The 57,671-nt window shown below is 46.6% G+C and carries 52 protein-coding genes, 2 tRNA genes, 1 other RNA gene and 1 pseudogene (1 of these 56 running past the window's edge); 24 read left to right on the top strand and 32 right to left on the bottom strand.

Annotated features, from left to right (window positions below):
* Nucleotides 1-300, bottom strand: the 5' portion of a protein-coding gene (locus E7027_04745) for a metal-dependent transcriptional regulator (GenBank protein ID MBE6421420.1). It extends 150 nt beyond the left edge of the window; 300 of the gene's 450 nt are visible here — the first part of the coding sequence; it begins with the start codon at nucleotides 298-300; the stop codon falls past the left edge of the window.
* Nucleotides 301-420: 120 nt separating this feature from the next.
* Here E7027_04745 and E7027_04740 point away from each other — a divergent pair, with 120 nt between their 5' ends.
* On the top strand, nucleotides 421-1,770 hold the full coding sequence (locus E7027_04740; protein MBE6421419.1) for an NADP-specific glutamate dehydrogenase: 1,350 nt from the start codon (nucleotides 421-423) through the stop codon (nucleotides 1,768-1,770).
* A 64-nt stretch (nucleotides 1,771-1,834) separates the two neighbouring features.
* Here the strand turns inward: E7027_04740 and E7027_04735 are convergent, their stop codons facing one another.
* Nucleotides 1,835-3,058, bottom strand: coding sequence for a dicarboxylate/amino acid:cation symporter (locus E7027_04735; GenBank protein MBE6421418.1), 1,224 nt, complete (start codon nucleotides 3,056-3,058; stop codon nucleotides 1,835-1,837).
* 93 nt (nucleotides 3,059-3,151) lie between these two features.
* Here E7027_04735 and E7027_04730 point away from each other — a divergent pair, with 93 nt between their 5' ends.
* From E7027_04730 to E7027_04700, 7 genes are all read left to right on the top strand, one after another.
* Nucleotides 3,152-4,498 carry a TolC family protein gene (locus tag E7027_04730; GenBank protein ID MBE6421417.1) on the top strand — a complete coding sequence of 449 codons (1,347 nt, stop codon included), beginning with the start codon at nucleotides 3,152-3,154 and terminating at the stop codon, nucleotides 4,496-4,498.
* On the top strand, nucleotides 4,495-5,478 hold the full coding sequence (locus tag E7027_04725) for a hypothetical protein (GenBank protein ID MBE6421416.1): 984 nt from the start codon (nucleotides 4,495-4,497) through the stop codon (nucleotides 5,476-5,478). Before E7027_04730 ends, E7027_04725 begins: the two co-directional genes overlap by 4 nt.
* Complete coding sequence (locus E7027_04720) at nucleotides 5,472-6,131, top strand: ABC transporter ATP-binding protein (GenBank protein ID MBE6421415.1); 660 nt, start codon at nucleotides 5,472-5,474, stop codon at nucleotides 6,129-6,131. Before E7027_04725 ends, E7027_04720 begins: the two co-directional genes overlap by 7 nt.
* Complete coding sequence (locus tag E7027_04715) at nucleotides 6,128-7,384, top strand: ABC transporter permease (protein ID MBE6421414.1); 1,257 nt, start codon at nucleotides 6,128-6,130, stop codon at nucleotides 7,382-7,384. Before E7027_04720 ends, E7027_04715 begins: the two co-directional genes overlap by 4 nt.
* Before the next feature lie 23 nt (nucleotides 7,385-7,407).
* Nucleotides 7,408-7,983, top strand: a complete 576-nt coding sequence (locus tag E7027_04710) for a ribonuclease HI family protein (GenBank protein MBE6421413.1) — start codon at nucleotides 7,408-7,410, stop codon at nucleotides 7,981-7,983.
* Nucleotides 7,984-8,009: 26 nt separating this feature from the next.
* An RNA gene (gene rnpB, locus E7027_04705) (RNase P RNA component class A) lies at nucleotides 8,010-8,352 on the top strand.
* 82 nt (nucleotides 8,353-8,434) lie between these two features.
* Nucleotides 8,435-9,877, top strand: a complete 1,443-nt coding sequence (locus E7027_04700; protein ID MBE6421412.1) for a response regulator — start codon at nucleotides 8,435-8,437, stop codon at nucleotides 9,875-9,877.
* A 56-nt stretch (nucleotides 9,878-9,933) separates the two neighbouring features.
* Here E7027_04700 and E7027_04695 read toward each other — a convergent pair whose 3' ends face one another.
* Genes E7027_04695 through rsmI form a run of 3 tightly spaced genes read right to left on the bottom strand, consistent with a single transcriptional unit; the run spans nucleotide 9,934 to nucleotide 12,259 of the window.
* A complete protein-coding gene (locus tag E7027_04695) occupies nucleotides 9,934-10,917 on the bottom strand; it encodes a HAMP domain-containing histidine kinase (protein ID MBE6421411.1) in 984 nt (327 codons plus the stop codon).
* A gap of 12 nt (nucleotides 10,918-10,929) precedes the next feature.
* Nucleotides 10,930-11,568 carry a threonylcarbamoyl-AMP synthase gene (locus E7027_04690; GenBank protein MBE6421410.1) on the bottom strand — a complete coding sequence of 213 codons (639 nt, stop codon included), beginning with the start codon at nucleotides 11,566-11,568 and terminating at the stop codon, nucleotides 10,930-10,932.
* The gene (gene rsmI, locus E7027_04685) at nucleotides 11,546-12,259 is read right to left on the bottom strand and encodes a 16S rRNA (cytidine(1402)-2'-O)-methyltransferase (protein MBE6421409.1); all 714 of its coding nucleotides are present in this window, start codon (nucleotides 12,257-12,259) and stop codon (nucleotides 11,546-11,548) included. The genes E7027_04690 and rsmI overlap by 23 nt, the downstream gene beginning before the upstream one ends.
* A gap of 136 nt (nucleotides 12,260-12,395) precedes the next feature.
* Here rsmI and E7027_04680 point away from each other — a divergent pair, with 136 nt between their 5' ends.
* The 6 genes from E7027_04680 to E7027_04655 all read left to right on the top strand — a co-directional run bounded on the left by E7027_04680 (nucleotide 12,396) and on the right by E7027_04655 (nucleotide 18,834).
* Nucleotides 12,396-13,862 (top strand): YfcC family protein, encoded by a 1,467-nt coding sequence (locus tag E7027_04680; protein ID MBE6421408.1) that lies wholly within the window; start codon nucleotides 12,396-12,398, stop codon nucleotides 13,860-13,862.
* 96 nt (nucleotides 13,863-13,958) lie between these two features.
* Nucleotides 13,959-15,353, top strand: coding sequence for a YfcC family protein (locus tag E7027_04675; protein MBE6421407.1), 1,395 nt, complete (start codon nucleotides 13,959-13,961; stop codon nucleotides 15,351-15,353).
* A gap of 47 nt (nucleotides 15,354-15,400) precedes the next feature.
* Nucleotides 15,401-16,825: a sodium:solute symporter family protein gene (locus E7027_04670; protein ID MBE6421406.1), complete on the top strand. Its 1,425-nt coding sequence runs from the start codon at nucleotides 15,401-15,403 to the stop codon at nucleotides 16,823-16,825.
* Nucleotides 16,794-17,441: a thiamine diphosphokinase gene (locus tag E7027_04665; GenBank protein ID MBE6421405.1), complete on the top strand. Its 648-nt coding sequence runs from the start codon at nucleotides 16,794-16,796 to the stop codon at nucleotides 17,439-17,441. The genes E7027_04670 and E7027_04665 overlap by 32 nt, the downstream gene beginning before the upstream one ends.
* A 30-nt stretch (nucleotides 17,442-17,471) precedes the next feature.
* Nucleotides 17,472-17,558, top strand: a tRNA-Ser gene (locus tag E7027_04660).
* A 421-nt stretch (nucleotides 17,559-17,979) separates the two neighbouring features.
* The gene (locus E7027_04655; GenBank protein MBE6421404.1) at nucleotides 17,980-18,834 is read left to right on the top strand and encodes a hypothetical protein; all 855 of its coding nucleotides are present in this window, start codon (nucleotides 17,980-17,982) and stop codon (nucleotides 18,832-18,834) included.
* A gap of 60 nt (nucleotides 18,835-18,894) precedes the next feature.
* Here the strand turns inward: E7027_04655 and E7027_04650 are convergent, their stop codons facing one another.
* A complete protein-coding gene (locus tag E7027_04650) occupies nucleotides 18,895-19,500 on the bottom strand; it encodes a nitroreductase family protein (GenBank protein MBE6421403.1) in 606 nt (201 codons plus the stop codon).
* A gap of 404 nt (nucleotides 19,501-19,904) precedes the next feature.
* On the opposite strand from E7027_04650, the gene E7027_04645 reads away from it, so the two are divergent.
* Nucleotides 19,905-20,531, top strand: coding sequence for a PorT family protein (locus E7027_04645; GenBank protein ID MBE6421402.1), 627 nt, complete (start codon nucleotides 19,905-19,907; stop codon nucleotides 20,529-20,531).
* A gap of 66 nt (nucleotides 20,532-20,597) precedes the next feature.
* Here the strand turns inward: E7027_04645 and E7027_04640 are convergent.
* Nucleotides 20,598-20,671 (bottom strand) — tRNA-Arg (locus E7027_04640).
* A gap of 5 nt (nucleotides 20,672-20,676) precedes the next feature.
* The gene (locus E7027_04635; GenBank protein ID MBE6421401.1) at nucleotides 20,677-21,873 is read right to left on the bottom strand and encodes a sigma-70 family RNA polymerase sigma factor; all 1,197 of its coding nucleotides are present in this window, start codon (nucleotides 21,871-21,873) and stop codon (nucleotides 20,677-20,679) included.
* A gap of 187 nt (nucleotides 21,874-22,060) precedes the next feature.
* On the opposite strand from E7027_04635, the gene E7027_04630 reads away from it, so the two are divergent.
* Complete coding sequence (locus E7027_04630) at nucleotides 22,061-23,341, top strand: SLC45 family MFS transporter (protein ID MBE6421400.1); 1,281 nt, start codon at nucleotides 22,061-22,063, stop codon at nucleotides 23,339-23,341.
* Between the two features lie 4 nt (nucleotides 23,342-23,345).
* Nucleotides 23,346-26,033, top strand: a complete 2,688-nt coding sequence (locus E7027_04625; GenBank protein ID MBE6421399.1) for a 4-alpha-glucanotransferase — start codon at nucleotides 23,346-23,348, stop codon at nucleotides 26,031-26,033.
* A 500-nt stretch (nucleotides 26,034-26,533) separates the two neighbouring features.
* Here E7027_04625 and E7027_04620 read toward each other — a convergent pair.
* From E7027_04620 to E7027_04570, 11 genes and pseudogenes are all read right to left on the bottom strand, one after another.
* Nucleotides 26,534-26,647 (bottom strand): annotated as a pseudogene (locus E7027_04620) (pilin).
* Nucleotides 26,648-27,111: 464 nt separating this feature from the next.
* Nucleotides 27,112-27,609 carry a 50S ribosomal protein L9 gene (gene rplI, locus E7027_04615; GenBank protein ID MBE6421398.1) on the bottom strand — a complete coding sequence of 166 codons (498 nt, stop codon included), beginning with the start codon at nucleotides 27,607-27,609 and terminating at the stop codon, nucleotides 27,112-27,114.
* A 15-nt stretch (nucleotides 27,610-27,624) separates the two neighbouring features.
* Complete coding sequence (rpsR, locus tag E7027_04610) at nucleotides 27,625-27,936, bottom strand: 30S ribosomal protein S18 (GenBank protein ID MBE6421397.1); 312 nt, start codon at nucleotides 27,934-27,936, stop codon at nucleotides 27,625-27,627.
* A 23-nt stretch (nucleotides 27,937-27,959) separates the two neighbouring features.
* On the bottom strand, nucleotides 27,960-28,403 hold the full coding sequence (locus tag E7027_04605) for a single-stranded DNA-binding protein (GenBank protein ID MBE6421396.1): 444 nt from the start codon (nucleotides 28,401-28,403) through the stop codon (nucleotides 27,960-27,962).
* A gap of 11 nt (nucleotides 28,404-28,414) precedes the next feature.
* Complete coding sequence (gene rpsF / locus E7027_04600; protein ID MBE6421395.1) at nucleotides 28,415-28,735, bottom strand: 30S ribosomal protein S6; 321 nt, start codon at nucleotides 28,733-28,735, stop codon at nucleotides 28,415-28,417.
* Between the two features lie 214 nt (nucleotides 28,736-28,949).
* Nucleotides 28,950-29,759 carry a hypothetical protein gene (locus E7027_04595; protein MBE6421394.1) on the bottom strand — a complete coding sequence of 270 codons (810 nt, stop codon included), beginning with the start codon at nucleotides 29,757-29,759 and terminating at the stop codon, nucleotides 28,950-28,952.
* A gap of 49 nt (nucleotides 29,760-29,808) precedes the next feature.
* A complete protein-coding gene (locus tag E7027_04590) occupies nucleotides 29,809-30,036 on the bottom strand; it encodes a DUF167 domain-containing protein (protein MBE6421393.1) in 228 nt (75 codons plus the stop codon).
* A 117-nt stretch (nucleotides 30,037-30,153) separates the two neighbouring features.
* Nucleotides 30,154-31,707: a 2,3-bisphosphoglycerate-independent phosphoglycerate mutase gene (locus tag E7027_04585; GenBank protein MBE6421392.1), complete on the bottom strand. Its 1,554-nt coding sequence runs from the start codon at nucleotides 31,705-31,707 to the stop codon at nucleotides 30,154-30,156.
* Between the two features lie 13 nt (nucleotides 31,708-31,720).
* Nucleotides 31,721-32,314, bottom strand: a complete 594-nt coding sequence (locus E7027_04580) for a 3'-5' exonuclease (GenBank protein ID MBE6421391.1) — start codon at nucleotides 32,312-32,314, stop codon at nucleotides 31,721-31,723.
* A gap of 1 nt (nucleotide 32,315) precedes the next feature.
* Nucleotides 32,316-33,029, bottom strand: coding sequence for a hypothetical protein (locus E7027_04575; protein MBE6421390.1), 714 nt, complete (start codon nucleotides 33,027-33,029; stop codon nucleotides 32,316-32,318).
* Nucleotides 33,026-34,735 carry a sensor histidine kinase gene (locus tag E7027_04570; protein ID MBE6421389.1) on the bottom strand — a complete coding sequence of 570 codons (1,710 nt, stop codon included), beginning with the start codon at nucleotides 34,733-34,735 and terminating at the stop codon, nucleotides 33,026-33,028. The genes E7027_04575 and E7027_04570 overlap by 4 nt, the downstream gene beginning before the upstream one ends.
* Nucleotides 34,736-34,886: 151 nt before the next feature.
* Here E7027_04570 and E7027_04565 point away from each other — a divergent pair, with 151 nt between their 5' ends.
* A complete protein-coding gene (locus E7027_04565) occupies nucleotides 34,887-35,123 on the top strand; it encodes a hypothetical protein (protein ID MBE6421388.1) in 237 nt (78 codons plus the stop codon).
* A 62-nt stretch (nucleotides 35,124-35,185) separates the two neighbouring features.
* Here E7027_04565 and E7027_04560 read toward each other — a convergent pair whose 3' ends face one another.
* The 9 genes from E7027_04560 to E7027_04520 all read right to left on the bottom strand — a co-directional run bounded on the left by E7027_04560 (nucleotide 35,186) and on the right by E7027_04520 (nucleotide 44,678).
* Nucleotides 35,186-36,346, bottom strand: coding sequence for a hypothetical protein (locus tag E7027_04560; protein MBE6421387.1), 1,161 nt, complete (start codon nucleotides 36,344-36,346; stop codon nucleotides 35,186-35,188).
* 141 nt (nucleotides 36,347-36,487) lie between these two features.
* Nucleotides 36,488-37,681 carry an electron transfer flavoprotein subunit alpha gene (locus E7027_04555; GenBank protein MBE6421386.1) on the bottom strand — a complete coding sequence of 398 codons (1,194 nt, stop codon included), beginning with the start codon at nucleotides 37,679-37,681 and terminating at the stop codon, nucleotides 36,488-36,490.
* Nucleotides 37,678-38,466 carry an electron transfer flavoprotein subunit beta/FixA family protein gene (locus E7027_04550; GenBank protein ID MBE6421385.1) on the bottom strand — a complete coding sequence of 263 codons (789 nt, stop codon included), beginning with the start codon at nucleotides 38,464-38,466 and terminating at the stop codon, nucleotides 37,678-37,680. The genes E7027_04555 and E7027_04550 overlap by 4 nt, the downstream gene beginning before the upstream one ends.
* A gap of 8 nt (nucleotides 38,467-38,474) precedes the next feature.
* Nucleotides 38,475-40,118, bottom strand: coding sequence for an acyl-CoA dehydrogenase (locus tag E7027_04545; GenBank protein ID MBE6421384.1), 1,644 nt, complete (start codon nucleotides 40,116-40,118; stop codon nucleotides 38,475-38,477).
* 96 nt (nucleotides 40,119-40,214) lie between these two features.
* Nucleotides 40,215-40,727: a prepilin-type N-terminal cleavage/methylation domain-containing protein gene (locus E7027_04540; protein MBE6421383.1), complete on the bottom strand. Its 513-nt coding sequence runs from the start codon at nucleotides 40,725-40,727 to the stop codon at nucleotides 40,215-40,217.
* A 184-nt stretch (nucleotides 40,728-40,911) separates the two neighbouring features.
* The gene (metG, locus tag E7027_04535; GenBank protein MBE6421382.1) at nucleotides 40,912-42,420 is read right to left on the bottom strand and encodes a methionine--tRNA ligase; all 1,509 of its coding nucleotides are present in this window, start codon (nucleotides 42,418-42,420) and stop codon (nucleotides 40,912-40,914) included.
* Nucleotides 42,421-42,437: 17 nt separating this feature from the next.
* Nucleotides 42,438-43,454, bottom strand: coding sequence for a DNA polymerase III subunit delta' (holB, locus tag E7027_04530; GenBank protein MBE6421381.1), 1,017 nt, complete (start codon nucleotides 43,452-43,454; stop codon nucleotides 42,438-42,440).
* Nucleotides 43,454-44,077 (bottom strand): dTMP kinase, encoded by a 624-nt coding sequence (gene tmk / locus E7027_04525; protein ID MBE6421380.1) that lies wholly within the window; start codon nucleotides 44,075-44,077, stop codon nucleotides 43,454-43,456. Before tmk ends, holB begins: the two co-directional genes overlap by 1 nt.
* A 1-nt stretch (nucleotide 44,078) precedes the next feature.
* The gene (locus E7027_04520) at nucleotides 44,079-44,678 is read right to left on the bottom strand and encodes a hypothetical protein (GenBank protein ID MBE6421379.1); all 600 of its coding nucleotides are present in this window, start codon (nucleotides 44,676-44,678) and stop codon (nucleotides 44,079-44,081) included.
* Between the two features lie 146 nt (nucleotides 44,679-44,824).
* On the opposite strand from E7027_04520, the gene E7027_04515 reads away from it, so the two are divergent.
* Nucleotides 44,825-47,353, top strand: a complete 2,529-nt coding sequence (locus E7027_04515; GenBank protein ID MBE6421378.1) for an ATP-dependent Clp protease ATP-binding subunit — start codon at nucleotides 44,825-44,827, stop codon at nucleotides 47,351-47,353.
* Between the two features lie 26 nt (nucleotides 47,354-47,379).
* Nucleotides 47,380-48,441: a recombinase RecA gene (gene recA / locus E7027_04510; protein MBE6421377.1), complete on the top strand. Its 1,062-nt coding sequence runs from the start codon at nucleotides 47,380-47,382 to the stop codon at nucleotides 48,439-48,441.
* Nucleotides 48,442-48,502: 61 nt separating this feature from the next.
* Here the strand turns inward: recA and E7027_04505 are convergent, their stop codons facing one another.
* Nucleotides 48,503-49,063, bottom strand: a complete 561-nt coding sequence (locus E7027_04505; GenBank protein ID MBE6421376.1) for a prepilin-type N-terminal cleavage/methylation domain-containing protein — start codon at nucleotides 49,061-49,063, stop codon at nucleotides 48,503-48,505.
* Nucleotides 49,064-49,163: 100 nt separating this feature from the next.
* Here E7027_04505 and E7027_04500 point away from each other — a divergent pair, with 100 nt between their 5' ends.
* The 4 genes from E7027_04500 to holA all read left to right on the top strand — a co-directional run bounded on the left by E7027_04500 (nucleotide 49,164) and on the right by holA (nucleotide 54,284).
* A complete protein-coding gene (locus tag E7027_04500) occupies nucleotides 49,164-50,051 on the top strand; it encodes a tyrosine recombinase (GenBank protein MBE6421375.1) in 888 nt (295 codons plus the stop codon).
* An 80-nt stretch (nucleotides 50,052-50,131) separates the two neighbouring features.
* Nucleotides 50,132-52,645, top strand: coding sequence for a leucine--tRNA ligase (locus E7027_04495; GenBank protein MBE6421374.1), 2,514 nt, complete (start codon nucleotides 50,132-50,134; stop codon nucleotides 52,643-52,645).
* A gap of 48 nt (nucleotides 52,646-52,693) precedes the next feature.
* Entirely contained in the window at nucleotides 52,694-53,275 is a 582-nt protein-coding gene (locus E7027_04490; GenBank protein ID MBE6421373.1) for a hypothetical protein, read from the top strand.
* Nucleotide 53,276: 1 nt separating this feature from the next.
* Nucleotides 53,277-54,284: a DNA polymerase III subunit delta gene (holA, locus tag E7027_04485; GenBank protein ID MBE6421372.1), complete on the top strand. Its 1,008-nt coding sequence runs from the start codon at nucleotides 53,277-53,279 to the stop codon at nucleotides 54,282-54,284.
* A 225-nt stretch (nucleotides 54,285-54,509) separates the two neighbouring features.
* On the opposite strand, the gene E7027_04480 is transcribed toward holA, so the two are convergent.
* The 3 genes from E7027_04480 to E7027_04470 all read right to left on the bottom strand — a co-directional run bounded on the left by E7027_04480 (nucleotide 54,510) and on the right by E7027_04470 (nucleotide 57,292).
* Nucleotides 54,510-55,505: a hypothetical protein gene (locus E7027_04480; GenBank protein ID MBE6421371.1), complete on the bottom strand. Its 996-nt coding sequence runs from the start codon at nucleotides 55,503-55,505 to the stop codon at nucleotides 54,510-54,512.
* 126 nt (nucleotides 55,506-55,631) lie between these two features.
* A complete protein-coding gene (locus E7027_04475; protein MBE6421370.1) occupies nucleotides 55,632-56,192 on the bottom strand; it encodes a prepilin-type N-terminal cleavage/methylation domain-containing protein in 561 nt (186 codons plus the stop codon).
* A 170-nt stretch (nucleotides 56,193-56,362) separates the two neighbouring features.
* Nucleotides 56,363-57,292 carry a hypothetical protein gene (locus E7027_04470; protein ID MBE6421369.1) on the bottom strand — a complete coding sequence of 310 codons (930 nt, stop codon included), beginning with the start codon at nucleotides 57,290-57,292 and terminating at the stop codon, nucleotides 56,363-56,365.
* Nucleotides 57,293-57,671: the final 379 nt, after the last annotated feature.

Genomic DNA, 57,671 nt, shown 5'->3' with positions numbered 1-57,671 from the left:
GTGGCGTTTTTTTACATCTTCCGCCGTTCGGCGGCCTTTGGCGGTCAGTTCCACTCCGCCGTACGGTTGATGGCACACATATCCCCCCGCCGCCAAAGCCTTTAAGGCACCCGTTACGCTGGGTGTTTTAACATTCATCATATCCCGAATATCACTCACGCGGGCAACGCCTTTCTCGTTGGCGCACAGAGAAACGGCCTCTAAATAGTCTTCCATATTGGCGGAAAGTTTCGAGGGGTGTTCCGGAGCAGAAAACATACTTTTCAATTTCTTTTTAATATTAGTGGGAGACGGTTTCATGCGTGTCCTCGCAGCGTAAGTTTTGTATATATTAACATATTTTTACAAACGAAAAACTTTCCTTGCTTTCCGTAAACCATAAGTTTATAATGAGGGTAGATGCACCCACAAGGAGAACTTATGGATATCAACACTTATACCGCCGATTTTTTGGCAAACCAAATAAAGAAGGACCCTGCACAAAAAGTGTTTCACCAAGCCGTAAAAGAAGTAGTGGGAAGCCTTAAACCCGTCTTGGAACAAAACCCCGTTTATGTAAAAGAAAAAATTTTGGAACGCGTAACCGAACCCGAACGCATTATTATCTTTCGCGTACCGTGGCAAGACGATAAAGGCGAAGTGCATGTAAACCGCGGTTTCCGCGTGCAGTTCAACAGCGCACTCGGCCCGTACAAAGGCGGGATTCGTTTTCACCAAACCGTTACGCAAGATTCCTTAAAGTTCTTAGGGTTCGAACAAACTTTCAAAAACAGTTTAACCACTCTCCCGTTGGGCGGAGGAAAAGGCGGAAGCGATTTTGACACCCGCGGCAAAAGCGACGCGGAAGTAATGCGTTTTTGCCACTCGTTTATCAACGAACTATACCACCACATCGGCTACCACACCGATATCCCCGCCGGAGATTTGGGTTGCGGCGCGCGCGAAATCGGCTATATGTTCGGGCAGTATAAGAAATTAACAAACGATTTTACCGGCGCTTTTACCGGCAAAAAACCCAACTGGGGCGGCAGTTTGTTGCGGCCGGAAGCCACCGGTTACGGTGTGGCCTATTTTGCGCAAAATATGCTGGCTACCCGACAAGAAGAAATCAAAGGCAAAACCTGCATTGTTTCCGGTACGGGAAATGTGGGAATTTACGCCATTGAAAAACTCACCCAACTGGGCGGGAAAGTGGTAGGTTTTATGGATTACGACGGAAGCATTTACGATAAAGACGGTGTAGATGCGGAAAAATTAGCCTTCTTAAAAGATTTGGTTTTTGTCCGCCGCGGCAGTTTGAAGGAATACGCCCAAAAATTTACAGGGGCCGAATTCCGCCCCGGCAAAAAAACCTGGGATATCCCTTGTCAGGTAGCCTGCCCGACGGCTTGCGAAAACGAACTGCACGAAGAAGATGCCAAATTGTTATTACAAAACGGTTGCCAATGCGTCTGCGAAGGTTCCAATATGCCTTGTACTCCCGGTGCCGTGGAATCCTTCCAGCAGGCCGGCATCCTTTATTCTCCCGGTAAAGCCTCCAACGCCGGCGGGGTGGCGGTATCGGGCTTGGAAATGACTCAAAACAGCATGCGCGTTTATTGGACTCGAGAAGAAGTAGACCAATACCTGCAACGCATCATGAACAGTATTCATGCCAGTTGTTTATCCGCTGCCGAAATGTACGGCATGAAAGGCAACTATATGGCAGGGGCCAACATTGCCGGGTTTAAGAAGGTGGCCGATGCTATGTTGGATCAAGGGCTTGTGTAAGTTCTCTTTCCCCGATAAAAAACCCCGGGTATTACCGGGGTTTTTTGTCGGATAAAATAAATGCCTAAGCGGCTTTGGGCGCTTGCGGAGTATCCCCCGGCGGGTTTTTTCGGGAGTAAATTTTATTCACAATCGTCGCTATGGCCCCGTCTCCCGTTACATTACACGCCGTACCGAAGGAGTCCATGGCAATATAAAGCGCAATCATCAGCCCCAATTCCGCCTCGCCGAAACCCAGCATACTTTGCAGTACGCCCAAGGCAGCCATAATCGCTCCCCCGGGAACGCCCGGAGCCGCCACCATGGTAATTCCCAACATACAAATAAAACCGGCAAATTGCCACACGGAAACGGAAGCCCCCGTCATAAATAAAATCGCCAAGGCACACGCTACAATTTTCATGGTACTTCCCGAAAGATGAATCGTAGCGCATAACGGAACCACAAAACCGGCGACTTCTTCCCGCACGCCGATTTTAACGGTTTGCTTGAGCGTAACCGGAATCGTGGCGGCGGAAGATTGCGTCCCTAAAGCCGTCATGTACGATACCAACATCACTTTAAGCATGGAAAAGGGATTTTTCCCCGCAACAATTCCCGCCAAAGTAAATTGCAACACCAACATAACGGCCGTAATCAAAAAGATTAACACAATTATTTTGGCAAATACACCCAATACCGCCACGGCTTGGCCGGATACCGTCATATTCAAAAAAATACCGAAAATGTAATAGGGAAGGAGCGGAATAATGACGCGCAAAATTACTTTGTCCACAATATCGCGGAAATCAACCATAATACCCTTTAAGCGTTCTCCCTGAATAGATGCCATGCCCAATCCCAAGGCAAATGCAAACACAAGCGCACTCATCACATCCATCAAAGGCGGCATGGCTATGGTAAAATACGGTTTCAATTCCGCCGCGGAAGCAAATTGTGTTTTTAAGGAAGAAGGATCCAATAAATACGGCAAGGCCAAATCGGCCACCGTAAAACTAAAAAAGCCGGACACCAAGGTAAAAGCATAGGCAAGAGCCGCCGTAATAAACAACAGTTTGCCGGCACTTCGGCCCAATTCCGCAATACCGGGAGCCACCAGGCCCACAATCAAAAGCGGAATCATAAAACCCAAAAAATTACCGAACAACCCGTTAAAGGTCAGCACGGCACGGGTCAGCCCGTCGGGGAAAAACAACCCGCACACAATGCCCGAAATAATAGCACAAATTACCCCGGGCAAAAGCCCCCATTTCAACTTCAAATGCAATTTTCTTTTTCGTATTTTCATTTTCCGCTCCTCATCGTAAATCATTATTATACGAAATGTGTGTATCGTCTTGACGGCAATTTGCTACAATAGGGTAAAATCGGGAGGGTGTTTATGCGTAAATTTTACGGGATATTTTTGTGTTTGTGCCAAGCCTTGATGCTAAATGCGCTTCACTTCTCAACGAACGAAGCCCTTTCCCCCAAACCCGCCGAAGATTCTTTTTCTCTGCAAACTTATATCCAAGGTTTCCTGCAAAACTCCCCCGAATTAAAAGCGGACAAAAACACCCTTTCCATTGCCGAGAACCACTATAAAAACGCTTTCACGGACGCTTTTTTACCTACCTTTTCCGTCTCTGCGGGGGCTGATAAATCGTATAACAGAGCGGAGCGTTTCTCTTCCTGGAGTGATTTTCGCTCGGTCGATTCCTCGGCACAGGCCTCCGGCTCGTGGAATTTGTTTAATACCGGAAAAGATTTCCTATCCTACAAGTCGGCTTCCCTTTCCTGGCAAACGGCTCAAATCAATTTCGAATCGGCCGTTCAACAATATGTGCTAGATGCCGTGCGTACTTATTACGACCTTCTTTTGGGACAAAAACTGATGCAAGTGTATCAAGACGATTTGGAAGTAGCGCAAAAACAATACGAACAGGATAAAGTTCTCTACGATAACGGCCTCAAAACCCGCTCCGATTTGTTATCCAGTGAAACCAGTTGGCGCAGTAGCCAGTTGTCCCTTTTTTCGGCTCAAAACGATTATGCCAACAAACTTAAAAATTTCAACATTGCCATTAACCGCCCCATTGAAGCCCATGCCGTGCTGGACGAGCACATCAGCGAGGACATCGCCCCCCTGCCTTCTTTGGAGGAAGACTTAACCCGGGCCCTGGCCCACCGCTACGATGCCCGAACCCGCCGCTTAACATTGCGACAAAGCGATTTATCCTACACGCAAAGCCAACTCAACACCCTGCCGTCCGTTTTTGTCAATTTGTTTGCCAGTACCGGGCGCGGACTCAATCACCACGAGTTATGGGACTACAACTACGGTATTTCCGCCGGAGTGAGTTTTGACTTGGGTTTCTTTTATATAGACAAATACCGCAATCGCCAAACCAACCGTTTGGAAAACGAAAACGCACACTTGGACTACGAACAATTTTTACGCTCCTTGCGGGACGCCGTGGTGGAAGCGCGTAACGCGCTGTTGCTTAAAATGCAAAGTTTGGATATTTCCAAACTGCGTTTGCAAGCGGCGGAAGAAAAATTTTCCGCCACACAACTTAAATATAAAAACGGACTGATGAGCGCAACGGATCTGACCGTTTCCCGTCAGGAAATGATTTCCGCTCAAGTAGATTACGCCACCCTGCTGTCCGAGCTGACCATTACGCGCCTGCGCTATAAATACGCGTTGGGTGAAAAAATTTACGACTATCAACCGGAGGATTTATGAAGAAAAAATCTTGGAAAAAATGGCTCTTTCGCCTGGTATATTTACTAGTGGCCGCGGCAATTTTATGGGCAGGCTGGTTTTTTGGCGTGAAACCCTTAATTGCCAAAATTAAAGGCGATGTGATTACCCCACAAGACATTGAAACCGTCAAAAAGGATAAAATAGAACTCTTTTTCAAAACGAGCGGTACTATTACTGCCAAGCAGGACGAAAAAGTAACCGCCAAACCCAGCGGTATCTTAAAAGCCGTGTATGTAAAAGAAGGCGATTTTGTAAAAGAAGGGCAGGAAGTGGGCCTTATTAAACCCGGCCGTAACGAGTTTGAAGATTATAAACCTATGCCCATTTTATCTACCGCTACGGGCACCGTGGTAAAATGCCACGCCGACAGTATGGATTACGATAAAGACATTTCGGAAAGAGATCTTTCCCTTCCCCGCTTGGGAACCTTCCTCAACGGCAGTTACGACAATGCCGACAATGCCACCTGCTTTTTGCGTGTGGTAAACATGGATACGCTGGTTATCCCCATGTATGTAACGGAACGGCAAGTATTAAAACTTTCCAACAATATGCCGGTGGACATTAAAATTCCCGCCTTGGGAGACAAAGCCCCCCCGTTAAAAGGAAAGATTACGCATATTTCTTCCCAAATAGAAAAAAGCGGAAGCCGCTGGAGCGACAGCAAAGGCTTTTTGGTTTTAGTAGAACTCCCCCGCAATAAACAAAACATTTTACTGGGGGTAAATGCCAATGTATCTATCGTACTGGAAAAAAAGGAAGATGTCCTCGTAATCCCGGCCGTTTCCTTATTTGAAAAACAAGGAAAATCTTATGTTTTCAAATACCTCGGCAACAACAAAACCGAAAAAGTGGAAATCGAAACGGGCCTTGCCAACGATACTTTGGTGGAAGTAACCAAAGGGCTCCAAGAAGGAGAGAAAATTTTGAATACTTTGCCGTACGGAGAATCATGGTAATTTGTTGCAAAAACCTCGTTAAAATTTATCAAGCGGCGGAAGAATTTCGCGCGCTGGACGGGGTTTCGTTGCAAATAGAAGAAGGGGAATTTGTCTCCATTATGGGCCCCAGCGGTTGCGGAAAAAGCACGCTCTTAAACATTTTGGGACTATTGGACGAACCTTCCCAAGGCGAGTATTTATTAAACGGCACCCCCACCGCACACATGAACGATCTGCACCGTTCCCGTATGAGAAGGGAAAATATCGGTTTTATTTTTCAATCTTTTAACTTGATGCCGCGCTTGTCGGTGTTGGAAAACATCGCCCTGCCGATGCGTTATACGGATACTCCCCGCCACGAAATTTTACCCCGCGCACGGGAACTGGCTAAAAGGGTAGGGCTTGAAAGCAAACTTTCCAACACGCCTTTGCAACTATCCGGAGGCCAATGCCAACGCGTGGCCTGTGCGCGCGCACTGGCCAACAACCCCCGTATTATTTTGGCCGACGAGCCGACGGGTAATTTGGACTCTAAATCAAGCAAAGATGTCATAGATTTACTGCACGAACTTAACAAAAACGGGCTAACCTTAGTGATGGTAACGCACGACCCGAAATTGGCGGAAAATACCCACCGAGTTATTCGTATGAAGGACGGTAAAATCGTATGAAACTGATAGACTTGCTAGCCACCGGTTGGGCCGAAATTCGCGCACATAAGATGCGTAGTTTTTTAAGTTTCTTTGCTATTGCTATCGGTATTGCCACCTTTTTTTACACACTCAGTATCCTCAGCCAACGCTATAGAGACATTGAACGCGCGGTGGAATTGGCCGGAAAGGGGAGATTGGACGTTTCCACCGAACACCCGTTGGATACCGACCAATACCAAGAACTCAAAAATATGCTCCCGGAAGAAACCTCTCTTTCATTTGTTACAGATAACTCTTTTGAAAGAATGTATTACAAAAACAATACCATCAGTTCCTTTCTAAATTATGGGGTTTTTCCGTCTTGGGCAGATTCCAATTTTGTTTATCGCCTGGAAGGGCGTTTTATCAACTACACGGACATTGAAAACAAAAACCGCGTGATGGTATTGATGGTTTTTCCGCATGAGAAAGAAGAACGGGATTTGTGGAAGTGGAACCATCACGACCCGGACGAAGATCCCCCTCAAGACATCAAAGATTTTACCTACCGGCATAATTTACTGGGTCAACAGGTTACCATGAACGACGAGTCCTTTACCGTGGTAGGAATTTTGCATGCCCCCGAAGCCAAAGACGACCCCCGTTTCCCCGAAGAAAAAGAACGTATCGTTCCTGCTTTTATTCCGCACACCACGTGGTACGAACTCCAACCTGCCTGGCAAGAAAATTTTTCCGAAAAAATTCGCGTGATAACGGGAGACGAACGCACCGTCCGCCAAGCCGCCAACACCGTAACTACCTTCCTGCGTTCTCAATTCGGTAAAAATGAAAAACCCGAAATCAAATTTTTCCACGAAACCGCCAAAGCCCGAACCAAAGAAGCCCGTGAGGACTTGAACAATATGCTCTTTTTGGGGCTAATTGCCATGATTGCCGGCGGTATCGGTATTATGAACGTAACCATGGCGGTTATCTTTTCGCGCACAAAAGAAATCGGTATCCGCCGCGCCCTGGGAGCCACAAGAAGGGATATTTTAACCCAGTTTTTGGTGGAAGCCATGTTGCTTGGCTTTTGCGGTTCTATCGCCGGTATGGTGCTGGGTTACGGGGCCGTTTTGCATTTGGCCGTTAACACGAAAGAAATGACTTTTTCGTGGTGGGTGGTGGTATTGTCTGTCCTGATTGCCATTTCCACCAGTTTTATCTTTGCGCTCTACCCGGCGTGGAAGGCTTCCAACTTAAAACCGGTAGATGCGCTTAAGTACGAATAGTTTCAATTTGCTACAATAGTGCTATGCAAGTAAAAATTAACATTGATGGCGGTTCTCGCGGAAATCCGGGCCTTGGGGCAGCGGCTTATGTCATTTGCGATTTGGGCGGAAAAGTCCTGTCGCAGGAAGGGTATTTTATGCCCCATTGTACCAACAATCAAGCCGAATATACTGCGCTTAAACTGGCCCTTATTAAAGCCGCCGAACTGGGCGCAACAGAACTGTTTATCGAGTCCGACTCTTTACTCTTGGTAAAACAATACTTGGGGGAATATAAAATAAAACACCCCGATTTGGCCGCCCGCATGCAGGTAATCCGCCGCTTGGCCACTCCTTTTACGATTCATATTAAGCATGTGCTTCGCCACTTAAATAAAGCCCCCGATGCGCTGGCGAATAAAGCCATGGACGCTAAACAATCGCTAGGTTTTAACCCCATTAAACACTTGCCGCAAGATAACGAAATTGATATCCCCGCCCAATCCCAAGACAATGTGGTAAACGGGGTGGAGGTAACCCCGGTTCCCCGCCCGACAGCAAAAGCGGCCCCCAAAACAACCCCTAAACCGAAGCAACCCAGCCTGTTCGACGATTTATAATCGCTTTCTTTTTTGGTAAAATAGAATTGGACGGCCCAGATAACCGCCTCCGGCCGAGTTCGGCTTGGGGGAGGAACTTCCGGACTCCACAAGGCAGTGCGCCGCTCGAAAGGGCGGGACGGCGGGGCTATATCCCCGTTGGACGGAAAGTGCAACAGAAAATATACCGCCCGCAAGGGTAAGGGTGAAAGGGTGCGGTAAGAGCGCACCGCGCGTTTGGCAACAAGCGCGGCACGGTAAACCCCGCATGGAGCAAGGCCAAGCCGGTCCACACGTTGCCCGCGTTCGCGACCAAGTAGGCCGCTTAGAGTAATGGTTATCCCGGCCCGCAAGGGCTGACAGAATCCGGGGTATCGGCCGTCCTTTTCTCTAGACCTAACTCCTTTTGGGTCTTTTGCCCCTGGCTAAATACGCTAAAACTTGTTACGCTATTTACAGGAGGAACCTTGTTATGATTAACAAAATGTTTTTTCTGTTTCTTGCTCCGGTGTTATTGGTTTTTTCGGGTGAAGTATCGGCTCAAAAGAATCCCAAAAATATCCATCATGTTACCAAAGCACTTACCACTACTCCCACTGTGCGGGGGTCTGTGCAGCGTATCCTCCCTTTAAAAGAAATTGACGCCCATTTAACTTATCCGGATGTATCTGCTCCGCCCGCTGCATGGGGTATACCTATTGTCGACAAAAAAGCAGTTCGTCATTCTCTCTACCCCTCTCAAGCGTTGGTGGTTGTACAATCCGAATCCTTCCCCAATAAACGCCAGCCTTTTTCCTTTTCCGAAGCGGCCTCCCAGTACAAAATAGAAAACACCCTTACCCAAAATTATATTATGGCCAAAGAAAGTGCCCGTTGGCGCCAAACCCGTGACGAATTAAACACACTTTGGATACAAATGCGCCCTTCTTTTTTGGGGGAATTATCCTCGTTTTTAAGGCACCCCGTCCCCAAAGAAACCATGGAGTATTTAAAAAACACTTATTCCCAAGTAGTTACCCAAAGCCAAATAACGCATGACATGATTTTCCCGTGGATTGTGTATGCCTCTATCCCGGGAGAAGGACGCTCCTTGCTTTCAGAAGAACGGGAAAAATTCAATACCGCCCTTTTTTCCATGCTGCACCAAGTACAAGCGTTGCGTTCCTCTCTACCCAGCGAGCCGTATTTGGAACAGCAGGAAAATTTTTGGATTACCATGTTAAGCCGCTTTAACCCACTACTGGAAAGTGCCTTGCAGAAACCGACGGAGCTTTCTCTCCGCACTGACAGAGTGTTAAAAACTACAGAGTTCAACTTGTTAAACCCTGACGGGACCGATTATCTCCTCCCCCGTTCGGAAACGCTTATCCGCGACCCGGACGAAATAGAAGAGTTGGATTCTTACGCAGTGGTACGCGAAAAAATGCGTAATCCGCCCATTACCCCGGAAAGAGCGGCTTTGGAACGGGAAGAATTATTAGCCCAACTTCCCGAAAATATGCGTATTGCATTTATCAATGACGACGCCCTTCCCCGCCTGAACTTTAAAAGATGGGCCGAACAAGGATTTTTGGGGAAGAACGCTCAAGTAGAAATATTCCCGAACGGTTTTGATTTTATGAACAAGATGCGCAACGGAAGACGATACGACTTAGTCATTACCGACTTGCTCGTTCCTTACGCAGGGCTTGTAATGATGCCGGAACTGAGGACCATTTCCCCCCAAACGGTCGTTATCGCTTCCAGCAAGTATGACCGAGGCGAAGAACCCGAAGAAAAATTGTTTAGTGCCGGGATAGACGGATACTTGTGGTATAACACCAACCTAAACGAAGGGGCCTATGGTTATATTGAATACCTACGCGCACTGAAAAATTACTTTTACTATAAAAATTTACACGGTTGGGAACGCTGATTTTTCACAATAAATATCCCCCAGCCTAGCTGGGGGATATTTATTTACTAAAAACTCTATGCTTGCGGGGAGTTTAACTCGGTATGTAGTTTGGTGGCTAAACCGGCCGCTTTGCGGGGTAAAATAAACCAGAAAGTAGCGCCCAACCCAAGCCCGGCACTCTGCACACCGATTTCCCCCCCGTGCGCGTTGATAATTTCCTGTGCGATGGATAAACCCAATCCCCATCCTTGTTTTTTGAGGGTGCGGTCGTTATCGGATTGGTGAAATTTTTGGAAGATTTTTAATTGCTCGCTATGTAAAATTCCCGGCCCGTTATCGCTTACCCGGAAAGTCACTTTTTCTTCCGTGGCTACATACCGCACATCTACCCGGCCGCCTTGCGGAGAAAATTTGATGGCATTGCCGAGCAGGTTGTTAATCACTTGCGAAATACGGAAGCGATCCGCCTCTACCATTACATCATTGGAATACTCATACTTTTGCAAAAAAATGCCTTTCTTTTGGGCGTTTACCGTTTGCAAACTGATTACATCACTCAGTAACGCATTGAAATCAAACGGGCGCACATCCATTTTGAACCGTCCGGACTCCATCATGGAAATGTCCATTAAGTCCGTCATCAGCATATTCATATTATCGGTGGCTTTTAAGATGTTGTTTAAGGCCATTTGTTCGCTTCCGCTGGAACCACCGTGCGGGTTATCCATCATCAGCACCGAGGTAAACCCCTGAATCGACGAAAGCGGTTGGCGCAAATCGTGCGCGACAATGGACATAAATTTGGAACGAATTTCGTTCAAGCGGTTTAATTCCTGGTTGGAAAGACGCAGTTTTTCCACCATACCTTCCAACATGGTTACCTTACCGGATAATTGTTGTTGCAAGGTGGAAATTTGTTGTTGGTAGTTGTGTTCGGCCTTCATAATGGTTCGTCTCATTTTTTTAAGAACGAACTTTTTGGTAATCCAATAAGTCAAAAGCGACAAAGAGGCCGCCACCAACAACGAATACGAAATTAAAATTTGCCACAAGGTCATATTTTTCTCCCGTTATAAAACGCGCAAGGGTTGCCCCAGCACTTGTTCCAATTCCGTCCTAGGAACCCCCCCTTCCCGTATAAGGGTAGGGTTTGCCGTTAAATTTACCACACTGGAAGATACCGGGCTGAGGGTACCTCCTAAAAAAATAAAATCTACTTTCCCGTCAAAGGTTTCCAAAATACTTTTTTCGTCTATCAAAGTCGGCTGGCCGTGCAAGTTGGCACTGGTACAAGCCATGGGGCCTGCCATACGGACGAGCAAATCAACCAAAAATTTGTTTCCCGGTACCCGAAGCCCCAACCCTTCAAAGCCGCGGGTCAGCGCACGCCCTTTTTCGTTTGGAGGCAATATCATCGTTAATGCCCCGGGCCAAAAAGCGCGGGCACATTGTTCTGCCCGGTCGGAAAAAACAGCTACCTCGCGGGCCTGTGCCACCGAACCCGTTAAAATTTGAAGAGGCACCCCTGTCGGTCTTTCTTTAAGCCGGTAAATCTGCAAGATACTTTCTTCACAAAATGCACTCGTTCCCACGCCGTACACAGTATCGGTCGGCACTACGGCCACGGCTCCTTGTGCCAGTGCACCGGCCGCCATTTGCAGGTATTCGGGGGTCATTTCCTCCGTCTTAAAAATATGGGTTTTGCGCATCTTGCGGTTCTTCCTCTTCTTCCGTATGCGGACGGTCTATAATCATCACAAATTCGCCTTGCACTTTGGTCTTTTTCCCCAACTCTTCTGCCAAAGTTTGTGCCGTACCGCGCAACCACTCTTCGTACACCTTGGAAAGTTCCCGTGCCAATACCATAGGGGTTTGTTCGCCCAAAGTTTTGGAAATCAGTTCCAGCATTTTTACCACCCGATAAGGCGACTCATATAACACCACCGGGTGATTTAAGGCATACGCGGCCGAAATGAGTTTAGCGGCCTTTCCGGGTTTACGCGGCAAAAAGCCCAAAAAGGTAAAAGCACCGCCCGTAATTCCCGCACCGGCAAGCGCACAAGCCACCGCGCTGGGCCCCGGTAAAGAAGAAACTTTAATCCCTTCTTCTACGGCACGCTTTACCAGTTTCCACCCCGGATCCGAAATACACGGAGTGCCACAATCGGACACGAGCGCACAATTCTTTCCGTTCTTCAAGGCTTCCAAGCATTTTTCTACGGAACGGTCGTCGTTCTCGTTATAACGATAAAGCGGTTTAGAAAAACCGAAATGCGAAAGCAAAATTTGAGTGCGGCGCGTATCCTCGCACAATACGGCATCTGCCGTTTTGAGCGTTTCCAAAGCACGCAGGGTGATATCCTGCAGGTTTCCGATCGGTGTGGGAACAATGTAGAGCATATAAGTAAAGTATATAAAAAATCACGCACGCGCGTACGGATAAAAGTAAATATTTTTTTGACTATTTCAAACTGTTATTTTGTAGAATATTAAATTGTTGTTAATACTTAAAATTCGCGAGGTTTACGCAGCAGAAATGTCTAAAATTCTGTCCAAAATCAAACTCAACACTTTCGCTATTATTTTATCCATTGTAGCGATTGTGGCCGCGCTGACCTGGGTAGTTCCCAGCGGGGCTTATGACAAAATGGAAGTGGACGGCCGCCAGGTCGTCGTCGCCGGGACTTATCACTCCGTACCGGCCAACCCGCAGGGCTTGTTTGATGTATTAAAAGCCCCTGTACAAGGTTTCTCCAATACGGCTGAAGTAATCGTATTCCTGCTTATTATCGGCGGGGTATTGGCCGTAATTGAAAAAACGGGTGCCATTACTGCCGGCATTCAAGCCGCCAGTGCGTTCTTTCAGCGTAAACCCAACTTGCGTTTCTTGTTTATTCCGTTAGGGGTAATTGTTTTCTCCCTCTGCGGGGCCACTTTCGGCATGTGTGAAGAAGCGCTTATTTTTATTCCCATTTTTATCCCGCTCGCGCTTTCTCTCGGATATGACTCCGCTTTGGGAACGGCTGTGCCGTTTATCGGGGCAGGGGTAGGCTTTGCCGCCGCATTTACCAACCCGTTTACGGTGGGTATTGCCCAAGGGATTGCACAAGTGCCGCTTTACTCCGGCATCGGCTATCGGTTTATCATCTGGATTATTTGTACTTCCGTCGTCATCACTTGGTTAAGCGTATATGCCCATAAAGTACAAAAAGATCCTACCAAAAGTTTAACCTATGAGTTTGATGTGGAAAAGAGAAAAGAACTCAAACTCAACAAACAAGAAACCCGCATGACCCGCCGCCAAAAATGGGTTCTCATCGCTTTCGGGTTGGGTATGGTAACGCTTATTTTAGGGGTACTCAAACCGCAAATTTGCTCCGCCATCAAAAATGCCTGGGGGCTTGATTTGATGGAAATGTTGCACTTGGAAGAAAGCGGCTGGTACATTACGGAAATTGCGGCGTTATTTTTGGGAGTCGGCTTTTTGTGCGGTTTCTTGGGAAAAATGAAAATGCAGCAATTCAGCGATGCGTTTTTTGACGGGGTACGCGGTATGGCGGAAATTGCCATGTTGTTGTGTTTCGCACAAGCCATTGTGATTATCGCCAATAACGGACACATTTTAGATACCATGCTTAACTGGATGTCCGCCGGCATCAAACACTTACACCCTGTTTGTGCCTCGTGGGCAGCCATGATGCTCCAAACCGTTATCGACTTCTTTATTCCCTCCGGCTCCGGCAAAGCCGTGTTGACCATGCCGATTTTAGCCCCGCTTGCGGACTTAATCGGCATTACGCGCCAAACCATGGTTCTCGCTTTCCAGTTAGGCGGAAGTTGGATGAATATGGTAATTCCTACCGACCCGGTAACCATTGCCGCCATCGGGTTTGCCCGTATTGCTTATCCCAAATGGCTTAAATGGATGGCGCCGTTACTCATACTGATGTACTTACTCTCCTTTGCACTTCTCGTTCCGCCGTATTTGATGAAGTGGCAATAATTGTTTTTTGTGTCCCGCCGCATTTATTTTGTTTGAGCCGGCGGGGCACTTTTTTACATAAAAAACTTGAACGAACAAGAGGAAAACAAAACGAAAATGAAAAAAATGTTGTGCAACACCTATTTTTTGGTGTTCTCCATTATGGTGTTTGTGGCCGCGCTGACATGGCTTGTCCCCTCCGGCCAATACGACCGCATAGAGCAAGACGGACGCACTTTTGCGGTAGCGGGTTCTTACCATGCTGTTCCCGGCAACCCGCAAAATATCGGTAATATTCTGGCCGCTCCGGTGGAAGGTTTTACCCAATGCGCGGAAATTATCGCATTTATTTTGGTGGTGGGCGCGTTGTTTACCATTATCGAACGCACCGGCGCCATCAATACCATGATTAAGAAAGTAAGTTTCTTTTTCGCCAATAAACCCAAATATAAGAAGTTCTTTATTCCCGTATGTATGTTTTTATTTTCGTTATGCGGGGCGATGTTCGGCATGGAAGAAGAAACGCTTATCTTTATCCCCATTTTTATCCCGCTCGCGCTTTCTTTGGGTTACGATACCGTGGTGGGTATGTCTATTCCGTTTATCGGGGCATTTACGGGCTTTTCGTCCGCGTTTGTAAACCCGTTTACGGTCGGCATCGCACAAACGATTGCCCAACTGCCTATGTATTCCGGTTGGCAATACCGCCTCATCATCTGGTTTATCTTCACCAGCGTAGTGGCCGGTTTTTTCACCTGGTATGGCGAACGGGTACGCAAAAATCCCACCAAAAGTTTAACCTATAAAATGGATTTGGAAAAACGGGCTGAACTTAAAATCATCAACGATGTAGTGGTAGACCAAACCTTCCGCCTTACGCGAGCGCACAAATTGGTAATTGCCTCGTTTTTATTGGGCATGGCCGTTTTGTTCTACGGCGTAATTCGCTATCAATGGTACATGATTGAAATTGCCGCCGTCTTTTTGGGTGTAACGATTGCCAGTGCTTATTTTGGCAAACTGACCTTGGACCAAGCAACCGATGCTATTATTGACGGCGCAAAATCTATGGTAGGGGTTTGCGTACTGATGGCTTTGGCCCGCTCCATTGTTATCGTAGCCACCAACGGCCATATTTTAGATACTTTCTTACACGCCATGACCCAAAGCGTAGGTTCCCTGCACCCCATTTTGGCTTCTCAAGCCATGTTTGTAATTCAAACGGTGCTGAACTTCTTTATTGCTTCCGGTTCCGGGCAAGCCGTGCTGACTATGCCGATTATGGTTCCTTTGGGCGATTTGGTAAATGTTTCGCGCCAAACGGTTATTTTGGCTTACCAATTCGGTGAAGGTTGGGGAAACCCCATTATTCCCACGGCCCCCGTTACCATGGGTGCTTTGGCGTTGGCGGGCATCTCGTACCCCACTTGGGTAAAGTGGTTTATGCGGTTAGAGGTAATTTTAATTACCCTGTCGCTTCTGCTACTTATTCCCGCATATTATATTTGGTAAAATAAACATAAGCCCCTTGGAGAGCCAAGGGGCTTTTTTAGAACAGTATGTTAAATGAATTAAAAACCCTTACTTATTTTCATATAGCGGACTGGGTCGTTTTTTTCTCTATTTTGGCGGCCACCTTTTTGGCCGCTATTTATGGGAACCGTCGCCTGGAAAAAACAGATAAGGGCGCTATGGGCACACTTGATTACCTGCTCATGGGCCGCCAACTTACCTTGCCGCTGTTTGTTGCTACTTTGGTAGCCACCTGGTATGGCGGAATCTTCGGGGTAAACGAAATTACATTTAACTACGGAATATACAACTTTGTAACCCAAGGGTTCTTTTGGTATGTCGCTTACCTGATTTTTGCTTTCTTTATTGCCGATAAAGTAGCCAAATTTCACTCCGTCACTTTGCCGGATTTGACAGGAAAAATGTTCGGCCCGAAATCGGCCAAAGTAGCGGCAACCTTTACTTTTTTCTATATTACTCCCGTAGCGTATGTGCTGAGTTTGGGTATGTTTCTGCATATGGTATTTGGCATGAGCGTTTTGCAGGGCATGATTTGCGGCACGCTGTTTACCTGCTTATATACGGCATGGGGCGGGTTTCGCTCGGTAGTATTTTCGGACTTGGTACAATTTTTTGTGATGTGCGCCGCAGTGTTGCTTGTGGTTGTGTTCTCCGTCAGCACCTTTGGCGGATTATCCTTTCTAAAAGCCAACCTGCCCGCCAGCCACTTTAGCATTACGGGCGGAAATTCGTGGATGAACACTTTTATATGGGGATTTATTGCCTTGGCAACGCTGATTGACCCCAGTTTTTACCAGCGTTGTTTTGCGGCCAAAAGTCCTTCCGTCGTAAAAAAAGGAGTTGTTATTTCCACCTTTATTTGGCTCTGCTTTGATTTGTGTACTACGGCAGGCTCCCTCTATGCGCGGGCGGTTTTACCGCAAGCCGAACCGGGCCAGGCCTATTTTTTCTATGCCGTGCAATTATTACCGGTAGGGCTAAAAGGATTTTTTGTCGCCGGGGTGTTGGCCATTATTCTATCCACCCTCAATTCTTTTCTGTTTATTGCCTCCAATACGCTTAGTTTTGATTTTTTACGCCACCGTTTCAAAAATGTAATTCTTTCCAACCGCATTTCCATCTTCTTTGTAGGCACGCTGGCAATTATAATGGCACAGGTCTTTCACGGCAGTTTTAAGGAAATTTGGTTGGTGTTGGGCTCCTACTTTTCGGCCTGCTTATTAGTCCCTATTTTAATGGGGTATTTATCCCCCGGACGCATCAGCGACCGCCTGTTTGTTATCTCCTCGCTAACCAGTGCCGTTGCCATGACCGCGTGGCGTTTTGTCCGCAAACACGAAGTATTGGAAGCCCTAGACCCTTTTTATGTGGGGGTAGCGGTCAGTTTGATTATTTTAATTTCCTTTCGGAGAAAAGCAAGTGAAATTCACACACACATTACTGATCGGTAACGGGGAAACCTTGCCTGCCAAAACACTAAAAGAACTGGCCCAAAAGGCAGATTTTGTATTAGCTGCCGACGGTGGAGCCAACCGTGCACTTGCCTGCAAAGTCACGCCGGATTTAGTCATCGGCGATTTAGATTCCGTTTCCCCCTCTACACAAAAAAAATTATCTTCGGAAAAAATTTTATTTGTAGATAACCAAAATAATACAGACTTGGAAAAGGCCCTGGATTATCTATCCCAAAACGGTTGTAAATCTTGCACCGTGGCCGGTTTTGCCGGGGGCAGGCTGGACTTTACACTGGGAAACTTTTTATCTGTTTACCCTTATCTTAAAAAAATGGATATCTGCCTTTGGGGAAACGGCTGGACTATATACCCGATAACCGCCGATAAAAAATTTAACACCGAAAAAGGCGCGCGGGTGAGTTTAATTCCGCTTAAAAACTGCACGGGAGTAACCTTGAAAGGACTTAAATTCCCGCTTCAAAAAGCCCGTTTAAGTTGGCAACGGGCCGGACGCACTTTAAGCAACGAAGCAACGGGAAAAACCTTCTCTGTACAACTGGAAAGCGGGTTTATGCTGGTATATGTAGAACAACATCCCGGCGGCTGTGCATAGACTGCAAAAAATTCATAAAATATATCTATTGGAAGGGTGGCCGAGTGGTTTAAGGCGTCAGTCTTGAAAACTGATGTAGGGGCAACTCTACCGAGGGTTCGAATCCCTCCCCTTCCGTATATAATTAAAAGGCCCCTCGTGGGGCGTTTTGATTATATGTCGCGGTGGAGTAACGCAAACTGCTTTGCGTTACGTAGGGATTCGAAGTCCGCAGCGATGTTTTTGTTTGAGTGCAAGCCGGCATCGGCAAAGCACGGAAGGCAAAAACCGCGAGGACGGGCCCGGGCAAAATTTCCGTCAGGAAATTTATGTAGGGAGAATCCCTCCCCTTCCGCCATTTTTAAGACAATTACCGATGTTCCTTTATAACAAGACTTTTACCTAAGTGGGAAGTCTTGTTATTTTTTGGACTCGACCGAACAGCTTAAACGTGCACCCCGCCATCAAAAATACACCACTCAATAAATATACGAGTGTTCACATACCTGTTTCTCCTTATGTTTTGTAACTTTCTAATTTATTTTGATATGATAAAGGTATGAATTTACTGCTTATTTTAATTGTTGCAGGTGCGGCCGTGGGGTTAGTGGCCACCACGCGCACGCGTTCGGCCCAACTGGCTTCGCTGGCCAAACAAAACGGTTGCCGTTTTGATAAAGAAAAAAATTCCGTTACCACCGAATTGACCGCCGGCCGTTTGGAATTTTTTACTACTTATTTTCATCAATATCAAAATGTGTTTACTTTTTCGGACAATATGGCTTTTATCCGCGTGGCGGACGATGCTATCTACCCGGACGATAACCCCAAAACAGAACCCACTTGTATTACTATTTTTACGGCAGAACTGAAAAAACGCCAATTCCCGGCATTGAAGGTAGTGCCGCACCAATCGCTTTTTGCAGGGTCTCAATACACGCAGATGAAAACCAATATATCCGCGTTGGACGAACGCTACACCGTCCACGCTCCTACCCCGGCTTCCGGTTTACTTTTTACTCCTTTTATTACCGGTATGCTCAAAACGCATAACCAAGTATATTTGGAACTTAACGACAACGCACTTGTTTATCACGAACATACGCAAATTCCTGTTAAAGATATGGAAATGTTCCGTTTCCGCGCCATGCAGGTATTAAACGAATTCGAAAACATTATCCAAAAATTGGAAGCGGCCGATCCTGCCACCACAGCCACCCTTTCCCCGAAAACGGAAAAGGACGAAGCCGTCCTGCGTGCCGAAGCCATGATGAAGGCTCTTTGTTCCCGCGCACCGATGGAAACCAAACAATCAAGCGGTTGGCGCGGCACTTGGATTTTCTTGTTGTTGTCCATTTTAATAGGCATGAGTTTGCTGGCTTGGTTTATGCTCAATAAAGCCATCGGCCGCTGATTTATTTTGCTGACAAAAACCCCTGCTTTTTGAAAGCAGGGGTTTTTTATTGGGGCTGTTTTATTCCCACACTTTTACCCGTTCATCAATAGGCAAAAAATCTTTATTTTCCGGCGGAGCAAAGGGCTCGCCAAACGGCATTTGCGCAATTAACTTCCAACTGCTTGGAAGGCCATACTCGCGGCGGACTTGCTCGTCCACAAGCGGGTTATAATGTTGCAAACTGGCCCCAAGGCCCACCTCGGCAAAGGCCGTCCAAATAATAAATTCCAACATACCGTTGGACTGATATGCCCATAGCGGGAAATTATCTTTATAGGTCGGGAATTTTCCCTGCAATCCTTCCACCGTTCCCCAATCTTCAAAAAACAGAATTGTTCCGCGGGCGGCGGAAAAAGAATCTATTTTCTTTTCCGTCTCAGCAAAATTTTCCGCCGAAACAATTTTGCGCAGGGCATCTTTGGTTATCTGCCAAAATTTTTTATGATACTTCCCGAACAATACCGCCAGCCTGGCACTCTGCGAATTGAACGCACTGGGTGCATGGGCCAGCGCCACACGGATAATTTCTTTTATTTTATCGTCACCGATTGGGCTTTTATCCGTTAATGCATAGCGGGTACGCCGCTGTTTAACGGCCCTTAAAAAACAATTCTCTTTTTCCATAACTTTCCCCCTTTTCTTTAGGATAGCGAAACTCCCCCTCCCGCCAACCCCGTCTTTTAGATTAGAAAGAAGAAATATAGTACAATAAAGTATATTCGTAGCAGTTTTGCGAGTATCAAATTTATATCTGTTTTTGGAACCGTATTGCAGAATGCGGTGCGCTGTTGGAATACTAACAGCACAATCGAGGTCCAAGAACAGTCGTTTTAAGCACAGTGCGCTTTGGCTGATCCCCGAAGGGTACTGTGCTGAGTGTTTCCCGCTGTATTTTATATGGCGGGGAACCACGGCTGTTATCATTTGGGTTACCTCGATTGGCTCAAATGTAACAGCCGTTTTTATTTCCCTATTTTGCTAACCACCTGTTACTTTTCCACCGCCCAAAACAGATAAAGGAGAACAAAATGAAGAAAATAATTGCAATAATGGCCGTATTGATGTTTGCCCCCGCCTTGGCTTTTGCGCAAACGGGGTTAAATGTGGGAGATTCTTTTTTATCCATCAGCATTGGAGAACCCGACGCGAAAAATGAAATAGAAAACTCTCAATGGGGAAATAAAGAAGGCGTTTCTTTTGGAGTACAGTACCTTAGAACTATCGCCCCAGTTTTAGCCTTTGGTGTGGAAGCAAATGGGAATTTGTTTTCGAAAACTGAAAATTTAGCATGGGATTCGTATTATAATTTTTTCACGGAAGAAGTAGAAACTTCTATCTTTAACTTTATGTTAGCTGGACGCTTGTATCTAAACAGACATGCGGCAAGAGTCTATGTCCCTTTTGGAACCGGTGTAGGTATTAGTAGATTTGAAATATCAGCCAGAAAAAATGGAAGTATCTTAGGAAAAGAAAAAGAAACGACTACGGGACTTGCTTGGTATGCGGGATTAGGTTTTGAAGGTGAAATATCCAATCATATTGTTCTAGGTATTGAAGGCAGAATAAACGGAACTTCTGCTAGAATTGACATGTTGGAAAAAACATACTATCCCTTATATATTACGGTAATGGCCCGTTTAGGTTTTAAGTTTTAATAACTTTCTCTTCATCAAAAAAGCACCCTTACAAAGGGTGCTTTTTTATTATGAAATCTCAAATTTTACCCCCGGCGGGAGTCGAACTCGCAACCTCTTCCTTAGGACGGAATCGCTCTATCCATTTGAGCTACGGGGGCGTAAATTATTTCTTTGCAGATTTTTTGCCGACGGCTTTGGAAACTTTCTTTTTGGTAACGGTTTTTTTAACCGCCTTTTTGGGAGCCGCTTTTTTAGAAACGGTTTTTTTAGGGGCGGCTTTTTTGGTGCCCGCCTTTTTAGCCGCTTTATTTAAGGGTTTCCCTTCTTGTTTAGCCGCTAATTTAGCAGCCTTGGCGGCTTTCTTTTTAGCCTCGGCCCGTCTGGCAGCACGCACGGCGGCTTTTTGGCTTTTGATTAGTTTTGCCAAAAAAGTGCTGCCTTCGGTTTCCCCTAAAATATTGGTTTTCACACGCGGTTGCATAGCACTATGCAGTTTGCGGGTGCGGTAATCTATTGCCGAAATTTCCAAAATACCGGCTTTTTGCGCCTCTTTACGCAAAGTGCTGACGGCACGCTCCTCAATTTGGCGTACCCGCTCGCGCGACAGGCCTAAAATTTCCGCCACTTCGCCTAAAGTTTTGGGTTCGTTGTCGGCAAGTCCATAGCGCATGATGACCACTTGGCGGTCGCGGTCGTTCAAATCTTCCATGCTTTTTTTAATGGTGCGTTGGTTTTCGCTTTTTAAGAAAACATCATGCGGGTTTCCTTTGCCGTCGTCGCTAATTAAGTCTTCCAAGGTCATTTCTTCTTCTTCGTGTACCAAAGAGGTAAGAGAATCCACCCCTTTGGCCGCGCTTAAAGTGTCCATAATGGACTTTACTTGCCGCGCCGTTAAATTCAGTTCCTTGGCCATTTCGTTTAAGGACGGGTCGCGCCCGTTGGCTTCTTTCAGTTCGTTCCACGCGCGGAACCATTTTTTCAAATTTCCCCACGCATGCGACGGAATTTTGATAGAACCGGATTGTTCTTCAATATATTTGCGGATATATTGCTCAATCCAATACACGGCATAAGTGGAAAAACGGTATCCTTTCTCGGGTTCAAATTTATCAATGGCTTGCAGAAGGCCCAAGTTGCCTTCTTCAATAAGGTCCATCAGTTCCATGCCCGGGCGCTGAAAACGCTTGGCCGTCGGTACGACGAGGCGCAAATTCATTTCCATGATTTTGTTTTTTGCGTCCGTATCGCCCTTTTTGGCCAGTTTCCACAGGCGGGAAATCTCCTCGCGGTCTAATTCCTGCGAGATTTTTCCCAAGTGTCTAAAATACTCGTTTACAGTGTCAAAGGCTTCGTTTTCCATGCATATATCATATCAAACTTTTGTCATTTGCGCCCGCTTGTTTTATATTAGTTTTCCACGCCGCAATGCGGAATAATTTTATTGTTACCAATCTCTCTAAATAGTGTTATAATGGAAAGTAGTATCACTTCTCGGAGGAACTATGCAAACAGAAAGACCACCTAAGACTTTCCTGCAAATTATGTTTATGTGTTTGGGCTTTTTCGGCATCCAATTCGGTTGGGCGCTGCAAATGAACAATATGAGTGCTATTTATTCGCGTTTGGGAGCCAGCGAATCGCAACTGCCTTTGTTGTGGTTGGCCGCACCCGTTACCGGGTTGTTGGTTCAACCTCTTGTGGGATATTTTAGCGACCGCACCTGGTGTGTGTTGGGCCGCCGCCGCCCGTACTTTTTGGGTGGGGCTATTTTCTCTGTTATTGCGCTTTTCCTTATGCCGCAGGCCTCGGCTATTTGGATGGCCGTAATCGCCTTGTGGGTATTGGATACTTCCGTCAACGTAAGCATGGAGCCTTTCCGCGCTTTTGTCGGCGATATTCTGCCGGAGAATCAACGCAAAACCGGCTATGCCATGCAAAGCGTTATGATTGGGGCCGGGGCCGTTATCGCTTCCTTTTTGCCTCAACTTTTAGCCTACGCCGGTGTCAGCACGGTTGCCCCGTTGGGGTCTATTCCCAACACGGTTAAATACTCCTTCTACATCGGGGCCGTTGTGTTGTTCATTGCTATTTTGGCTACCGTAGAAACCACCCCGGAATACCCCCCGGCCGATATGGAAGAATTCAAAGCTGCCAAACAACAAACAAGCGGTATTAGCAAAACGGTAAAGGAAATCTTCCAAGCCATTTGCACCATGCCTTCCACCATGCGCCGTTTGGCGGTGGTACAGTTTTTCACTTGGGCAGCGTTTATGGTAATGTGGGTCTATTTTACCCCTGGTATTGCCTCTGGCATTTTCCATGCCACGCCGGGTACGCCCGAATACGAGGTAGCCGCTAACTGGGGTAGTTCCTGCTTTGGTATTTACAATGGGGTATCTTTTGTATTCGCGTTTGCCTTGTTGTGGCTCACCACTAAATTTTCCGCCAAATATATTCATATTGTCTGCTTGACGATCGGCGGATTGGGGTTGGGCTCCTTGGGCTTAACCTTATTCGGTTTTGAATTTACCAAAATGGGCTTAATCGTGCCTATGGTGTGCATCGGTATTGCGTGGAGCAGTATTTTATCGATGCCCTATGCCCTCCTTTCCAATGCGTTACCCGCCGAAAAAATGGGGTTTTACATGGGGGTATTTAACTTCTTTATCGTTATCCCGCAAATTTGTGTAAACCTGTTCTTCGGCCCGTTTATGAAATATGCCTTAAACGGAAGTGCCATCGCGGCAGTAGGCGTGGGCGGAATCAGCCTGTTATTGGCCGCCGCATTTACTTTTTTAGTACAGGACAAGAAAACTGTGCGAGGGTAAATGTATGAAACTATCCTTTCAAATTCCGTATCAAACGGCATGGGGCCAAACGCTCCATGCCGTCTTATATCGTGCCGGGGCCGGTGCCAACGAGCGGAAAATCAATATTCCTCTTTCCACTCAAGACGGTAAAATCTGGCAAGGAGAAATGCAACTTCTCTTAAAACAGCCGCTTTCCCTCCATTATCATTATGAGGTGCGTTGCGGTGCGCGTATCCTACGCAGGGAGTGGCAAGCCGTTCCGCGCCGTTTGGAAATCCACCCGCAAGTGGAAGCCTATTATGTAAACGACTCTTGGCGCGAACTGCCGCAAGAATCTTTTTTATATACCTCCGCTTTAACAGATGTGTTCCGCCGAAGAGCCCGGGCCAAACATGCCCTACGGCTATTTAAGCGCACCCTTGTATTGAGGGCACAATCTGCCCGTCCCGAGCCCGGGCAATCTCTATGGCTCTGCGGCAGTGCCGACAGTTTAGGTGCCTGGGACAGTGCCAAAGCCATACCTTTGGTGGAAGGCGAACATAACGAGTGGACTTGCACTTTAGATGCGGAACAACTCCCCAAACAATTTGAATATAAGTTGATTGTCAAAAAACAAAACGCAGATGTCGCAGACACCGTTTGGGAAGACGGCCCGAACCGTACTTTTTCCTTGCCCGAACTGAAGGAAAAAGAAGTGTGGATACAAGACGACCACCGCCCCGTATTTACTTGGAAAAAACTCTTCCGCACCGCGGGAGTTGTGTTGCCCGTTTTTTCGCTCCGTTCCGAAAGCGGTTGGGGCGTGGGCGACTTCGGCGATTTGGAAAAATTAACCGATTGGGCCGTGGAAACGGGCCAGCGCGTAATTCAAATTTTGCCGATTAACGACACTTCCCTCACGGGGACTTGGCAAGATTCTTACCCTTACAATGCGGTTTCCGTCTATGCGTTTCACCCCATGTATGCCGATATGCGCCAACTCCCGCCGTTAGACGCAAAAACAAACGGACTTTTTGAGGAAGAACGCAAAAAACTAAACGATTTACAGCAGGTAGATTACGAAGCCGTTTTGAAATTAAAACGCAAACGCTTGGAGTTGGCTTTTGAACAAGATGGCTCCCGCGTGCTGGCCGGTGCGGAATTTAAGCAATTCTTCCAACAGAACGAACATTGGTTGACGGCGTATGCTATGTTTAGCGTATTACGGGAAAGGTACCAAACAGCCGATTTTTCCACCTGGCCGCAATATACGATTTTTACCCGTATGGATTTGCAACATTTCTGCGCGCCCTCGTCGCCCGATTATGCCGAGGTCAGTTTTTGGTATTATGTACAATTTATCTTGCACACCCACCTGACCAAAGCCATACGCCGCGCGCGCGAAAAAGGCGTCATCTTAAAAGGAGATATCCCAATAGGCATTTCCCCCTATAGCGTGGAAGCGTGGACGGAACAAAACCTGTTCAATGTAAACGCACAGGCAGGGGCTCCGCCGGACGATTTTTCCGCCACCGGGCAAAATTGGGGTTTCCCCACCTATAACTGGGATATTATGGCCCAAGACGGCTACCGTTGGTGGAAACAACGCTTTGGCCATATGGCGCGCTATTTTGACGCGTACCGCATCGACCATGTGTTAGGGTTCTTCCGCATCTGGGAGATACCTTCTCACAGCGTACAAGGGCTTTTGGGGCAGTTTACGCCCGCCCTGCCGATGGACGCTCAGGAGATTCGCTCCTACGGGCTTGTTTTCCAGGAAAACTTTTTGAAACCGTATATTTCCGAACAGTATTTGCTGGAGAAATTTGCCGATTTGGCCGCGGAAGTAAAAAAGAATTTCCTTGTACCTGCAGCAAACGGTTTATTTGCCCTTAAGCCGGAGTTCGACACCCAACGCAAAATAGAGGCCGAATTATTGGGCAAAACGGACGAAAAAACCAACCGTGTGCGGGAGGGATTATATGCCTTGGTGTCTAATGTATTATTTGTAAAAGATACCAAAGACCCCTACAAATATCACCCGCGGATTTCCGCCTTGCAGGACGGGGCCTTCCGTGCACTTAACCCGCAAGATAAAGAGGCCTTTACCCGCCTGTATAACGACTATTTTTTCCGCCGTCATAACGAGTTTTGGAAAACGGAGGCACTTAAAAAACTCCCCGCCCTTACCCAAAGCACCCGCCTACTTTGCTGTGCGGAAGATTTGGGTATGATTCCCGCCTGCGTGCCCGATGTAATGGGCGAGTTGCAAATGCTGAGTTTGGAAATTCAACGCATGCCCAAACGGTTGGGAGAAACTTTTGCGGATACAAAAAACTATCCCTATTTGTCAGTTTCCACCCCTTCCACGCACGATATGTCCGTTGTGCGCGGTTGGTGGAAGGAAACGCCAACGCTTACCCAACAATTCTGGCAAAATGTATTGGGCCGTTCGGGCCAAGCCCAAACGGAAGCAGACGGAAAAACCTGCGAACAAATTGTGCGTATGCATTTGGAAAGCCCTTCCATGTTGGCGCTGTTATCCTTCCAAGATTGGACGGGTATGGACGAAACTTTACGCGCGCCTGACCCGGAAGCCGAACGCATCAATATCCCCGCCAACCCGCGGCATTATTGGCGCTACCGCATGCACCTGACATTGGAAGATTTGCTGGAGAAAAAATCATTTAACGGTAAAATTCGGCAAATGTTAGCAGATTCCAAACGATAAAATAAGGAAAACAAAACCCCCGCTAATCGCGGGGGTTTTTATTATCACATAGCCATACGGTAACACTCCGAAGAACTATAGTCACATTTTACAGGGGTTGCTAACGAAGCAAAACTTTTACACATACTTTTTCCCCACTCACTGTTTGGCTTACAAAACAAATCACCTGTTTTCTCATCTGCCGTATATCCGCTGTGGTATGTAAGCAATAAGATGTCAAAATCACTGGTTGCCTGCCCTTTGCTTTTCTTATAATAATAGCGTGCATGCCCCGTGACGTTCGAAATAGTGGTTTTATTATCTAAATGCAGGGTGCCATCACACCAAGAGTCTTCATTTGAACACATACCTACTTCGTTTGTACCTGAACAAACAAACCGATAAGCCTCTACCCCCATCGCGTCCATATAGCGCCCCAAATCCATGCATTTAGTATTACCGGAAGTCATCACATACATTTGGCGGCCTTCTTTTATTTTCTTAAACCAAGGAAGAACCTTTGCCACTTGAGCCTTCGCAACTGCTTTTTCGTATTGAGGTAGTGCTACCGCTGACAAGATACCAATGATTAACACTACGACCAAAAGTTCTATCAAAGTAAAACCCTTTTTCATACAAAACCTCTTATAAACTGGTTTTCGGCGAACAAACAACTACACAGTTTTTCCTGCCTGCCGATTAGGTACATTGTAAGAAAAAAAAAAAACGGGTCAAGTCCCAGCGCCTGGGCTCCCCTTTTTTTCCGCGTTCTTTCGACGGAGGGAGCCACACTGTTTTAGAAATGTTGCTCTTTTTTTCTTCAATTAAAAAACGCCTTTTTCTTTTTCTGCCACCAGAAAAAGAAACAAAAAGACTGCCCGTCCAATACCCATAAAACGCAGCCTCGGGGCGGAGAATTTTATAACTCGCTCACGCTCAAACAATAAAATTCTTTCCCCGCCCCAAGGCGCGTTTTATAAACCGGGTAAAGGCGGGTTTAAGAGCCCGACAAAAAATATCGGGCATGACATTTGGGGTAACGGTACAAAAAACAAAACCCCGCACATGGCGGGGTTTTATACAAAACGCAACTGACGATTTATTTGGTTTCGGCCGTTTCGGTTTTCGCGTCGGCGATTTTTTCTTCCACTTCGGTCAAGGGGTTGATTTGCACTTTGATCGTAGCGGTGACGGTCGGCTTCAAATAAATGCCTACTTCGGTTTCACCCAAAGCTTTAATCGGCATATTGAGTTCGATAGAATCTTTGGCAATGTTGTGGCCCAAAGCGTTCAAAGCCTTGTAGATATCGGCTTTGTTTACGGAACCGAACACTACGCCGTCGCTATTGACGGTTTTGGTGAACGGAAGCACAACACCGGCCAATTTTTCGGCGATGGCGCGGGCTTCGGCAAGTTCGGCTTCGATGCGTTTGGCGCGGCGTTCCGCACCCAACTGCCAATTTTTAATAGCACCTTCGGTGGCGATTTCAGCCAAGCGGTGCGGTACTAAGAAGTTGCGGGCATAACCGGGTTTTACATCTACTACGGTGCCCACCATACCCAAATTTTTGACGTTTTGTTTCAAAATAACTTTCATCGTTCGTCCTCCAACTTATTTTTTGGGCAAAGAATACGGCAAGATAGCCAAGTTGCGGTCGCGCTTAATGGCTTTGGTGATCTGGCGTTGGTGTTTCGCGCAGGTGCCGGTAATTCTTCTGGAAAGGATTTTACCGCTTTCCATGGTGAAGGATTTCACGAATTGGAAGTTTTTGTAATCGACATTGTCGATTTTTTCAGCGCATACTTTGCAGACTTTTCTTCTGCTTTCAAAGCGCTTTTTGCCCATAAACGGACGAGCCGGTCTTTCGGAGCGGACGGCCGGAGCGGCAGTAGCCGGGGCTTGCGTTTTAATTTCTTCGGACATTTAAGTTTCCTCTTGTCTAAATGTTAAAAGGGCACATCGTCTTCCATTACTTCGGAAGTGGGGATGTCGTCCTTTGCGGCCGCATGGGTGTCGTCAAACGAGGACCCTGCGACACCGGATTCCAAAATTTGGATCCGGCGGGCGGTAACCTGCAAGGATCTGCGGGTTTGCCCGGTTGTTTTATCGGTGTATTCGCTGCTGGTGAGGCGTCCTTCCACACTAATGGGAGTGCCCTTTTTCACCCGGTCTTTACACCGTTCGGCCGCCGCGCCCCAAACCACTACGGGAACGAAAACCGTGTCATCTTTCCACTCGTTTGTGGTAGCATCCAAATATCTGCGGTTGACCGCAATATCACAACGGCACACTGCCTGACCTTTTTGCGTAAAAGTTACGTTCGGGTCACGTGTTAACCGTCCGACTAGAAGGACTACGTTTTGTTCCGGCAATTTGATTTGTGCGGGCATAATTTTAACCTTTATTTAGCAACGACAGGAGCCGGCTTCACTTTCACTTCCACAGCAACCATGGTCATGGAGCGAAGCACTTTTTCATTGAGTTTCAAAGCATCTTCGAATACTTTTACGAATTTCGGTTCCGCTTTGAATTTCAAGTAGAGATAGAAACCATCGCGAACGTGATTTACTTCGTGGGTGAATTTTCTTCTGCCCAATTTTTCTTCGCTGATTACTTCTCCGCCGTTTTTCGTGATGAGTTCTTTGGCTTTCGTCACGAATTCGCCCACTTCTCCGTCGGAGAGTTGGGGTTTAACAATAAGTACACTTTCGTAAGTTCTCATATACCAATTATTCTTTTTAGTTTGCGTTTTGTTTCGTCAAAAAATCCCCACGGGTTGTTTTTCAACCCGCGAAGTTTTTTCTAAATCTCTTTCGGGCACTGTTACACCTGTGGCCCGGGCTGATTTTTTCCTATAGATATTATAGCAAAAATTGAAGGGAAATACACTTGGTAAGGTTAAAATAATACAGGCAAAGGGCCCCAAGCAGAGAAATCTACTCGCCTGCACGGGCATCTCTTAATTTAGTGTACCCGGTGCCGCGGTCGTTTTTAATATCGGCTTGCTTGCTCTTTTTACGCAGAACTTGTATGGGTTCTGTCATATCTTGGAAGATATCGAACCCTCTATACAGTTCACCCGTAGCGGTATTAACGGCAATTTCACCCGGGCCTTGTAAGTCTATGGCAAAAGACACTTTGGCTTCGGCCGGTTTACGCTCTAAAATTTTTTGGATAATTTCCCGGGCATTGTCCTCATACCCGTCAGAAGCAACCAATGTCACTTGGATATCGTCCGCACCGCGCAAGGCTTTATCAAAAAATTCATTGGAAATTTCTTCCGGTATGGGGGCCGGGCGATCATCAATTTTTTTTCGAAGGCGAATTCCCATTTCGGCCTTGGCATCTACATGGGAAACAGCCGTTTTGATAATTTGACCGTCTTTTCGGCTCACAAACACTACCCCGATGCACGGCCCCAAGCCGTAAGTACCGATGGCACCGATATTTTCCCCCGACTTTACCACAATATATTCCCGCATCATGGCATTCATAATCTTGGGATCGCCTTGGTAGTCGGTATAAACGGGCTTAGGGGACGCATGCAAAATTTGTTCTATTTTTGCTTTGGCAGAAACTTTTTTCTCGGAGGAAACCTTTTTCTCAATAGTTTCAAACAAAGGGAAATCGCCCTGCGCACCGGGGAAATCTCTCTGCGCACCGGGGAAATCTCCTTGCGTACCCCGGACGGCAAAGGCCGCAACAGAAAAGTTAAGCAACAATAAAATAGAAAGTAGTTTTTTCATAAGTAGTTTCCTATTAAGAAAGTATAAGGTTTTTGCTCATAATTTCAACCTACTGCCTTTTTAAGAAAATCTTAGCCGGGCTGGTAGCGCCTTTAATGAGGGAAAGTTTGTTTTCGGGCACGCCTATATGTTCGGCCAAAATAGTGCGGACAGCCTCGTTAGCGCGGCCTTGCTCGGCAGGGGCTTTGACCCAGATTTCAAACGAATCTTCGGACTTTTGGACGATTTTATTTTTCTTTTCGTCCGCATGCACTTTTACTTTCAGGTATGTTTCCATATTTCTATTTTACTTTTTATTAAGAAGGGATACAAAAGATAAAAACCCGCCCCTATAAAAGTTGTTTTCAACTGAATACAGGGGTGGGTTTTATCGTTTAACAAGAAATTTTATTTCTTATTTTTTGAGTAAACTTTTGGCGGTCATGTCGGCCGGTTTTTCTACCCCCAACACATCAAGTACCGTTACGGCAATATCGCCCAAGTTACCGGTGGGTTCCAACGCGGCGGTTTTATCGTCGTTGTTAAGATAGATAAAGTCGACCAAGTTGGTGGTATGCGCCGTTTTGGGCATATCGATTTTGGTATCCCACATTTCTTCGGCATTACCATGGTCGGCGGTAATCATAACGGCATAACCTTTGGCCAAGGCGGCTTCGGTTACGGCACCGGTACATTCGTCCACCACTTCCACGGCTTTAACAACGGACTTAAAGTTGCCCGTGTGGCCTACCATATCGCAGTTGGCAAAGTTAATAACAATAAAGTCATACTTGCCGGAATTGATTTGTTCAATGGCTTCGTCTTTTACGATATAGGCTTCCATTTCCGGGTGTTCGGCAAAGGTGGCAGGGTCAAAACGGCCTTTCTTTTCAATGCGGTCTTCGCCCGGATAGGGTTTTAAGAGTTTTCCGTTAAAGAAGGAAGTAACGTGTTTGAATTTTTGTGTTTCCGCCAAGCGCAGTTGTTTAAGGCCGGCTTTGGAAATTACTTCGCCCAACAGGTTATCCATACCGCCGCCGTCGGTCATAGACGGAAGGGCATTGTACGGGAAGGAATCGTAGTATTTGGTCAATCCGCAATACACGCACGGAACGCGGTTGCCGCGGGAAGTACCCGGGTAATCATCGTCAATAAAAGCGCGGGTAAGTTGGATAGCGCGGTCTTGGCGGAAGTTAAAGAAAATCACGCTGGAACCTTCCACCATGCCTTTGTAATCACCCAGTACGGTCGGCGGGATATATTCGTCCACCATCGGGCCGCCGTCCGGCGTTTGCAGGGTTTTGTAATCTTCGGCTACCACTTCTTCGGCGGTGGTGCCTTTGACCCCTTCAGCGCGGACAATCAAATTGTAGGCTTTATCGGTCAGGCTCCAATCTTCGCCGCGGTCCATGGCATAGTAGCGGCCTTGGATAGTGGCAATGGTGCCCACCCCGTATTCCTTCATTTTTTCTTCTAAGGTGCGGATGTAGCCGATAGAACTTTGGGGCGGCGTATCGCGACCGTCGGCAAAGAAGTGCACATAAACTTCTTTGATGCCTTTTTCGGCCGCATATTTGATAATAGCGTGTAAATGGTCGTGATGGGCGTGAACACCTTCGTCCTGCACAAGCCCCATTACATGGAGCGGTTTTTGGTTGGCTACACAGTTATCAATACAGGCGGAAAAAGCGGCAGATTGAAACAAGGAGCCGTCTTCAATAGTGTCTTTTAAGCGTTTGAGTTCTTGGATAACAATGCGGCCCGCACCCATATTGAGGTGGCCCACTTCGCTGGAACCCATATAGCCGGCAGGCAAACCTACTTGTTCGCCGGAGGCTTCAATTTGAGTATGCGGATATTCTTGTAAATACTTATCGATATTGGGGGTTTTGGCATTGGAAACGGCATTGTGCGCGCCGGCGGCGGCATTGCCCCAACCGTCACGAATTAACAAAACTACTTTTTTCATACAGTCTTTCTCCTTAATTTTGACAAATCAAATCTTTCCAGCGTTTTTCCTGGAATTTTTGTAAATCTTGCAAGGTGTTCACACCTTGCTTACCTAATATTGTAAGAAAATAATAGAAAATCTGCTCGGTCATTTTGGTATCGGCCATGGCGCGGTGCCAACCCGCATTGGAAATTCCCAGTTCTTCCGCTATACAACCCAAGCGGTTCCGCTGGAATTTTCCGCTTTTACGCGCCAGTTTAAGCGTATCCATAACAGGATAGGGAGGGAAGTTCATACCGCACGCGGCAAACTCGGCCCGTAGAAAGGAAAGGTCGAAATCGGCATTATGCGCCACAATTACACAATCGTCCAACACGCCAAGCAACCGCGGCAAAATATCCGCAAAAGTAGGGGCATCGGCTACCATTTCGTTGGTAATACCGTGAATAGCAACCACTTCCGGCAGCATGGGAACTCCGGGATTTAAGAGGGTGGAAAATTCTTCTACCACGCGCCCCCCCTGCGAAACGGAAACGGCAATTTCACATATTTTTCCGCCCGTGTCCGGGGAAAGGCCGGTGGTTTCGGTGTCTAAACAAGCAAATTTTAAGTTACTCAGTTGCATACTAACCTACCAAATAAAAGCGAAGGCGGACTAAAAACCCTATAACAACAGAACCGATAATTCCAATATAAAAGGCCGCGTGGGAAATATCCATCAAACGGATACGGCGCGCATACAAGCAAGCCATAAACCAAACGGTTAACAACACCACCCAACGCCAACCGGGCAGTAGCATAATGAGAAAGAAAATCATGCGCATCATGGATAATAACCAGCGTTCGTCAAAGGTAGGATAATCCCGCCCGTAGCGATCTTGCTCGATAGCAAAACTAAACCAACCCAACATACGCGTACAACTAACAAGCCCCACACAGAAAATCACCCACGGCTCGGCAAAGAAGTTGCCTGTTTCGTATAGCACTTTGAACGGCACGCACAGAAAAATAAAAAGGAAATTGGCCAAGTTCTTAACAAAAAAGGTCATCAAATAACCATGGCGGCTTTTCCCGCCGAATTGGAAAAATTCATCGGAAAAAACATGGAAAAGCGTTAATAAAATAATGCACACCCACCCGGGCATGTGTACCAAATCCAAAAAGGGCCACTGCATACTTAAATAGCCATAACAAAGCCCCAAACAAAGTAGTAAAAACACCCCGCCGTGTAGCAACATACCCAACGCACGGCTGCGTGCACGCAACTTCTCGGCCATGCGGTTAAACACCACAAAATCCGTTAAGAAAAACGCCAAAAATAAACGCCAAAATACAATCATTTCTTCTCCTTAGGAAGTGTAATTTTGAAAGTACTTCCTTTCCCCGGTTTACTGTTTACTTGCAAATCTCCGCCGTGTGCCTGGGCAATTTGGCGGCTGATAAAAAGCCCCAAACCGTAACCCGGTTTATCGGCGTGGACTTGGTGATATTTCTCAAAAATCATTTTTGTTTCCTGCTTGCTCATGCCAATACCGCTGTCTTCCACGGCAACCCAATCGAATTGTCCGTCGTTTCCGGCACAAACACGCACATAGCCTTTTTCGGTAAATTTAATGGCGTTGGAAACCAAATTGGTAATGACGCGGCGCAAAAGTTTCGGGTCTGCTTGAAACACAAGAGGCGGCACATCCGTTTCCAACTCAAGGCCCTTTTCCAATGCCGTCGGGGCCAGGGTGGAGGTTACTTCCTGCGCTAAAACATCAATTTTTACTTCTTCCACTTTCAGTTTCATCATACCGGCCTGTGCACGGGAAACTTCCAGCACATCTTCCAAAAGCGATGACAAATTGCGGGCGGCCTGGCTCATGAGTTCCAAATACTCTTTTCGTTCTTCTTCGCTGGCTTTACCGCTTTGTAAAATATACAAATACCCTTGAAGGCCCAAAAGCGGAGCACGCAAATCGTGCGCAACCGCACGGAACACCTGTTCCTTCATTTCACTCACCTGGGCCTGCAGTTGCAAGACCTGATAATCTTTCAGGTCTGCCGTCATTTTATTAAAAGCGGAAATAAGTTGTTTGAACTCTCCCCAACCGATTTTCTCGCTAATTTTTTCTTCCAAATTTCCGCGGCTTACTTCTTTGGCAGCGTTCGAAAGGGCGGCTATCGGCTCCCCGAGTCGTTCGGCAAATGTAAGCGCCCCGAAATAGGACAGGGTGGCAATAGATAACAGGAACAAAGCAATAATTATATTGGTGTAATAAATACTTCGGTAGGCCTCCCCTTCTAATTGTAAAACCGCCACATAGGCGCCCAAAATAGGAGTGGAAGCGTAGGCCCCCACATAGGTATCCTGTGAAGTTTTTATCTTTTTAATCAGGTGTTCCTTAGAGGTAAACGCCCGGCGCAGGGTTTGGGCATCAAAATCCGGCTTGTATTGATAATCGTTGGCATAAACAGAACCTTCCTGATCTACGATATAGATGCGCCCCGTTACCCCGATGCGCTGTTCCTGGATACGGGAAATGAAACCAAAGAAACTCATAATACCGTATAGAAAATCTCCGTTGGGAAGCGGATAAATAAATTCGCTGATAGGCCGATCGGCCACTACATCAAAACTACTGACCGAAATACGCGCCGTTTTGGCCAGTTGTTTAAGGGCGGGGTCTCCTTCCAATTCCAAGGAAGGAAGTTGCTCCAGCACTTGCTTATCGCCCGCACGATAGAGGAGTTTTCCGTTCTTATCAAGCACCGCCAACATTAAAAAATCGGGATTGGCCGCTAAGGCTTCCCGCAAGATAGGTTGCGGATTTTTTTTATGGAGCAGGTATTCGGATATATTACGGCTAAACGCCAAACGCCAGGTTAAATCTTCTATGTGCTGATTCATGGAAGAAGAAACGATTTGCGCTAAATTGGCGTGTGTTTCCAAAATGTTATTTTTAAGATGAATTTGATAATAGGCAAGCAAAAGCGCCATGGGGATAAGCGGCATCAGCACCACGGCTACAAACATTTTGAAAAGTTTAGAAAATATAGACATAACCCACCTTATTATAGATTATATCAATTCACGGGCCTTTCGCTCGATTTTTTCGGGGTCAAAAGACCTACTTTTTACTAGGCCCTTTTTGGACCGCCAAGCGGGACTTATGGCCCTGTTTTTACCTCTCTTAAAACATTATAGTAATAATATGAAAAAACATTTTAACTCTTTTACCCAACAGTTGAAAAAGGTTTTCGTAAATGCAAGCGCCTGGCCGCAAGTACAGGAACATACGGTTGTGTTGACCCGTCCGGAAGCCGATTATGTGGAAGAACAAACCCATCAGTTGTTGCGCTGGCAAAAAGAAGAAGCCTTGCGTAAAAGAAAAATGGGCATTCCCCCTCCCCCCACACCGGGACGGATTTCCTACGCCGTCTATATGTAATTTAATTTTCGATTAAAAACCCCGCCTCTTACGAAGCGGGGTTTTAATTTTGTTTTTTGAAATCAACGTGGCAACTGGTTTTCCATACGGCGGATATTCAAGTCGCACCCGGCTGCTAAAGCGGCGCGTTTATCGCCGAAGTGAACAACGGCCCGAATTTGGCTATAGGGATTAGCAGCCTGCAATTTACGGGTTTTGAAAAAGATATCTTGCGGAACGGAACGCTCCAAAAGCATATTAAAGTCGCCCGCTTTCGGTTCCGTAAATTCCACTACAAAAGGCGAAAATTCTTTTAATTGCCAAGGCAAACTTCTTACTTGGTTGTACCCGGTGTGCCCAAAGCCTGCATGAATAAAAACCACCGCATCGGGGTCTTCCAGCAAAATACGGCGGGCAATGGCCGTCCAGTATTTATTGCGGGCCTCCATAGCGGCAGGAGAAATGGTTTCCCAGGCAAGTTCCGTTTCATGGAAACTGGCCGAATAGCCACCTTGTTTTTTAAGACGAAGAGAAAGTTGCGGATTTTCCAACCCCACCACGCGAAGCCCCGCTTGAATCATGCGGTTGGTTATCTCTTTATAATAGGGTCGTTTGGTAACCAAACGCTCCACATCGGCTTGGGTGCCGAGCAAAAAAGTTTCTTCGCCGGGGGTAGCATCTACAAATTCGGAAAGGTAATATACATTTTTATCGGGGTAGGCATTTTTGTATTGATAAATGGCTTGTTCCACTTCCTTAATTGTCCAATCTAACTGGTGCATTTCTCCCAACAAAATTACACGGGAGTGATAGGGAATATATTCCAAATAATCAATCGTTCCGGCTACAGGCAAAACGGTGGGTTCTTTTTTGAAATGGGTAAGATAATAACTTCTGTTCAAAAAGTTGCGTACCAATTCCTCCTGTAACACCATGTTTCTTTCAAGCATTTCTTGGGACGGGGCCTTTTCGGGAGAGAGAACAAAATAATCCGTCAGCATTTTTTCCGCTTCATAAAAATCTTCCCGATTGAGTTGATTCCAATGGCTTAACTCTTTGGGGGAGACCGCCACGCTGTTACTCATCACACGGTAGGCCATCTGCGGCACCGTAATCGGGCGCAAAGCGCTCTCTACGGCAGCAGTCTTTACAATGCCCTTTCCCAACTCTTTAACGAGTTTTCCCTGAGCAAAAACAGAAAGCGAGAGCAGTAAAAAGAAAGTAGTACAGAAAATTTTTTTCATATTAACACCCCGTGGAGAACCTTGTTAATATTATTTCATAAAAACCCACTTGCGACAAGAGCATTTAGACCCATTTTTCTCCTGGGCCCCAAAACAAAAAGGGCCCACCGAAAGGCAGGCCCCATAAAACAAACAACGAAACTATTTCTTGGCGGATTTTACCCGTTCGATGATAGCGGGCAAAATTTGCGCCGCATCGCCGACCAGGCCGTATTTGCACACATTGAAAATCGGCGCGTTTGCATCTTTGTTAATACCGATAATCACTTCGCTGTGTTCCATACCCACCACATGTTGTACTGCGCCGGAAATACCGCACGCAACATACAGTTTGGAGGCAACGGTTACACCGCTTTGGCCGATTTGTTGGTCTTTGGCTTTTAAGCCCAAATCAATCGCGGCACGGGAAGCGCCCACGGCACCGCCGAGTTCACCGGCTAAAGATTCCAGCATATCAAAACCGGCTTTGTTTTTCATACCGCGGCCGCCGGCGATAACCACTTCGGCTTCGTCGAGTTTCAGGCCTTCGGCAGGCGGATCCATATGGGTATTGATGATGCGTACTTTGGTGGCATCTGCGGGAATAGCAATCATTTCGTTCACAATCTGCGCCATTTTTCCGGGAGTCGTAACCACTTTCTTAAACACATTGGGACGCACGGTGGACATTTGGGGACGATAGTCCGGACATTTAATGTCCGCCATGATGTTACCGCCAAACGCAGGGCGGGTTTGAATCAAATTGCCTTCTTTAATGGAAAGACCCGTGCAGTCCGCGGTTAAACCGACAAACAGTTCGGAAGAAATACGCGGGGACAAATCGCGCCCGATATAGGTAGAAGGATAAAGCACCACGCTGGGGTTATACTTTTTAATAAGTGTAACCATAGCGTTGGCATACGCGGCAGTGTTGTAGCGCGCATAAGCCGGGCCTTCCACGGAGTAGATTTTGTCCGTACCGTATTGGGAAAGTTCCGCAAAATAAGGTTGGATATTGTTGCCGATAACTACCGCGCACAATTCTTCGCCGAGTTGGTTGGCCAGTTCGCGGCCTTTAGACAAAAGTTCAAAACCCACCGGACGAACTTTTTGCGTTTGTCCGTCATCGGAAATTTCAATAAATACCCATACACCTTTATAGGCGGAAAGGTCTTTTTTGGCAGTACCCGTAGCCGGCAACGAAAGAGCCTTCACAGGGCATTGGCTCACGCACGCACCGCACATGGTACACGCGCTGGAAGCGACCGCTTTGCGGTTAACCAAAGAGAGCGCCCCAAACGGACAGACGGATACACATTTACCGCAGCCTACACAGTTAGCAGAAATCTGAATCATTTAATGACACTCTCCTTTTTCAAAATTTCAACAAATTTATCGGCGAGTTCCATGGCAGAGCCGGAGAACATTTCGCCTTTCGGGCGGGACGGCGGCGGGAAGATGCGATCCACGCGGGTAGGAGAACCTTCCAAGCCGAGTTTATGCAAATCAGCACCGATATCGGCAGCCGTCCAAGTATAGGTTACTTTATCTTGGGCTTTATGAGCCGCCATGAAAGACGGATACTTGGCTACATAATCGTGCGGCATGGTCATGGTGACAAGAACGGGGAGATCGGCTTCCAAAATTTGGTGGCCTCCTTCAATGAGTTTCTTTACCACTACCTGATTGCCGTTGGCATCAATAGATTCGCAAAAAGTAATTTGCGGAATGCCCAAATGATAGGCAATACCGGGGCCGGTTTGGGCAGTATCCCCGTCGATAGCCATTTGTCCGCAGAGAATCAAATCATACTGGCCGATTTTTTTGACGGCCGTGGCAAGCGCATAAGAGGTTGCCCAAGTATCGGAACCGGCAAAGGCACGGTCGGAAAGGAGGACACCTTCATCGGCACCTAACGCCAAGGCCAAACGGAGCACCGCAACGGCTTGGGCCGGGCCCATGGATAATACCGTTACTTTCGCACCCGTTTTGGCTTTAATAGCCAAGGCTTTTTCCAAAGCGTAGTGATCGTAGGGGTTCAAAATGCTGGGCACGCCCGCACGAATCAGGGTACCGGTTTTCGGGTCAACCTTTACTTGGCTGGAATCGGGAACTTGTTTAATACAAACAATAATATTCATAGTTCTTCCTATTTCTTAAAGATTTCTCTAAGTTTAGCGGACACGGTATCCATATCTTCAATCAGTCCGCGCATGGCATCTTCGATACCCACCAAGTTGACTGCTTGGCTGAGTTCGGCCGTATTGATGGTGGGGCAAGTGCCCAAGATTAAGCGCAAGCCTTCCGAAGCGGTCTTGAACGCGCTTTGACGGGCATTGACGCGGGCCATGGTGCACAGGGAGGTGAGGTCAAAACGGCTGCCTTCCGTTACCACTTTGTTGGCGCATTGGCGGGTAAATACAGCGGCGACTTCCATTTCGCTGATTAAATCTCCCAACATAAAGGTTACATATTGATGGCGGGTTAGTTTATTATTGCGGCATTCGTCCAATACGCGGGCCAAGGCTCTAAAGCCCAGGGCCACACTGTCCGCCCCCACCGTGGGGTTTTGCGCATGGAGGGCTTCAAATTCAGCCGCTTGGTTAATGTAGTATTGACCGCGAGATTTCAAATGTTCCTGCCAGCGACCGCGGAAAATGGTCATTTCCAACACTTCGCTGGTACCTTCATAAATGCAGGTAATTTTTACATCGCGTTTAATTTTTTCTACGGCAAATTCTTTGGTATAGCCGAAACCGCCCATGGCTTGGATAGCATCTTCCGCGGCTTTGTTGCCCGATTCGGTGGCATACAGTTTGGCGATAGCCCCTTCGGTAGCAAGACCGTGGTTGTTTACTTCCAATTGTTTGGCAGTCCAATCAATATAAGCGCGGGCCGCTTCAAAGCGGACATAGTGCGGAGTGATGAGTTTTAACATGAACCCTTGTTTTTCCGCCAACGGGCCGCCGGCTTGAATACGTTGTTGGGCATACTGCAAAGCGGTTTCCACGGCTTCTTCGCCGCCGCCTAAACCAAACGCGGCTACCATCAAGCGCGTATAACCGAATACGGCCTGCGCTTGCAAGAAACCTTGGCCTTCCTTCAAACCGATTAAGTTTTCAGCCGGCACATACACATCATCAAACGCGAGACCGCAGGTATTGGACAAGCGAATCCCGTGTTTATCTTCGTGTACATCTTGCGTGAAACCGGGGGTGCCTTTTTCTACGATAAACCAACTCGGGCCACCGGGAGCAAGCGCGAGTACGGTGTAAATGTCGGCAACTCCGCCGTTAGAAATCCACATTTTGCTTCCGGTAATTTTGTAGCCCACCACTTTGCCGTCTTTGATGACATGTTCGGCACGGGTACGCAAGGAAACCAAGTCGGAGCCGGCATCGGCTTCCGTGGCACCGTAAGCGACCAGTTTATTTTCGTGAGCAATTTTTTGGAACCATTTGGCTTTTTGTTCCGGGGTACCGCCTACATTGATAGGGTCGCTACCCAAAAAGGTAGCAAATACACCCGTGGCAATACCGAGGTCAATGCGGGCCAATTGTTCGCATACGCGGTAGATTTCGGTGGTTTGCCCGCCGAGGCCGCCGTATTCTTCGGGAATTAACAAAAGATGTACGCCCAATACATTGTGGTCGTACATCTCTTTCAAAATATCCAAAGGGATTTCGTTTTTGGCGTCATGCTCCCGGATCAGGTTAAAAGAAATCCGGTTTTTAGCATACTGCTTCAAACTGTCTAACATCAGGTTTCTGGTTGTCAGGTCGTTTTTTGCCATGTTTTGGTTTCTCCAAAATACAATATAAATATATGATACCAATTTTTGAGCCCAGCCGCACCCCCGCCAACCAAATACAAACAAACCTTCGGCTAATTATTTAAGGGTATAATAGCGTCCCCCGCCATTAACGGCGCTGGACTCGCTGTCAAAATTTCCCATACTTTTGCAAATTTGTTCAGCTTGGTCACTTTTATCGGCCGATACCCAACACCAAATTTTACCGAGGTTTACCTTATTGCCACTACTTGCTGTGGCTGCCGGGTGCGCCTCATAATGGGGCATATCCACGGAAGCCGCCTTCGCCTGAATACTTCCCTGTTTGGTAATGCGAAACATATATTTTAGTGGTTTAGTGCTATCCGGGCTATCCGTAAAAATCATATCGGAAGATATGTTGATATCCACATCTTCCAAACTTTCGGGGGCAGTCCCATTAGCCATAAAATAAACTTCCACGGCTTGCATTAAAGACTTGATAACAGGTAACGCTTGCGCCGCCCGAGATTTATTAACTGATTTTGTGTACTGCGGAAGTGCCACCGCAGATAATATACCGATGATTAACACCACGACTAAAAGTTCTATCAAAGTAAAACCCTTTTTCATACAAAACCTCTTATAAATAAGTTTTCGGCAAGCAAACAACACTACAATTCTTCCTGCCTGCCGATTAGCACTATTGTAAGAAAAAAAAAACGGGTCAAGTCCTCGTCGAGAAACACTCCTTTTTTTACAAAAAAACCGCCCACAAAACAGGGCGGTTTTATGCACGGCCAAAAATACAAATAAATTATTTGCCTTCTTCCAAACGCGGGAACAGCGGGCCGTATTTTTCAATTTTACCGGGAGCCAGGCGGCGTTGCATTTCTTTGGCTACGGTCGGCATGAAAGGTTCCAACCATTGGGCCACTTTGCGTTGGCAGGCAACCAACTCCAAGAGAACGGCTTTAGCGCCTTCGGGATTGGTTTTAGCCAGTTCCCACGGTTTGGTTTCGTTGACTTGTTTGTTTAAGTCGCTGGAAAAACCGTAGATATGTTCCAACACTTTGTCGTATGCCAAATCGTCATACGCTTTATCAATGGCAGTTTCCACTTCGGCAGACTTAGCGAGCAAGGCATAATCTCCCTCAATGGTTTGCGGCAATTCCCCGATATTTTTAGCCGCCATATTGAGTGTGCGGGAAAGCAGGTTACCGATGTTGTTGGCCAAGTCGGAATTATAGCGGTTTTTGAAACTGGCCATAGAAAAATCGCCGTCTTGCCCGAAGGGAACTTCGCGGAACAGAAAGGCACGCACCGGGTCTACCCCGTAGGTTTCGGCCACTTCCACCGGGTTTACAATGTTACCCATAGTTTTGGACATTTTTTCCCCTTCCACCGTCCACCAACCGTGGGCGAACACTTTTTTGGGAAGCGGAAGGCCCAAAGCCATCAGTACTGCCGGCCAAATGACGGTGTGGAAGCGGAAGATTTCCTTACCGACCATATGCAAATCGGCTTGCCACAAATCTTCAAATTTTTCCACGCCGATGTTTTTAAGGTGTTCTTCGTGTTCGGCTTTATCTTCGCACAGGAAGGTACCGGCCCCCGCGGCGGAAATATAGTTGATAAGGGCATCAAACCATACATAAATGGTGTGTTTGGGGTTGCTGGGAACCGGAATCCCCCACGCCACTTTGGTACGGGTAACGGACAAATCTTGCAAACCGTTTTTAACGAAGTTGATAATTTCGTTGGCACGCGTTTTGGGAGTTAAAAACTCGGGGTGTTCTTCGTAATATTTCAAAAGCGGTTTTTCGTAACGGGACAATTTGAAGAAGTAGGTTTCTTCGTGCACTTCCGTAAGCGGTTTTTTGTGGACGGGGCAAATACCGCCTTCCAAAATTTCGCTGTCGTTATAGTATTGTTCGCAGGAAACGCAATACTTGCCGGAATAGGAACCCAAATAAATATCGCCGGTTTTTAACAATTTTTCAAAAATGGCTTGCACCACATGTTCGTGCTTGGAATCGGTAGTGCGGATAAAATCATCATAAGAAATATCCAACGCTTTCCACATTTCTTTGTACTTACCGGCCACATCATCGGCCCAGGCTTTGGGAGTTACATTATTGGCGGCGGCGGTTTTTTCGATATTGGCCCCGTGTTCGTCCGTACCCGTCAAAAAGTGGACATCAAAACCTTTTTGGCGTTTGTAGCGGGCCAAAATATCCAAGGCAATCGTGGTGTAGGCATGGCCGATATGCGGCACAGAATTGACATAATAAAGAGGACTGGTGATATAGAATTTTTTGCTCATAATTTATTTTCTCCGTATTAAAAAATCTGCAAGTTTAACCCGTCCAGGCTCATCAAGGCCGTTTCCAAAACAAGCGCCGGGGATACATTGCGCGTAATACTACGCTTATAATTTTCAAATTTGGTAAGGGCATTTTGCAATGCGTGTTGCCGGTTGGAATCGGTTTCCTGCGTCCATGCCTGATGAATAGCCATAATCAGCACATCTAATACCGCCTGCGCTTCTTGGCGGGCAGTAACCAGCGTGCGGGAAAGCCCCGCCGCCACGGCAGACGGCCCCTGCGGGCTGATACCGCTTTCGGTAAAAGAAGCCTCGCGCAATAATTCAAGTGCCCCGTCGGCTTTGAGGGCCCCCGAAACGGAACCTCCGCTATAGCGGGCACACAAGTCAACATCGGCCACTTCCGCTCCGGTTTGGGCTAAAATTTGTTTTACATGGTCTTGCGAAAGCGGGCTGAAAGCCAAAGGTTGACAGCGCGACAAAATCGTGCGAAGCATCACCGAGCGTTTGCTCGTAATTAAAATCCACAAGGTCTTTTGCGGCGGTTCTTCTATAAATTTCAAAAGAGCATTTCCCGCCGCCCCTTGCATAGATTGGGCTTGGTCTACAATCAGCACTTTCCAACCGTTGCCTACTGCTTTTTGTTGGGATTTCGCCGTTACATCGCGAATCGTATTTACGCTAATATGTTGTTGTTTGGCAATTTCTTTTTCCAGTTCTTCTTCATAGCCTTTACTGGAAAAATCTTTTTTTACTTCCAACCGTGCCTGGTACACAAAATCTACAAAGGTTACATCGGGGTGCGTTCCTTTATCAATGGCCTGGCAACTGGCACATACACCGCAGGCATCTCCCGTTTGGCGGGCCATGGCATCTTGGCAATTAAGGGCTTTGGCAAATTCCAACGCCATTTTTGCCTTTCCTACACCGTCCGTTCCGTAAAACAAAAATGCGCCCGGAATTTTTTGATTCCGCACGAGTGTTTGTAAGTACGAGGAGGCTTTTTCCTGCCCCAGGATATCGGCAAACGGCATCAGTCGGTAATGTGGTATTGTTGCAACAGTTCGATTACTTGAGTTTGAATTTCATTGATATTTTTATCGGCATCTACTAAATGCGCATGGGGTGTATTGCTTACCATTTCCATATACCCTTGGCGCATTTTTTGGCGGAAAGCCAAGTCTTCCTGTTCCAACCGATCCGAAAACAGATATTCGCCGCGCTCGGTGAAGTATTTGTCGGACATTAAAAAAACAAGGGTTAAATCGGGTTGGGTTTCCAATGTAGCAATTTTATTAAGCGTATCAATTACTTTCAAATCGATTCCGCGGCCATAGCCCTGATAGGCACAGGTGGACATGGTATAGCGCTCGCAAATTACAATTTTGCCTTCTTCCAACGCGGGGAGGATTTTTTCCTGCGTGTGTTGCGCGCGGGAGGCTTCGTATAAAAACAGTTCCGCCATCGGGCGCACATCCAGCCCCGGCTCCAACACGATTTGGCGTATTTTTTCCGCCGTGGGAGTACCGCCGGGCTCGCGCGTTAAGATAACATCTTTCCCTTGGGAAATTAAATAGTTTACAAGCATTTTGGCCTGGGTAGATTTTCCGCATCTATCCGGCCCTTCCAATACAATAAATTTTCCTTTTTTCGTCATATTAGGCAATCCCTTCTTGGGAAGTAATCACTTCCATTTCGGGTTTGTTTTTCCCCGTCCAGGCGGAAGAATCCAACTGCGTGAGCACCGGGGCCAACTTCCCTTGGGCATTTAGAATAAAATCAATAATTTCGCGGTAAGCACCGTCCCCCCCGTTGCGTTTGGCCACATAGTGCACACGCTCTTTTACACAGTCCAGCGCATTGGCTACGGTGGCGGCAAACCCTACCTGCTCAAGCACGGGTAAATCGGTGATATCATCGCCGATATAGGCCACTTCTTCCGGGGAAAGATGTTCGCGTTTTAAGATGTCGGCAAGCGGGCCTGATTTTGTTAAAAAACCTTGGTACATATATTTGTACCCCAGGTTACGCGCCCGCGCCACAGTGGTAGCATGGCGGCGGCCCGTAATAATGCCACACACAATTGCGGCATGGTGGCAGAGCATCACACCAATACCGTCTTGCGCGTTGAACGATTTAATCTCTTCTATTTTCCCTTCCGGCGTAACGAAAAAATGAAGTTTCCCGTCCGTTAAAATACCGTCTACATCAGTTAAAATAGCCTTGATTTTTTTGGCCCGATTCATAAGTTCTTGCATATATAAGGTATTATACAAAATATACCCGGGGCAGAACCTGTGTTTGGCGCAAAGCGCACTTTTGATTATAACCCTTTTTCCCCCCGCGCGGGCGGAGTTATTTTTATATAATAGTAGTAATCGTTTTAATAAGGGGTTTTATATTTATGGCAAAAAGATTTACCGAAAATGCGCAAAAAATTATCCTCATCGCGCAGGAAGAGGCCAAACGGCTCAATCACGACTATGTAGGTACCGAACACATTTTGCTGGGCCTTAGCGCAATAGAAGGTACCGTTTCTCACAAAATTCTTTCCAATTTAGGGGTTTCGTTTCGCAAGGTGCGCCAAGAAATCGAAAAAATGGTGGGCATTGGCGATACCATTATGCTTTTGGGCGAAATTCCGTTCACGCCGCGTGCCAAAAAAGTGCTGGAATTTTCGGTAGAAGAATCTCAAATGCTCGGCACCGAACACATCGGCACCGAACATATTTTACTGGGCCTTATCCGCGAAGAAGAAGGTATGGCGGGCAAAATTTTGGCTAATTTAGGCCTTAATTTAGATGCCGTGCGCGATACCGTTCTTAACTTTTTGGGAGATGCCGAACCGGAAGATTTAGAAGAAGATTTGAGCGATTTACCGCAAGAAATCAACTTAAATTCCGTCCCCAAAAACAATCGCACCGCCGATTTGAAAAAGAAATCTAAAACCCCCACCCTGGACGAATACACGCGCGATTTAACCTTGCTTGCTTCGCAAAATAAATTAGACCCGGTCATCGGGCGCGAAGAAGAAATCGAACGCATCGTACAGATTTTGGCCCGCCGCACTAAAAATAATCCCGTCCTTATCGGGGAGCCCGGTGTCGGCAAGACGGCCATTGTGGAAGGTTTGGCGCAAAAAATTGCCCGCGGGGAAATTTCCGACGTGCTTTCCGGCAAGAGGCTTTTAGGCTTGGACTTGGCCTCCGTCATCGCCGGTACCAAATACCGCGGAGAATTTGAACAACGCTTAAAAAACATCATCGATGAATTGGCCGCCGCCCAAGATGCTATCGTATTTATTGATGAACTGCACACCATTATCGGGGCCGGTGCAGCCGAAGGTTCTATTGATGCCTCCAATATGTTAAAACCCGCCTTGGCCCGCGGAGAAGTGCAATGCATCGGTGCCACCACCTTTGACGAATACCGCAAATACATCGAGGCCGACACCGCTTTGGAACGCCGTTTCCAACCCGTAGTGGCCGATCCGCCCGATGTGGACGAAACCATTACCATCTTAAAAGGGATTCGCAATAAATATGAAGCCCACCACAAGGTAAAATACACAGACGGTGCCGTCCGCGCCGCGGCCGCTATTGCCGACCGCTATATTACCGACCGCGCCATGCCGGATAAAGCCCTCGACCTCTTTGACGAAGCCGGGGCGCGCGCCCGCCTGAAAAATGCCATTTTGCCGCCTGAAATCAAACAAAAACAGGCCGAATATAACCAAGCGTTGCAAGAAAAGGAAGAGGCGATGAGCCAAAAAGAATTTGAAAAGGCCGCCGCCGCCAAAGATACGGAAGAACGCTTGAAAGCCTATATCGACCATTTGAAACAAAAATGGCAGGAAGAACGCAACAAACAAGTACCCGAAGTGACGGAAGAAGATATTGCCCTTGTTGCCTCTAAATGGACGGGTATTCCCGTTACGCGCCTGACCCAAAGCGAAACCGATAAAATTTTGCACATGGAAGAACACCTGCACGAAAGAATCATCGGGCAAAACGATGCCGTCAAGGTTATCTCCCAAGCCATTCGCCGCAACCGCACGGGGTTAGGCAACCCGCATCGGCCGATTGGCGGTTTCCTGTTCTTAGGCCCCACCGGGGTAGGAAAAACCGAACTTGCCAAAAGTTTGGCTACTTTCCTGTTTGGGGACGAAGATGCCATGGTGCGGTTGGATATGTCCGAATACATGGAAAAATTTGCCGTTTCCCGCTTAATCGGGGCCCCTCCCGGCTATGTGGGCTATGAAGAAGGCGGCCAACTGACCGAAGCCGTCCGCCGCCGCCCTTACAGCGTAGTGGTGCTTGATGAATTGGAAAAAGCCCACCCCGATATTTACAACATTTTACTGCAAGTGTTGGACGAAGGCTCCCTGAGCGACAATTTGGGCCACAAAGTCAGTTTCAAAAATTGCGTGGTAATTATGACTTCCAACGTCGGCGCGCGTGAAATCACCAACAAAGGCAGTCAACTGGGTTTCGCCGCCAAACAAAGCGAAGAAGAAGAATACAAAGATATGAGAGCCAATGTAATGGAAGAAGTAAAAAAGACCTTCAACCCGGAATTTATCAACCGCATTGACGAAATCGTAGTATTCCACTCGCTTTCTAAAGAACATATCGGTCAAATTTTAGACCTCGCCTTAAAAGAAGTGGACGAAAAATTAGCCGAAAAAGAACTAACCCTGCAACTTACCCCCGAAGCCAAAGACTTTTTGGTAGAAAAAGGGTTTGATGTTAAGTTCGGAGCGCGCCCGCTACTGCGCACCTTGCAACGCGAATTGGAAGATCCGCTTGCGGAAAACATTTTAATAAACCGCTACCCCGCGGGAGCGCAAATTATTGTACACTTAGATAAAGACGCCGGAAAACTTACCTTCTCCGGTCAAACGGCGGATAAAAAAGAAGCCGTAACCCTTTGATTTTTACCCTTGGAGGACAATTTAATATGGACGCAAATAAACAAAAAGCGCTGGAATTGGCGCTGGGCCAAATCGAAAAGGCCTTTGGAAAAGAAGCCATTTGTAAATTAGGCGCAGGTAGCGTGCAAAAAGTGGAGGCTATCCCCACGGGTGCTTTGTCTTTGGACTTAGCCCTCGGCGTTGGCGGGTTGCCTCGCGGCCGCGTGATTGAAATTTACGGACCGGAAGCCGGCGGTAAAACCACTTTGTCTTTACATGTTGCCGCCATGACCCAAAAAATGGGCGGAACGGTAGCCTTTATCGATGCCGAACACGCACTGGACCCCGTCTATGCCGAACAACTGGGCGTAAATGTGGACGAACTCCTCGTTTCCCAGCCCGATTCCGGCGAACAAGCCTTGGAAATTGCCGAAAAATTGGTTCGCTCCGGCGCGATTGATTTGATTGTTATTGACTCCGTGGCCGCGCTCGTTCCGCGGGCAGAAATTGAAGGCGAAATGGGAGATTCCCATGTGGGTGTGCAAGCACGCTTGATGAGCCAAGCCTTGCGCAAACTTACCAGCCTGCTTAACAAAACCAAAACCAGTATCATTTTCATCAACCAACTCCGCCAAAAAATCGGTGTAATGTTCGGTAACCCCGAAACCACCCCCGGCGGTTTGGCCTTGAAATTCTATGCGTCCGTACGCATTGATGTACGCCGCATTGAAAACCTGAAAAAAGGCGATGAAGTAATCGGCACCCGCGTGCGCGCCAAAGTAACCAAAAACAAAGTAGCCCCGCCGTATCGCCAAGCCGAATTTACGCTTATTTTGGGCAAAGGTATTTCCCGCGAAGCGTGCATCATTGACAAAGGCGTGGAAGCCGGGTTTATTGAAAAAAGCGGCAGTTGGTTTATTTATGGGGACGAAAAACTGGGCCAAGGCGCCGAAAATGCCCGCCAGTATTTGAAAGACAACCCCGAACTGGCCGACGAAATTGAAGATAAACTCTATGTCAAATACTTAGGTCACCACTACGACGGTAAAAAAGCCGCCCAAGGGGAAGTAGCGGAAGAAAAACCCGCTAAAAAAACGGCTAAAAAATAAATTAAGTTTGCATAAAAAAACCCCCGCTCAAACGAGCGGGGGTTTTATTGTTCTGATTTATCTATATCATTGTAAAGCGATCCCAACTTCTATACAAGTCACTCCAAGTAGCACTTTCCAACTCTTCGCAAAATTCCCCTTTTTGTGTGGTAATACCTTTGTTACGGGATTCTAAACACATCATTCCCTGGTCTTTAGTGCTATGCAACCACCATGCGAAACCGTTGCATTTGTATCGGCCTTCTGTCCAAACGGCAATACCGGCCCAGTCGTCCCCTGTAGGAGAATTTACCGTATTTAGTACCACTATAAAATTTTTCCCTTCCAAAACGGCTTCCCCTTTCGGTGTCATCAAATTGCAAACATTACTATTCACACCCGCGTTTGTGGCTTTTACTTCCAAGGGCAAGGTAACAGGAAGAGCCCGCAGGCTTTTAGCCACCTTGCCTGTTTTCAAAAGATGCATTTTTTGTGCATCGGCTATGGCACGCACCGCTGATTTCAATTGCGCGTTGCGACTTTGCCAAACGGCTTTTTCGTAATGTGGCATAGCCATAGAAGCTAATATCCCGATAATCAGCACCACGACCAACAACTCAACTAATGTAAAACCTTTCTTCACTTACAACTCCTATTGTTTATCTCTGTTTATAGTGTAGCAAAAATACCCAGGCTTTTTCTTTTTAACAACGGCTACACATAAAATTTCCTATAATACCCCTATGGATACACTGTTATTGGAAGATTTCATTAACCATTTATCTTTTGAGCGACAACTGGCCAAAAACACGATTCTTTCTTACGGCTCGGACGTGGAAAGTTATTTGGAGTATTGTGCCGCCAACGACCTGAAACCCGAAGAGGCTACCCCCGATTTTTTGGAACAGTATAACTACCAGTTGCGGGTGGTGGAAAATTTGGCTACCGCCAGTGTGTTCCGCAAAATGGAAGCCGTTAAATGTTTTTACCGTTTTTTAATGATTGAAGAAAAAATAAAAGAAGATCCTACCCGCTTTGTTAAATCGCCCCACCTGTCTCAAAAAATTCCTACCCAGTTGACTCGGGAAGAGATGGAAAGGCTTTTGTCTTACCCTGCTGAAAAGTTTGACGAAATACGCACTTTAACCATTATCGAACTATTGTACGCGGCGGGCCTGCGCGTGAGCGAACTTATCAACCTGCGATTGGAAAATATCAACACGCAGGAAGGTTGGGTGCTGGCTTTCGGTAAAGGCGGCAAGCAACGGTTTGTGCCTATCCACCCGCAAGCGTGCGAACGGTTAAAGGCTTATCTTGCCGTGCGGGAAGGCCACTTTGCCAATAAAGAGGTCGGCTCCGAGGTTTTCTTAAACAACCGCGGCAAAAAAGTAAGCCGTGTAACCGTGTGGAAAGATTTGGCCGCCCTAGGCCGAAAAGCCAACATTTCCCAACCCTTACATCCGCACCTCTTCCGCCACACTTTTGCCTCCCACCTGCTCACGGGCGGGGCTGATTTGCGCAGTTTACAGGAAATGCTGGGCCATGCCAATTTAACCACTACACAAATCTACACCCACCTGGATATAAGCGACTTAAAAAACAAACATAAAAAATTCCACCCGCGCGGATAGCGGACGGTTGCCAACCCCTCAAAAGTTTTTCCAATACAAAACTCCCTTTTCTCGTTCAAAAATTGTTAAAATAAAAGGGTATGAGTATTGATAATTTTCCGCAAATTGATAAAAAACAACAAGACCGCTGGGAAAAGGCCGACCTTTTCGCCAGCCCCAAAATGCCCCAAGGCAAAAAATTTTATTGCTTGGATATGTTCCCGTATCCGTCGGGAGCCGGCTTACATGTAGGCCACCCGGAAGGGTACACCGCCTCGGACATTTTGGTTCGTTATAAACTGATGAACGGCTATGATGTGTTGCACCCTATGGGGTGGGACGCTTTCGGCCTACCTGCGGAAAACTACGCGATTGCTACGGGTATTCACCCCAGCATCACGACACGCAAAAATATCGAAAATTTCAAACGCCAAATTAAGTCCATCGGGCTCGCATACGATTGGAACCGCGAAATTGATACCACTGACCCCGAATACTACAAATGGACTCAATGGATTTTTCTGCAACTTTTCAAAAAAGGCTTAGCCTACGAATCTACCGTACCGATAAACTGGTGTCCTTCCTGCAAAACAGGTCTTGCCAACGAAGAAGTATTTAACGGCAAGTGCGAACGCTGCGGCCACCAAATCGAACGCAAGGCGTTGCGCCAATGGATTTTGAAAATCACCGAATATGCGGAAAAATTGTTGGAAGGTTTAGATGAACTCGATTGGCCCGAAAGCACCCTGACCATGCAGAAAAACTGGATCGGTAAATCTAACGGGGCCAATGTTGTGTTCAAATTGGACGGACATGATGAAACTTTAACCGTCTTTACCACCCGCCCCGACACTTTATTCGGTGCTACCTACATGGTGGTTTCGCCGGAACACCCCGTCTTGGAAAAAATCGTTACGCCCGAACAGAAAGAAGCCGTAAAAGCCTACCAAGCCCAGGCCGCCCAAAAGAGCGACTTGGAACGCGGCGACTTAAACAAAGATAAGACCGGTGTGTTCACGGGAGCCTATGCGTTAAACCCGTTAAACGGAAACAAAATCCCGGTGTGGACTTCCGATTATGTTCTTATGGGTTACGGAACCGGGGCGATTATGGCCGTTCCCGCCCACGACGAAAGAGACTACGCCTTCGCTAAAAAATTCGGCTTGGATATTATTGAAGTAATCAAAAGCGAACAAGGGGTGGAAAAAGAAGCCTTCACGGGAGACGGAGAACTTATTAACTCCGGTTTCTTAAACGGACTTCGCGTAAAAGAATCCAAAGCCGCCATGATTAAGTGGCTTGAAGAACACGGTTGCGGAAACGCCAAAACCACTTACAAATTGCGCGATTGGGTTTTTGCCCGCCAACGCTACTGGGGCGAGCCGATTCCCGTGGTGCACTGTGAAAAATGCGGAGTTGTGCCGCTTCCGGAAGATCAACTTCCGTTGCGCCTGCCCGAAGTAGATAAATTTGAACCGTCCGGCACGGGGGAATCGCCCCTTGCCAATGTAACCGAGTGGGTCAACACCACTTGTCCGCATTGCGGAGCCCCTGCCAAACGCGAAACCAACACCATGCCCCAATGGGCCGGTTCCTGCTGGTATTACCTGCGCTATATGGATCCGAAAAATACGCAAGCGGCGGTCGATCCGGCTATTGAAAAAGCCTACGGCCCGGTAGATTGCTATATCGGCGGAGCCGAACACGCGGTACTCCACTTGCTTTATGCGCGCTTTTGGCACAGAGTCCTTTTTGATTTGGGCATTGTAACCCACAAAGAACCTTTCCAAAAATTGCGCCACCAAGGCATGATTTTGGCTTTCTCGTATCGCGACAAAATGGGTAACTACCACGGATACGAAGAAATCGATTTCAAAGACGGAAAAGCCTTCTTGAAAACCACCGGGGAAGAACTTTCCCCCATGGTGGAAAAAATGTCCAAGTCCAAGAAAAATGTTATCAACCCGGACGATATCCTCTCCCAATACGGGGCCGATGCGTTCCGCATGTACGAAATGTTCATGGGGCCGTTTGAAGCCAGCAAACCTTGGGATATGAAAGGCATTGAAGGAATTTCCCGCTTCTTAAAACGGGTAGGCGGTTGGAGCGAAAATGTGCAGTTAACCGAACAAGCCGACCCCAAAAAGAGCGCTATTTTAACCAACCAAACTATCGCCAAAGTGGGTGATGATATTGAAAACTTCCGTTTCAATACCGCCATTTCCGCATTGATGGTACTGTTTAACGACCTGAGCAAACTGCCGCAAGTAAACAAGGAAACTTTTGATACTTTCTTGAAACTCTTGCATCCGTTTGCCCCCCATTTAACCGAAGAAATCTGGCAACAAAAAGGCCGGGAAGGTTTCTTGGTTAAGTGCGCTTGGCCCAAGGCCGACGAGTCCCTGATGCAAGACGACACGCAAGACATCGGGGTACAAGTAAACGGCAAAGTGCGCGATCGCATTTTGGTACCCGTCGGTGCCAGCCGTGAGGAAACGGAAAAAATGGCTTTAGCCAGCGAAAAAGTCCAACGCGCATTGGAAGGTTTTGAAATTAAAAAAATCATTGTCGTGCCGGGCCGCATGGTAAGTGTGGTGGCGGCACCCAAAAAATAATTTGAGGGGCGAGCCGATTTTCAGTTCGCCCTCTCTTCCGGAGATTCTATGAAAAAGTTCCTATTTGCCCTCTGTTCCGCAGCCGTATTATCGGCCTGCGCCACCGAAGGAGCCCTTTACACGCCGCAGGCGCAAATTATGCCGCAACACATCAAAAAAGTGGCCATACGCCCTATTTTGAACAAGACGGAAGTGTTTGCTCTCGAAGATAAATTCTACAATGAACTCTACGATGAGTTCTTGCGCGACGGAACCTATCAAATCGTCTCCGAAAATAACGGCGCCGAAGGGGTAGTGGTTACCACCATTTCCCGCTACTTAAATGTGCCGATTCAATACGACAGCCAACTTATTCCCACCGTTTACCGCATGGATATTTGGTTAGATGTCGTGCTTATGGACAAAACCACCAACGCACCCGTTTGGCGCGAGCCTGCCTTTATGGGCACCCAAATTTATGCGGCATCCACCTTGCCCGGCGGTATGACCGAAGTACAAGCGCGCGATGTGGTATTCCAAAAACTTTCTAAAGATATTGTAAAACGCACCGTGGACGGGTTCGGTTCCGTGATGAGCGAAAACAAAAAGAAAGTAATGAATAACCCGGAATATACCACCATTACCCAATAACATGGCAAAAATTACCGCGGAAAAATTAAATGCCGAACTAGCCAAAAATACGGTTCTCCCCGTTTATTTATTAACGGGGGAAGATGTGTATCGCAAAAATTTGGTTATTCAAAAAATCCGCGAAATTTTGCACCCGGACGATTTCAACTTCTACCAAGCCGAAGCCGATAAGGCCGACATGGGCGAACTTTTAGCCATGGCCAATACCGCTCCCGTATTTTCGGACGCGCGCGTATTAGTGCTTACGGGTATTGAGAAACTGCGCAAAGAGCCCAAAGAGGCCCTGATTCGCTACTTGGATAATCCCCTCCCCTCCACTACGCTTATCTTAACGCACAACGATTCTAAAAAAATGAAGACCGAAAAAGTGCTCGCCGAAGTATGTTCGGATGCGGGACGCGTGGCCAATTTTGATGAACTCCAAAAAGAAGAACTAAGTTTGTGGACGCGCGAAAAATTACGCGAAAAAGGCCTAAATGCCGATTTTGATTCGTTGGATATGTTGTGCGAAATCGTAGGCGGGGAATTAAACGCGTTGGAAAACGAAATCGAAAAACTTTACCTCTACACCCTAGACCGTACCGATAAAACCATTACGCAAGAAGATGTTTTGGCCTGCATCGGCTTTAGCAAAGAAGAAAACCCTTTTGAACTGGCCAACGCCATTACCGCGTGCGACAAAAACCGGGCGATTAAACTGCTGGATAAATTGCTCGACGATGGAGAAGAACCTATCGGTATTTTGAGTAAAATGACATTTCCTATTCTTAAAATGGCACGCATCAAACGCATGAGCGAGGCCGGCATGGCCCCCGCGGATATTTTGCGCGCGGCCGGACTTATGTATTGGGAAAACCGCCTGGTTTCCGCGGCACGGCGCTTTCCGGCACAGAAAAACTTTCTAAATGCCCTAAACCGCATTATCGAGGCGGATTCGGCCTTCAAATCTTCTTCCGCGTCCGACCCCAAAATTGTACTCAAAGGAATTTTACTTACGCTGTTTCGGTAGGTTAAGTTTAAGCGAAAACTAGTTCAATTGATAATAGGTAATACTGCCGGAACTTGCCCTTTCTTTTCCACCCAGTACTTTACAGGCTTTGTTTTGCTTATCATTATAGGCAAGACACACAACCCTTCCGGCATAATCTTTCATACTTCCATGCTCGTAAGACATACCGATCTGCGGCATTTTATTATTATCCGTATTCTTACAATATTTTTAGTTTTATAAAAGCTATATGCCAAGTTTGAATATAAAAGTGAGGCCCAGTTGATCCCTGTAAAGCATGATAACCGATATAAGAATACACAATACCCCAAAACCGACAAATGCACTCAACCCTTTAACAGAAGGCTCCGGCAAGCGAGCAGGAAGCGACCTTCTTTGCGCGCAATCCAAATAAATACGCGTGGCCGATATAATATACAAAGGGCGCAAGCACACTACAACAATAAATAAGGCCAACACCAGGGGTATTCCGGCATATAAGTAAAAAGCAAATATATCCGTAAGTTTATACTTTTGTGCAAAAGCATCTATTTCGGGAATCAAAAATATTAAAGATACATACGTCCCTATACCGATTATCCAACACAGGAGCGAATAAATCACGCGTAATTTCCCGATGTCAAACATCTTTTTTTTCAATAAGTATAAAGAATCGGAGCAGGCTTCTTCTACCGTTCTTCCATAGATAAGTGCGGGAATAACGCCCAAAGTGGCCGTTTTCCAAAACTGATATATAAGTTCTTTAAGAATTTTAACGGACCTAGGGGTACGATCCTTTTTTTTAGGTATGCGATCCATAATTCTTTCTACCGTCATCCAAGCGTCCACCCAACTGAATATCCACAAAGGCCAAGATTTTGCCAGCACAATCTTCAAACATTCCAATATGGTGGAACTTCTCCCTTGTTTGTGCAAGGTGAAAGAGGCACTCATACACGCCGTAAAAATGCCAATGGGATAGGCCGCTACCCCAACGCAAAGAAAACTCCACCACCACAAAATCCACGAAATTATCGAGCCGGCATCTTCATCCTTTTCAACGATATCCCATACTTCTTGCGGGATCCACCCGATCATCTGCACCCAAACATAATAGGCAATTGCAATCGTAGCCAACTGTAACAAGGAAAAAAAGATATTTTCCTTCTCTTTTAATATAAACTTAAAAGATTCCCAACTATCGCTCCAGAAACCATGCCAAGCCTCTTTTTTAGTCGGCAAAGTATACGATCTGGCTGCCCTCAACATAGAGTAGCGCAAATCATAAAATTGTTTCCTTATTTTTTTTTGTTCCATGGTGTGATGCTTTATTTGATTTTCCCGCTTCGGTAAGGAGAAACAGATTCTCTAATACGGTAATAAATAGTAACGAGCGGTTGCCGAGTTTTTTTCATAAGGGGCTTGCATTACTTTTTCACAGTAAGAACCGGGTGTCCCGGTAAAATTCACCCCTTGCGAAGTTCTTTCCCCGCAATAAATAATATCCGTTTTTGTAGATTGACCACCGCCCAGAGATTGAGAAGGAAGTATAAAAAATCCGGCCCCCTTATATTTCCCACTGATACGGCCTATTGTGATATTTACATTATCTGCCCCACTATACATTTGTAGCGACCAATCCGCATTAGAACGAGTATCGGTAGCACTGGTAAACCATTGAGAATTCCCCGTCCACGGAACATCAATATCCAATTCATCAAAAGAAGAAGCATAGTTTCCGTTGGCAAGTTTGTACATCAACTGCGCTTGATACACACTTTTGAGCAAGGTAAGCGCTTGCGTAGCCCGGCTCTTTTCCACCGCCTTTTCATACATAGGAAGTGCCACGCTCGATAAAATTCCAATAATCAAAACAACAACTAACAATTCTATTAACGTAAAACCTCTTTTCCTGCTTGCACTTTGCATATTTTTGCTCCCGGCTATTTTGTTTACATCCTCAAATAAAATAGATAAATACTGGCAAGTTTTATTTGGGTACTAACGACCACTAAACACATAACATTATATAGATGATAACAAATTTTCCTATACAAAATAAAAAACCCGCTTTCGCGGAGTTTTTAGTTTTATAAAAGTTATATGCCTTGTTGCAATAGGTAAGTTATTCCCAGTTGATCCCTATACAGCATCACAACTGCTATAAGAATACACAATACCACAAAACCGACAAACGCACTCAAACTTTTAGAGGAAGACTCGGGCAACCGACGGGGAAAACCTTCTTCGGTTGCATAATCTAAATAAATACGCGTGGCCGATATAATATACAAGGGGCGCAATAACACTACAATAATAAACAAAGCCACTAACAAGGGGCCACCTGCATATAAGTAAAAAGAAAATATACCCGTAATGTTATACTGGGACGCGAAAGCTTTGATATGGGGAAGAAAAACTATCAAGGATAAATAAGCCCCTATACCGATTATCCAACAAAAAAGCGAATAAATTACACGCAATTTCCCAAGCGGAAATAGATATTTTTTTAATAAGGCCAGCGAATCGCTGCAGACTTCTTTGATTGTTCTTCCATAGATGAGCGCAGGAATCACACCCAAGGTGGCAGTTTTCCAGAGTTGATATACGAGTTCCTTAAAAATTTTGACAGACCGGGGGGTGCGATCCTTTTTTTTAGGCAAACGCTCTAAAATAATGTCCACCGTTATCCAACCGTCCACCCAACTGAATATCCACAAGGGCCAAGATTTTGCCAGAACAATCTTCAAACACTCCAAGATGGTAGAATCTCTCCCCTCTCTGTGCAAAGTATAAGAAGCACTCATACATGCCGTAAAAATGCCAATGGGATAAGCCGCTATTCCAACACAAATAAAACTCCACAACAAGAAAATTAACGAAACAATCGTTCCGCCATTTTCTTCTTTTTCGATAGCGTCCCATACTTCTTGCGGGATCCACCCTATAATTTGCACCCAAAGGTAGTAGACAATCGCAATAGTTGCCAATTGTAAAAAAGCAAAAAAGATGTTTTCTTTTTCTTTCAATATAAACTTAAAAGAAATCCAGCACTCCCTAAAAAAACTACCTATAGATTCTCCTTTAGCCGGGAGAGAAAGAGATTTCGCCGACCTTTCAATTTTTCTGTGTAAATCGTTCAATTGCTGCCTTATATTATTTTGTTCCATAGCAATCTGCCCAGTATAAGAGATTTTTTAATAATAACGAAATTATAACATTTTCATAATAAAGGATTTAGGTTGTTTGGAAATAAAAAAACCCCGCTTTCGCGGGGTTTTCAAATTCATACGGAGAGGGATAGCCCGTCCTGCGTAAATTCCCTGACGGTAATTTCGCCCGGAACCGCCCTCGCGGTTTTTGCCTTTCGCACCATAAAAAGTCTATATGCTCAAACAAAAACATCGC

This window comes from Elusimicrobium sp. (genome assembly GCA_015062115.1).
GTDB lineage: Bacteria > Elusimicrobiota > Elusimicrobia > Elusimicrobiales > Elusimicrobiaceae > Avelusimicrobium.
Note: the sequence above shows the minus strand (reverse complement) of the source record. Positions and strands in the feature narration are given on the sequence as shown.

Coding starts and splice junctions, on each gene's coding strand:
- E7027_04740 (MBE6421419.1), top strand. CDS start 421: ATGGATATCAACACTTATACCGCCGATTTTTTGGCAAACCAAATAAAG.
- E7027_04735 (MBE6421418.1), bottom strand. CDS start 3,058: ATGAAAATACGAAAAAGAAAATTGCATTTGAAGTTGAAATGGGGGCTT.
- E7027_04730 (MBE6421417.1), top strand. CDS start 3,152: ATGCGTAAATTTTACGGGATATTTTTGTGTTTGTGCCAAGCCTTGATG.
- E7027_04725 (MBE6421416.1), top strand. CDS start 4,495: ATGAAGAAAAAATCTTGGAAAAAATGGCTCTTTCGCCTGGTATATTTA.
- E7027_04720 (MBE6421415.1), top strand. CDS start 5,472: ATGGTAATTTGTTGCAAAAACCTCGTTAAAATTTATCAAGCGGCGGAA.
- E7027_04715 (MBE6421414.1), top strand. CDS start 6,128: ATGAAACTGATAGACTTGCTAGCCACCGGTTGGGCCGAAATTCGCGCA.
- E7027_04710 (MBE6421413.1), top strand. CDS start 7,408: ATGCAAGTAAAAATTAACATTGATGGCGGTTCTCGCGGAAATCCGGGC.
- E7027_04700 (MBE6421412.1), top strand. CDS start 8,435: ATGATTAACAAAATGTTTTTTCTGTTTCTTGCTCCGGTGTTATTGGTT.
- E7027_04695 (MBE6421411.1), bottom strand. CDS start 10,917: ATGACCTTGTGGCAAATTTTAATTTCGTATTCGTTGTTGGTGGCGGCC.
- E7027_04690 (MBE6421410.1), bottom strand. CDS start 11,568: ATGCGCAAAACCCATATTTTTAAGACGGAGGAAATGACCCCCGAATAC.
- rsmI (MBE6421409.1), bottom strand. CDS start 12,259: ATGCTCTACATTGTTCCCACACCGATCGGAAACCTGCAGGATATCACC.
- E7027_04680 (MBE6421408.1), top strand. CDS start 12,396: ATGTCTAAAATTCTGTCCAAAATCAAACTCAACACTTTCGCTATTATT.
- E7027_04675 (MBE6421407.1), top strand. CDS start 13,959: ATGAAAAAAATGTTGTGCAACACCTATTTTTTGGTGTTCTCCATTATG.
- E7027_04670 (MBE6421406.1), top strand. CDS start 15,401: ATGTTAAATGAATTAAAAACCCTTACTTATTTTCATATAGCGGACTGG.
- E7027_04655 (MBE6421404.1), top strand. CDS start 17,980: ATGAATTTACTGCTTATTTTAATTGTTGCAGGTGCGGCCGTGGGGTTA.
- E7027_04650 (MBE6421403.1), bottom strand. CDS start 19,500: ATGGAAAAAGAGAATTGTTTTTTAAGGGCCGTTAAACAGCGGCGTACC.
- E7027_04645 (MBE6421402.1), top strand. CDS start 19,905: ATGAAGAAAATAATTGCAATAATGGCCGTATTGATGTTTGCCCCCGCC.
- E7027_04635 (MBE6421401.1), bottom strand. CDS start 21,873: ATGGAAAACGAAGCCTTTGACACTGTAAACGAGTATTTTAGACACTTG.
- E7027_04630 (MBE6421400.1), top strand. CDS start 22,061: ATGTGTTTGGGCTTTTTCGGCATCCAATTCGGTTGGGCGCTGCAAATG.
- E7027_04625 (MBE6421399.1), top strand. CDS start 23,346: ATGAAACTATCCTTTCAAATTCCGTATCAAACGGCATGGGGCCAAACG.
- rplI (MBE6421398.1), bottom strand. CDS start 27,609: ATGAAAGTTATTTTGAAACAAAACGTCAAAAATTTGGGTATGGTGGGC.
- rpsR (MBE6421397.1), bottom strand. CDS start 27,936: ATGTCCGAAGAAATTAAAACGCAAGCCCCGGCTACTGCCGCTCCGGCC.
- E7027_04605 (MBE6421396.1), bottom strand. CDS start 28,403: ATGCCCGCACAAATCAAATTGCCGGAACAAAACGTAGTCCTTCTAGTC.
- rpsF (MBE6421395.1), bottom strand. CDS start 28,735: ATGAGAACTTACGAAAGTGTACTTATTGTTAAACCCCAACTCTCCGAC.
- E7027_04595 (MBE6421394.1), bottom strand. CDS start 29,759: ATGAAAAAACTACTTTCTATTTTATTGTTGCTTAACTTTTCTGTTGCG.
- E7027_04590 (MBE6421393.1), bottom strand. CDS start 30,036: ATGGAAACATACCTGAAAGTAAAAGTGCATGCGGACGAAAAGAAAAAT.
- E7027_04585 (MBE6421392.1), bottom strand. CDS start 31,707: ATGAAAAAAGTAGTTTTGTTAATTCGTGACGGTTGGGGCAATGCCGCC.
- E7027_04580 (MBE6421391.1), bottom strand. CDS start 32,314: ATGCAACTGAGTAACTTAAAATTTGCTTGTTTAGACACCGAAACCACC.
- E7027_04575 (MBE6421390.1), bottom strand. CDS start 33,029: ATGATTGTATTTTGGCGTTTATTTTTGGCGTTTTTCTTAACGGATTTT.
- E7027_04570 (MBE6421389.1), bottom strand. CDS start 34,735: ATGTCTATATTTTCTAAACTTTTCAAAATGTTTGTAGCCGTGGTGCTG.
- E7027_04565 (MBE6421388.1), top strand. CDS start 34,887: ATGAAAAAACATTTTAACTCTTTTACCCAACAGTTGAAAAAGGTTTTC.
- E7027_04560 (MBE6421387.1), bottom strand. CDS start 36,346: ATGAAAAAAATTTTCTGTACTACTTTCTTTTTACTGCTCTCGCTTTCT.
- E7027_04555 (MBE6421386.1), bottom strand. CDS start 37,681: ATGATTCAGATTTCTGCTAACTGTGTAGGCTGCGGTAAATGTGTATCC.
- E7027_04550 (MBE6421385.1), bottom strand. CDS start 38,466: ATGAATATTATTGTTTGTATTAAACAAGTTCCCGATTCCAGCCAAGTA.
- E7027_04545 (MBE6421384.1), bottom strand. CDS start 40,118: ATGGCAAAAAACGACCTGACAACCAGAAACCTGATGTTAGACAGTTTG.
- E7027_04540 (MBE6421383.1), bottom strand. CDS start 40,727: ATGAAAAAGGGTTTTACTTTGATAGAACTTTTAGTCGTGGTGTTAATC.
- metG (MBE6421382.1), bottom strand. CDS start 42,420: ATGAGCAAAAAATTCTATATCACCAGTCCTCTTTATTATGTCAATTCT.
- holB (MBE6421381.1), bottom strand. CDS start 43,454: ATGCCGTTTGCCGATATCCTGGGGCAGGAAAAAGCCTCCTCGTACTTA.
- tmk (MBE6421380.1), bottom strand. CDS start 44,077: ATGACGAAAAAAGGAAAATTTATTGTATTGGAAGGGCCGGATAGATGC.
- E7027_04520 (MBE6421379.1), bottom strand. CDS start 44,678: ATGCAAGAACTTATGAATCGGGCCAAAAAAATCAAGGCTATTTTAACT.
- E7027_04515 (MBE6421378.1), top strand. CDS start 44,825: ATGGCAAAAAGATTTACCGAAAATGCGCAAAAAATTATCCTCATCGCG.
- recA (MBE6421377.1), top strand. CDS start 47,380: ATGGACGCAAATAAACAAAAAGCGCTGGAATTGGCGCTGGGCCAAATC.
- E7027_04500 (MBE6421375.1), top strand. CDS start 49,164: ATGGATACACTGTTATTGGAAGATTTCATTAACCATTTATCTTTTGAG.
- E7027_04495 (MBE6421374.1), top strand. CDS start 50,132: ATGAGTATTGATAATTTTCCGCAAATTGATAAAAAACAACAAGACCGC.
- E7027_04490 (MBE6421373.1), top strand. CDS start 52,694: ATGAAAAAGTTCCTATTTGCCCTCTGTTCCGCAGCCGTATTATCGGCC.
- holA (MBE6421372.1), top strand. CDS start 53,277: ATGGCAAAAATTACCGCGGAAAAATTAAATGCCGAACTAGCCAAAAAT.
- E7027_04475 (MBE6421370.1), bottom strand. CDS start 56,192: ATGCAAAGTGCAAGCAGGAAAAGAGGTTTTACGTTAATAGAATTGTTA.